The 55608-nt window shown below is 73.1% G+C and carries 55 protein-coding genes, 2 tRNA genes and 1 pseudogene (1 of these 58 only partly in view); 27 read left to right on the forward strand and 31 right to left on the reverse strand.

Annotated features, from left to right (window positions below):
* Nucleotides 1-159 precede the first annotated feature (159 nt).
* Together K7640_RS16845 and K7640_RS16850 are read right to left on the reverse strand one after the other, a co-directional pair.
* Nucleotides 160-1638, reverse strand: a complete 1479-nt coding sequence (locus tag K7640_RS16845; RefSeq protein WP_222955806.1) for a glutamate--cysteine ligase — start codon at nucleotides 1636-1638, stop codon at nucleotides 160-162.
* Nucleotides 1639-1938: 300 nt separating this feature from the next.
* Nucleotides 1939-2520 carry a YceI family protein gene (locus K7640_RS16850; protein WP_222955807.1) on the reverse strand — a complete coding sequence of 194 codons (582 nt, stop codon included), beginning with the start codon at nucleotides 2518-2520 and terminating at the stop codon, nucleotides 1939-1941.
* A 103-nt stretch (nucleotides 2521-2623) separates the two neighbouring features.
* Between K7640_RS16850 and K7640_RS16855 the strand changes: the two genes are divergently transcribed.
* Nucleotides 2624-3133, forward strand: a complete 510-nt coding sequence (locus K7640_RS16855; RefSeq protein ID WP_222955808.1) for a MarR family winged helix-turn-helix transcriptional regulator — start codon at nucleotides 2624-2626, stop codon at nucleotides 3131-3133.
* 256 nt (nucleotides 3134-3389) lie between these two features.
* Here K7640_RS16855 and K7640_RS16860 read toward each other — a convergent pair whose 3' ends face one another.
* The 3 genes from K7640_RS16860 to K7640_RS16870 form a co-directional block, all read right to left on the reverse strand.
* A complete protein-coding gene (locus K7640_RS16860; RefSeq protein ID WP_222955809.1) occupies nucleotides 3390-5936 on the reverse strand; it encodes a helix-turn-helix domain-containing protein in 2547 nt (848 codons plus the stop codon).
* A gap of 150 nt (nucleotides 5937-6086) precedes the next feature.
* The gene (locus K7640_RS16865; protein ID WP_222955810.1) at nucleotides 6087-7241 is read right to left on the reverse strand and encodes an acyl-CoA dehydrogenase family protein; all 1155 of its coding nucleotides are present in this window, start codon (nucleotides 7239-7241) and stop codon (nucleotides 6087-6089) included.
* Between the two features lie 68 nt (nucleotides 7242-7309).
* Nucleotides 7310-8842, reverse strand: a complete 1533-nt coding sequence (locus K7640_RS16870; RefSeq protein WP_222955811.1) for an acyl-CoA carboxylase subunit beta — start codon at nucleotides 8840-8842, stop codon at nucleotides 7310-7312.
* 808 nt (nucleotides 8843-9650) lie between these two features.
* Here K7640_RS16870 and K7640_RS16875 point away from each other — a divergent pair.
* A complete protein-coding gene (locus tag K7640_RS16875) occupies nucleotides 9651-10202 on the forward strand; it encodes a hypothetical protein (protein WP_222955812.1) in 552 nt (183 codons plus the stop codon).
* A 61-nt stretch (nucleotides 10203-10263) separates the two neighbouring features.
* On the opposite strand, the gene K7640_RS16880 is transcribed toward K7640_RS16875, so the two are convergent.
* The 3 genes from K7640_RS16880 to K7640_RS16890 all read right to left on the reverse strand — a co-directional run bounded on the left by K7640_RS16880 (nucleotide 10264) and on the right by K7640_RS16890 (nucleotide 13471).
* Nucleotides 10264-11184, reverse strand: a complete 921-nt coding sequence (locus K7640_RS16880) for a hydroxymethylglutaryl-CoA lyase (RefSeq protein ID WP_222955813.1) — start codon at nucleotides 11182-11184, stop codon at nucleotides 10264-10266.
* A gap of 168 nt (nucleotides 11185-11352) precedes the next feature.
* Nucleotides 11353-12720, reverse strand: a complete 1368-nt coding sequence (locus K7640_RS16885) for an acetyl/propionyl/methylcrotonyl-CoA carboxylase subunit alpha (protein ID WP_222955814.1) — start codon at nucleotides 12718-12720, stop codon at nucleotides 11353-11355.
* Nucleotides 12721-12856: 136 nt separating this feature from the next.
* On the reverse strand, nucleotides 12857-13471 hold the full coding sequence (locus K7640_RS16890; RefSeq protein ID WP_222955815.1) for a TetR/AcrR family transcriptional regulator: 615 nt from the start codon (nucleotides 13469-13471) through the stop codon (nucleotides 12857-12859).
* Between the two features lie 119 nt (nucleotides 13472-13590).
* Here K7640_RS16890 and K7640_RS16895 point away from each other — a divergent pair, with 119 nt between their 5' ends.
* Together K7640_RS16895 and K7640_RS16900 are read left to right on the forward strand one after the other, a co-directional pair.
* Complete coding sequence (locus tag K7640_RS16895; protein ID WP_222955816.1) at nucleotides 13591-14808, forward strand: MFS transporter; 1218 nt, start codon at nucleotides 13591-13593, stop codon at nucleotides 14806-14808.
* Nucleotides 14809-14830: 22 nt separating this feature from the next.
* On the forward strand, nucleotides 14831-15259 hold the full coding sequence (locus K7640_RS16900) for a hypothetical protein (RefSeq protein WP_222955817.1): 429 nt from the start codon (nucleotides 14831-14833) through the stop codon (nucleotides 15257-15259).
* Nucleotides 15260-15272: 13 nt separating this feature from the next.
* On the opposite strand, the gene K7640_RS16905 is transcribed toward K7640_RS16900, so the two are convergent.
* Nucleotides 15273-16448, reverse strand: a complete 1176-nt coding sequence (locus K7640_RS16905; protein ID WP_222955818.1) for an FAD-dependent oxidoreductase — start codon at nucleotides 16446-16448, stop codon at nucleotides 15273-15275.
* A gap of 185 nt (nucleotides 16449-16633) precedes the next feature.
* On the reverse strand, nucleotides 16634-17344 hold the full coding sequence (locus K7640_RS16910) for a TetR/AcrR family transcriptional regulator (protein ID WP_222955819.1): 711 nt from the start codon (nucleotides 17342-17344) through the stop codon (nucleotides 16634-16636).
* A 103-nt stretch (nucleotides 17345-17447) separates the two neighbouring features.
* On the opposite strand from K7640_RS16910, the gene K7640_RS16915 reads away from it, so the two are divergent.
* The 4 genes from K7640_RS16915 (at nucleotide 17448) to K7640_RS16930 (ending at nucleotide 20819) form a co-directional block, all read left to right on the forward strand.
* Nucleotides 17448-18431 carry an NAD(P)-dependent alcohol dehydrogenase gene (locus tag K7640_RS16915; protein WP_222955820.1) on the forward strand — a complete coding sequence of 328 codons (984 nt, stop codon included), beginning with the start codon at nucleotides 17448-17450 and terminating at the stop codon, nucleotides 18429-18431.
* Between the two features lie 27 nt (nucleotides 18432-18458).
* Nucleotides 18459-19028: a TetR/AcrR family transcriptional regulator gene (locus tag K7640_RS16920; protein WP_222955821.1), complete on the forward strand. Its 570-nt coding sequence runs from the start codon at nucleotides 18459-18461 to the stop codon at nucleotides 19026-19028.
* A 76-nt stretch (nucleotides 19029-19104) separates the two neighbouring features.
* Nucleotides 19105-19647 carry a SigE family RNA polymerase sigma factor gene (locus tag K7640_RS16925; protein ID WP_222955822.1) on the forward strand — a complete coding sequence of 181 codons (543 nt, stop codon included), beginning with the start codon at nucleotides 19105-19107 and terminating at the stop codon, nucleotides 19645-19647.
* Nucleotides 19644-20819 (forward strand): hypothetical protein, encoded by a 1176-nt coding sequence (locus tag K7640_RS16930; protein ID WP_222955823.1) that lies wholly within the window; start codon nucleotides 19644-19646, stop codon nucleotides 20817-20819. Before K7640_RS16925 ends, K7640_RS16930 begins: the two co-directional genes overlap by 4 nt.
* A 29-nt stretch (nucleotides 20820-20848) precedes the next feature.
* Here K7640_RS16930 and K7640_RS16935 read toward each other — a convergent pair whose 3' ends face one another.
* From K7640_RS16935 to K7640_RS16945, 3 genes are read right to left on the reverse strand one after another with little or no spacing between them, the layout of a single operon-like run.
* Complete coding sequence (locus K7640_RS16935) at nucleotides 20849-21751, reverse strand: sulfurtransferase (RefSeq protein ID WP_222955824.1); 903 nt, start codon at nucleotides 21749-21751, stop codon at nucleotides 20849-20851.
* 58 nt (nucleotides 21752-21809) lie between these two features.
* Complete coding sequence (locus K7640_RS16940) at nucleotides 21810-22256, reverse strand: hypothetical protein (protein WP_222955825.1); 447 nt, start codon at nucleotides 22254-22256, stop codon at nucleotides 21810-21812.
* A 2-nt stretch (nucleotides 22257-22258) separates the two neighbouring features.
* The gene (locus K7640_RS16945; protein ID WP_222955826.1) at nucleotides 22259-23026 is read right to left on the reverse strand and encodes an SGNH/GDSL hydrolase family protein; all 768 of its coding nucleotides are present in this window, start codon (nucleotides 23024-23026) and stop codon (nucleotides 22259-22261) included.
* Between the two features lie 234 nt (nucleotides 23027-23260).
* On the opposite strand from K7640_RS16945, the gene K7640_RS16950 reads away from it, so the two are divergent.
* Both K7640_RS16950 and K7640_RS16955 read left to right on the forward strand, forming a co-directional pair.
* The gene (locus tag K7640_RS16950) at nucleotides 23261-24853 is read left to right on the forward strand and encodes a hypothetical protein (protein ID WP_222955827.1); all 1593 of its coding nucleotides are present in this window, start codon (nucleotides 23261-23263) and stop codon (nucleotides 24851-24853) included.
* A gap of 20 nt (nucleotides 24854-24873) precedes the next feature.
* The gene (locus tag K7640_RS16955; RefSeq protein WP_222955828.1) at nucleotides 24874-25638 is read left to right on the forward strand and encodes a trans-aconitate 2-methyltransferase; all 765 of its coding nucleotides are present in this window, start codon (nucleotides 24874-24876) and stop codon (nucleotides 25636-25638) included.
* 34 nt (nucleotides 25639-25672) lie between these two features.
* Here the strand turns inward: K7640_RS16955 and K7640_RS16960 are convergent, their stop codons facing one another.
* The 4 genes and pseudogenes from K7640_RS16960 to K7640_RS30830 all read right to left on the reverse strand — a co-directional run.
* Complete coding sequence (locus K7640_RS16960) at nucleotides 25673-26845, reverse strand: hypothetical protein (protein ID WP_222955829.1); 1173 nt, start codon at nucleotides 26843-26845, stop codon at nucleotides 25673-25675.
* Between the two features lie 70 nt (nucleotides 26846-26915).
* Nucleotides 26916-28568 (reverse strand): glycoside hydrolase domain-containing protein, encoded by a 1653-nt coding sequence (locus K7640_RS16965; protein WP_222955830.1) that lies wholly within the window; start codon nucleotides 28566-28568, stop codon nucleotides 26916-26918.
* A 109-nt stretch (nucleotides 28569-28677) separates the two neighbouring features.
* Nucleotides 28678-28794 carry a hypothetical protein gene (locus K7640_RS30250; RefSeq protein WP_255609278.1) on the reverse strand — a complete coding sequence of 39 codons (117 nt, stop codon included), beginning with the start codon at nucleotides 28792-28794 and terminating at the stop codon, nucleotides 28678-28680.
* 100 nt (nucleotides 28795-28894) lie between these two features.
* Nucleotides 28895-28966: pseudogene (locus K7640_RS30830) on the reverse strand (hypothetical protein); the annotation flags it as partial.
* Nucleotides 28967-29059: 93 nt separating this feature from the next.
* On the opposite strand from K7640_RS30830, the gene K7640_RS16975 reads away from it, so the two are divergent.
* From K7640_RS16975 to K7640_RS17000, 6 genes are all read left to right on the forward strand, one after another.
* Nucleotides 29060-29911 (forward strand): LLM class flavin-dependent oxidoreductase, encoded by an 852-nt coding sequence (locus tag K7640_RS16975; RefSeq protein ID WP_222955832.1) that lies wholly within the window; start codon nucleotides 29060-29062, stop codon nucleotides 29909-29911.
* Nucleotides 29908-30333 (forward strand): nucleoside deaminase, encoded by a 426-nt coding sequence (locus tag K7640_RS16980; RefSeq protein WP_222955833.1) that lies wholly within the window; start codon nucleotides 29908-29910, stop codon nucleotides 30331-30333. Before K7640_RS16975 ends, K7640_RS16980 begins: the two co-directional genes overlap by 4 nt.
* 63 nt (nucleotides 30334-30396) lie before the next feature.
* Complete coding sequence (locus tag K7640_RS16985) at nucleotides 30397-32154, forward strand: proline--tRNA ligase (RefSeq protein WP_222955834.1); 1758 nt, start codon at nucleotides 30397-30399, stop codon at nucleotides 32152-32154.
* 59 nt (nucleotides 32155-32213) lie between these two features.
* Nucleotides 32214-32639: a CBS domain-containing protein gene (locus K7640_RS16990; RefSeq protein ID WP_222955835.1), complete on the forward strand. Its 426-nt coding sequence runs from the start codon at nucleotides 32214-32216 to the stop codon at nucleotides 32637-32639.
* Between the two features lie 143 nt (nucleotides 32640-32782).
* Nucleotides 32783-33208, forward strand: a complete 426-nt coding sequence (locus tag K7640_RS16995) for a SufE family protein (RefSeq protein WP_222955836.1) — start codon at nucleotides 32783-32785, stop codon at nucleotides 33206-33208.
* A 90-nt stretch (nucleotides 33209-33298) separates the two neighbouring features.
* The gene (locus K7640_RS17000) at nucleotides 33299-33934 is read left to right on the forward strand and encodes a DsbA family protein (protein WP_222955837.1); all 636 of its coding nucleotides are present in this window, start codon (nucleotides 33299-33301) and stop codon (nucleotides 33932-33934) included.
* A gap of 197 nt (nucleotides 33935-34131) precedes the next feature.
* Here K7640_RS17000 and K7640_RS17005 read toward each other — a convergent pair whose 3' ends face one another.
* The 5 genes from K7640_RS17005 to K7640_RS17025 form a co-directional block, all read right to left on the reverse strand.
* Entirely contained in the window at nucleotides 34132-34680 is a 549-nt protein-coding gene (locus K7640_RS17005) for a YbaK/EbsC family protein (RefSeq protein WP_222956031.1), read from the reverse strand.
* 151 nt (nucleotides 34681-34831) lie between these two features.
* Nucleotides 34832-35026, reverse strand: a complete 195-nt coding sequence (locus K7640_RS17010) for a hypothetical protein (RefSeq protein WP_222955838.1) — start codon at nucleotides 35024-35026, stop codon at nucleotides 34832-34834.
* Between the two features lie 36 nt (nucleotides 35027-35062).
* Entirely contained in the window at nucleotides 35063-35848 is a 786-nt protein-coding gene (locus K7640_RS17015) for an SDR family oxidoreductase (RefSeq protein ID WP_222955839.1), read from the reverse strand.
* Nucleotides 35849-36018: 170 nt separating this feature from the next.
* Entirely contained in the window at nucleotides 36019-37413 is a 1395-nt protein-coding gene (locus K7640_RS17020) for an MFS transporter (protein ID WP_308042575.1), read from the reverse strand.
* Between the two features lie 119 nt (nucleotides 37414-37532).
* Nucleotides 37533-37793, reverse strand: coding sequence for a hypothetical protein (locus K7640_RS17025; RefSeq protein ID WP_222955840.1), 261 nt, complete (start codon nucleotides 37791-37793; stop codon nucleotides 37533-37535).
* A 232-nt stretch (nucleotides 37794-38025) separates the two neighbouring features.
* Between K7640_RS17025 and K7640_RS17030 the strand changes: the two genes are divergently transcribed.
* Nucleotides 38026-42621, forward strand: a complete 4596-nt coding sequence (locus K7640_RS17030) for a cation-translocating P-type ATPase (protein ID WP_255609279.1) — start codon at nucleotides 38026-38028, stop codon at nucleotides 42619-42621.
* 76 nt (nucleotides 42622-42697) lie between these two features.
* Here the strand turns inward: K7640_RS17030 and K7640_RS17035 are convergent, their stop codons facing one another.
* A complete protein-coding gene (locus tag K7640_RS17035) occupies nucleotides 42698-43117 on the reverse strand; it encodes a CBS domain-containing protein (RefSeq protein ID WP_222955841.1) in 420 nt (139 codons plus the stop codon).
* 144 nt (nucleotides 43118-43261) lie between these two features.
* Here K7640_RS17035 and K7640_RS17040 point away from each other — a divergent pair, with 144 nt between their 5' ends.
* Nucleotides 43262-44836, forward strand: a complete 1575-nt coding sequence (locus K7640_RS17040; protein ID WP_222955842.1) for a protein kinase — start codon at nucleotides 43262-43264, stop codon at nucleotides 44834-44836.
* 231 nt (nucleotides 44837-45067) lie between these two features.
* Here K7640_RS17040 and K7640_RS17045 read toward each other — a convergent pair whose 3' ends face one another.
* Complete coding sequence (locus tag K7640_RS17045; protein WP_222955843.1) at nucleotides 45068-45883, reverse strand: hypothetical protein; 816 nt, start codon at nucleotides 45881-45883, stop codon at nucleotides 45068-45070.
* Nucleotides 45884-45981: 98 nt separating this feature from the next.
* On the opposite strand from K7640_RS17045, the gene K7640_RS17050 reads away from it, so the two are divergent.
* The 8 genes from K7640_RS17050 (at nucleotide 45982) to K7640_RS17085 (ending at nucleotide 50410) form a co-directional block, all read left to right on the forward strand.
* Nucleotides 45982-46629, forward strand: a complete 648-nt coding sequence (locus tag K7640_RS17050) for a class I SAM-dependent methyltransferase (RefSeq protein WP_222956033.1) — start codon at nucleotides 45982-45984, stop codon at nucleotides 46627-46629.
* 43 nt (nucleotides 46630-46672) lie between these two features.
* Nucleotides 46673-46879: a hypothetical protein gene (locus K7640_RS17055; RefSeq protein WP_222955844.1), complete on the forward strand. Its 207-nt coding sequence runs from the start codon at nucleotides 46673-46675 to the stop codon at nucleotides 46877-46879.
* Between the two features lie 20 nt (nucleotides 46880-46899).
* Nucleotides 46900-47505 carry a bifunctional 2-polyprenyl-6-hydroxyphenol methylase/3-demethylubiquinol 3-O-methyltransferase UbiG gene (locus tag K7640_RS17060; RefSeq protein WP_222955845.1) on the forward strand — a complete coding sequence of 202 codons (606 nt, stop codon included), beginning with the start codon at nucleotides 46900-46902 and terminating at the stop codon, nucleotides 47503-47505.
* Between the two features lie 86 nt (nucleotides 47506-47591).
* Complete coding sequence (locus K7640_RS17065; RefSeq protein ID WP_222955846.1) at nucleotides 47592-48137, forward strand: DinB family protein; 546 nt, start codon at nucleotides 47592-47594, stop codon at nucleotides 48135-48137.
* Between the two features lie 44 nt (nucleotides 48138-48181).
* Nucleotides 48182-48826, forward strand: coding sequence for an SMI1/KNR4 family protein (locus K7640_RS17070; RefSeq protein WP_222955847.1), 645 nt, complete (start codon nucleotides 48182-48184; stop codon nucleotides 48824-48826).
* Nucleotides 48827-48878: 52 nt separating this feature from the next.
* Complete coding sequence (locus tag K7640_RS17075) at nucleotides 48879-49286, forward strand: hypothetical protein (protein WP_222955848.1); 408 nt, start codon at nucleotides 48879-48881, stop codon at nucleotides 49284-49286.
* A gap of 97 nt (nucleotides 49287-49383) precedes the next feature.
* Nucleotides 49384-49785 (forward strand): DUF2550 family protein, encoded by a 402-nt coding sequence (locus tag K7640_RS31005; protein WP_222955849.1) that lies wholly within the window; start codon nucleotides 49384-49386, stop codon nucleotides 49783-49785.
* A 145-nt stretch (nucleotides 49786-49930) separates the two neighbouring features.
* Complete coding sequence (locus K7640_RS17085; protein WP_255609283.1) at nucleotides 49931-50410, forward strand: NUDIX domain-containing protein; 480 nt, start codon at nucleotides 49931-49933, stop codon at nucleotides 50408-50410.
* Nucleotides 50411-50518: 108 nt separating this feature from the next.
* Here K7640_RS17085 and K7640_RS17090 read toward each other — a convergent pair whose 3' ends face one another.
* A complete protein-coding gene (locus tag K7640_RS17090; protein WP_222955850.1) occupies nucleotides 50519-51292 on the reverse strand; it encodes a methyltransferase domain-containing protein in 774 nt (257 codons plus the stop codon).
* Nucleotides 51293-51622: 330 nt separating this feature from the next.
* On the opposite strand from K7640_RS17090, the gene K7640_RS17095 reads away from it, so the two are divergent.
* Entirely contained in the window at nucleotides 51623-51937 is a 315-nt protein-coding gene (locus K7640_RS17095) for a hypothetical protein (RefSeq protein WP_222955851.1), read from the forward strand.
* An 85-nt stretch (nucleotides 51938-52022) separates the two neighbouring features.
* On the opposite strand, the gene K7640_RS17100 is transcribed toward K7640_RS17095, so the two are convergent.
* The 6 genes from K7640_RS17100 to gyrA all read right to left on the reverse strand — a co-directional run.
* Nucleotides 52023-52475 carry a pyridoxamine 5'-phosphate oxidase family protein gene (locus K7640_RS17100; protein ID WP_222955852.1) on the reverse strand — a complete coding sequence of 151 codons (453 nt, stop codon included), beginning with the start codon at nucleotides 52473-52475 and terminating at the stop codon, nucleotides 52023-52025.
* 394 nt (nucleotides 52476-52869) lie between these two features.
* Nucleotides 52870-52945, reverse strand: a tRNA-Ala gene (locus K7640_RS17105).
* 42 nt (nucleotides 52946-52987) lie between these two features.
* Complete coding sequence (locus tag K7640_RS17110; protein WP_222955853.1) at nucleotides 52988-53116, reverse strand: DLW-39 family protein; 129 nt, start codon at nucleotides 53114-53116, stop codon at nucleotides 52988-52990.
* 44 nt (nucleotides 53117-53160) lie between these two features.
* Nucleotides 53161-53234: transfer RNA gene (locus K7640_RS17115), tRNA-Ile, on the reverse strand.
* Nucleotides 53235-53416: 182 nt separating this feature from the next.
* A complete protein-coding gene (locus K7640_RS17120) occupies nucleotides 53417-54355 on the reverse strand; it encodes a DUF3566 domain-containing protein (RefSeq protein ID WP_222955854.1) in 939 nt (312 codons plus the stop codon).
* A 3-nt stretch (nucleotides 54356-54358) separates the two neighbouring features.
* Nucleotides 54359-55608, reverse strand: partial view of an intein-containing DNA gyrase subunit A gene (gene gyrA, locus K7640_RS17125; protein WP_222955855.1) — the 3' portion only. It continues 2533 nt past the right edge of the window; the window shows 1250 of its 3783 coding nt (coding positions 2534-3783); its start codon lies off the right edge, out of view; it ends in the stop codon at nucleotides 54359-54361.

Raw genomic sequence — 55608 nt, forward strand, 5'->3', positions numbered from 1 at the left:
GCTGTCCTGTCGATCATGTCGGTGCGAGGCGCGGTCCAGGCGGCGGTCCGGCAAGGCGGCGGTTCGTCCGGATACCGGTGTTGTATCCGCACGAACCGACAACGCCGCCGGTCGCCGTCTGGACCCGCCGCAGCCCGGCAATGATCGGCAGGACAGGGCCTAGTCGACCGGCCAGGTGTGCACCGGTTCGTTGCCGCGCTGGAGCTCGGCGTAGCGCTGCGCCATGTGGTGCAGGGCGGCGTCCCGGTCCATCCCCCGGTGCCGCTCGGCCGCCCAGACCGTCTCGGTCTGCCACACCGCGCCGTTGCGGCCGGTACGGCAGCGCTGCTCGATGATGCCGAGCAGGCGGTCCCGTTCGGCCGGGCTGACGCCGAACCGGTCGAGCCCGGTCGCCGCCTTGGGCAGCAGCACGTCCAGCACCAGCTTGGTCACCGGCACCTCACCGAGCCGGGGCCAGTGCTGCACCGCGTCCAGCCCACGCCGGGCGGCGGCGTGGAAGTTCTCCTCGGCGGCGCTGAAGGTCAGCTGGCTCCAGATCGGCCGGTCGGCCTCGGCCAGCCCCCGGGCCAGCCCGAAGTAGAAGGCCGCGTTGGCCAGCATGTCGACCACGGTGGGCCCGGCCGGCAGGACCCGGTTCTCGACCCGCAGGTGCGGGCGGCCGTCCATGATGTCGTAGACGGGACGGTTCCAGCGGTAGACGGTCCCGTTGTGCAGCCGCAGCTCGGAGAGCTGCGGCACCCCGCCGGCGTGCAGCACCTCGACCGGGTCCTCGTCCTCGCAGATCGGCAGCAGGGGCGGGAAGTAACGGACGTTCTCCTCGAACAGGTCGAAGATCGAGGTGATCCACCGCTCGCCGAACCAGACCCGGGGGCGTACGCCCTGGGCCTTGAGCTCGTCCGGGCGGGTGTCGGTGGCCTGCTGGAACAGCGCGATCCGGGTCTCCGCCCAGAGCTGCCGGCCGTACAGGAAGGGGGAGTTGGCGCCGACGGCCACCTGGGCCCCGGCGATGGCCTGGGAGGCGTTCCAGTAGTCGGCGAAGCTGTCCGGCGACACCTGGAGGTGGAACTGGAGGCTGGTGCAGGCGGCCTCGGGGGCGATCGAGTCGGTGGCCGTCTGCAACCGCTCGACGCCCCGGATGTCCAGCTCGATGTCCTCACCCCGGGCACCGACGATCTGGTCGTTGAGCACCCGGTAGCGCTCGTTGGTGGAGAGGTTGTCCGCCACCAGGTGCCGCTCGGTGAGGGTGGGCAGGATGCCGACCAGGACGATTCGGGCATCGGACTTCGCCGCCCGCTCGTCCGCCCGGGTGAGGCTGCTGCGCAGGTCCTCTTCGTACTCGGCGAAGCCGGCGCCCTCGATCAGCCGGGGCAGCGCGTTCAGTTCGAGGTTGAACTGGCCCAGCTCGGTCTGGAACAGCGGGTCGGCGATGTCGGCGAGGATCTTGTCGTTGCGCATCGCCGGCTCGGCCCGCGGGTCCATCAGGTTGAGTTCGATCTCCAGGCCGGTCATCGGCCGGTCGGCGTCGAAGCCGAAGTCGTCCAGCATCAACGCGAAGACGTCCAGGCACCGCCGTACCTTCTGCCGGTAGCGGGCCCGGTCCTCGCCGGAGAAGGCACCCTGCGAGACGTCCCTGCCCATGTGTCCTCCTGGCGCCCCGGCGCTGCGGGGACGGTGCCGTCCCGCTGCGCATTGTGAACCATCAACGGTAAGAGCGCGAACGGCACCCGGGCCAGCGGCCGGTAGCCGGGTACCGGCCGTCCAGGCCGGCCGGTACGCGTTCCTGGCCTCGGTCTCTACCCAGCTCACCGGGTCGGCACAGCACACCACAGGTGACAATTCGCACACACCGGGTGGCTGCCGCCGTCGCTCCCGGCGGGTACGACGGCGGGCCCGCACCACCGTGGCGGTGCGGGCCCGAGGTTCGTCGGCGTCAGGGGCTCAGGCCTGGCGGACGGCCTCACCCTCGATCTCGATCTTGACCTTCTTGCCGACCAGGACGCCGCCGGTCTCCAGGGCGACGTTCCAGGTGAGGCCGAAGTCCTCACGGTCGATCTCGGTGCTGGCGGAGAAGCCGAAGATGTCCTGGCCGAACGGGCTGCGGCCGACACCCTCGAACTCGACCTCCAGGTCGACCGGGCGGGTGACGCCCTTGACGGTCAGCTCACCGGAGAGGACGAACTCGTTGCCGTCGTGGGACTTCACGCCGGTGCTGCGGAACTCCAGCGTCGGGAACTGCTCGACGTCCAGGAACTCCGGGCTGCGCAGGTGCGCGTCGCGGTCGGCCTGGGCGGTGTTGATGCTGGCGGCCTGGATGGTGGCCGTCACCGAGGACTGCAGCGGGTCTTCCGCGACGGTGATCGTGGCGGTCGCGTCGGCGAACTCACCCCGTACCTTGCTGACCATCATGTGTCGGGCGACGAACCCGACGCGCTTGTGCGCCGCGTCCAGCAGGTAGCTGCCGGCCGCCGGGATGGTGAGCCCGTCCCACTCGCGGGTAACCGCTTCGGTGCTGCTGGTCATGGTGCTGTCCTCCAGAAGGAAGTTTGTTTAGGTGCCCAACGACTGACTGAGCAACTATAGCCGCAACAATATTCCGTGTGTCAAGGACTGCTAGGATGGGGACGTGGACCAGAACGTGTTCGACGACCCCCGGATCACCGCCGTCGGCCTGCTCGTCGAGGCGCACGCCGGGCTGTCGGCCCGGTTCGCCGCCCAGTTCGACGAGCACGACCTCTCGCCGGTCGAGTTCGAGGTGCTCATGCGCCTCGCCCGCTCACCCGGCAACCAACTGCGGATGACCGACCTCGCCGCGCAGACCTCCCTCTCCACCAGTGGCGTGACCCGGGTGGTCGACCGGATGGAACGCGACGGGCTGCTCTGCCGCCGCGCCTGCCCGTCCGACCGGCGCAGCTCGTACGCCGTGGTCACCCGCACCGGGCTGGACCGCCTCGACGCCGTCCTCCCCGGCCACCTGCGCATCATCGAGGACTGGTTCACCGGCCAGCTCGACGCGGCGGCGCTGCGGGCGACGCTCGACGGCCTCCGCCGGGTGCGGGACGCGGTGCACCCGGGCGCGACCGCCGGCAGCACCGACCCGGCGCCCGCCGACGAGACGGCCGCCACCCGCGGCTGACCCGCCCTTCAGCCACGTCCGGCGGGCACCGGCAGAAAGACCGGCAGAACTTCACCGCCGCCGGACGTAACCGCACCAAACCGGATGATCACCCCAAGGGTGACGGCTAGGGTTCCCGAGCGGGGGACGCACCGGGGGGTGCATGGCGCGAGCGATGAGCGAGGGGCTACAGGGGGCTTGATCGCTCGCGCCACCTCCGCACCCGCACCGCATGTGCACCTTCACACCCGCACCGCTTGTGCCACCGTCCGCGCCCTCACCGCCCGCCGGAACCGGCCAGCAACGCCTCCTCCTGCGGCAACAGGCAGGTCCCACTCTCCCGGCACACCGCGTCCAGCCGCTTCCGCGCCTCCGGGTCCGCCGTGCTGACCGTCAACCCGACCAGCGCCTCCACCAGGTCCCGCCGGTCGTGCCCGCCACCCGCCGCGTCGGCCGCCGCGGCGAACCACTCCGCCGCCAGCTCCCGGTCCCCCCGGAAGAGCGCCAGGTGCCCCTCGACCAGCGCGCAGACCGCGTCTTCCGGCCGGGGCTCCGGACCCGCCACGGCCGTACGCAGCTCGGCGACGACGTCCGACGCCTCCGCCGGCCGGCCGGCCCGGACCAGCGCCAACCCGATCGTCCCCAGCACCCGGCGCCGATCGGCCGGGTCGCCCAGCCCGGCCAGCGCCGTGGCGGCCCACCGCCCCTGCTCCACCGCGTCCGCGTACCGGCCCTCGAGGCGGGCCACCTCGGCCAGGTCGGCCCGGGCCAGCGCCCGCAGCCGCCGGTCCGCCAGCTGCGCGGCCAACCGGTCCACCACGGCCAGCCGGCGCCGGGCTGCGGCCAGGTCACCCAGCCGTACGTCGTGCCCGGCGAGGTTGTGCTGCGCCACCGCCACGTCGCGGGTGCGGCCGTGCCGGGCGGCCAGTGCCAGCACCGCCTCCCCCTGCTCCCGCGCCTCGTCCGGCCGCCCGGTGGCCGGCAGCAGCACGCCGAGCACCGCCCGCGCCGCCAACTCGCCGGTGACATCGCCCGCCTCGCCGAACACCGCGAGCGCCTGGCGGGCAGCGGTCAACTCCTCCGCCGCCGCGCCGTGCGCGGTCGCCAACCGGGCCGCCTCGACCCGCGCCCCGGCCCGGAGCAGCGGGTCCGCGCCGGCGGTACGCGGGTCGGCCAGCAGCCGGCGCAGCCACTGCCGCCCGGAGACGTCCCGGCCGCGCAGCAGCCACCAGCGGGACAGGCCGGTGGCCAGCCGCAGCGCGGTGACCGGGTCGTCGACCGCGGCGTGCGCCAGCGCCGCTCCCAGGTCACTTGTCACCTCGTCCAGCCGGCGCACCGCGTCGGTCAGCTCCGGCCCGGCCAGCTCCGGCGCGGTGCGCGCCACCAGCCGGCTGAACACCTCCGCGTGCCGGCGGCGGACGGCGGTCGACTCGCCGGCCACGGCCACCTGCTCGGCGGCGAAGTCGCGGACCGCGTCCAGCAGCCGGAACCGGAACGGGCCGCTGCCCCGCACGCTGACCAGCCCCAGTTCGAGCAGGCGGTCCAGCAGCGGCACCGGATCCCGGTGCCGGCCACCGGCCGGTCCCGGATCGGCGAGGAGTTCCTCCGCCAGCTCCACCGACCAGCGGTTCCAGAACGCGGAAAGCCGCCGCAAGGCCGTTCGCTCCTCGCCGTCGAGCAGCCCGTAGCTCGCGGCGACCGCCTCGCGCAACGTCCCCACGCCGGTGACCCGGGCCGCCTCCGCCCGTCCCGGGTCCACCTCCCCCCAACCGGCCCCCACCCCGGCACCTGACGGCGCGGCCAGGTCCAGGACCCGGTCGCCGTACCGGTCGAGCAGCTCGGGAAGGTCGAGCGCCCGGCCCCGCGCGGCCATCAGTTCGATGGCCAGCGGGAGGCCGCCGAGCCGGCGGACCAGCGCGGCGAGCGCGGGCAGCTCGGCCACACCCGGCGGCTCCCGGCGTACCTGGGCGAGCCGGGCGGTGAACAGGGCGACCGCCGGGAACCGGGCGAGCGCCTCGGCGCCGGCGTCGTCGACCGCCGCCGGCGGCACCTCCAGCGGCGAGACCGGCCAGACCAGCTCGCCCGGCAGGCCGAGCGGGTGGCGCCCGGTCACCAGCACCCGCAGCGCCGGCGCGGCGGCGGCGAGCCGGTGCACCGCCTCGGCCACCGCCGCCGGCGACCGCTCGACCGCGTCCAGCAGCAGCAGCGCGGGACGGTCACCCACCCGGGCGGCCAGGTCCGACAGCCGCGCCGCGTCGAACACCGCCGCGGACACGGACAGCACGTCGCTCGCCTCCGAGCCCGCACTGACCAGCACCCCGGCCACCCCGCCCGGATGGTGACCGGCGACCGCGTGGGCCACCGCCAGGGCCAGCGCGGTCTTGCCGACGCCGGCCAGCCCCACCAGACTCACCACCGGCGCCGGTCGCCCGTCGGTCAGCAGGGCGCCGAGTTCGGCGATCTCCCGGTCCCGGCCGATCAGCTCGATCGGCGGGGGCAGGGCGGGCGCCGTACCCGGGTCGGCGGTCGGCGGAGGGGCCGGCGGGGACGGCGGCTCGGCGGGCGCCGGCCGGCGGGCGGCGGCGAGGAAGTCGGTCCGGGCCGCGCCGGCCAGGCCGAGCGCGTCGGCCAGCAGCTCGACCGTGGTCCGCTGCGGGCGGGCCGAGCGGCCTCGTTCGAGATCACGAACGGTCCGTACGCCCACCCGGGCGCGGGCTGCCAGCTCGGCCTGGGTGAGGCCGGCCGCGCGCCGGTGACCCCGCAACAACTCCGGCAACCGGGTCGCTCCGGCGGGGCTGCGCGAACGTTCATGATCCGCAGTCATGGGCCCGAAGAGTACGGATCGGGTCGGACGTTCGGCAGTGCAGCGTCGCCCAGTTGACGGTCCATTGCGGATACCCGACAGAAGTTCCGCCGGAACGGCTGTTAACAGGGGCCCCCGCCTATGCAAATAGCGTTAAGCGGGGGCCCCTCCTTACATGCCGAGGTCGCGGGCGATGATCATGCGCTGCACCTCGCTGGTGCCCTCGCCGATCTCCAGGATCTTGGAGTCCCGCCAGAACCGGGCCACCGGATATTCGTTCATGAAGCCGTACCCGCCGTGGATCTGGGTGGCCTCCCGGGCGTTGTCCACCGCGATGGTGCTGGCGTGCAGCTTGGCGATGGCGGCCTGCCGCTTGAACGGCTCACCGGCGAGCATCCGGGCGGCCGCGTCGTAGTACGCCAGCCGGGCGGTGTGCGCCTTCATCTCCATGTCGGCGATCTTGAACTGGATCGCCTGGTAGTTGCCGATCGGCTGCCCGAACGCCTGGCGCTCCTTCGCATACTTGACGGACTCGTCGACGCAGCCCTGGGCGAGGCCCACGGAGAGCGCGGCGATGGCGATCCGCCCCTCGTCGAGGATCCGCAGGAACTGGGCGAAGCCCCGCCCCCGCTCACCGAGCAGGTTCGCCGCCGGCACCCGACAGTCGTCGAAGGTCAGCTCGTGGGTGTCCGAGGCGGTCCAGCCGACCTTGGAGTAGCCGGGCGCGACCGTGAAGCCGGGCGTGCCGGACGGCACGATGATGGTGGACAGTTCCTTCGAGCCGTCCGGGTTGGTGCCGGTGACCGCGGTGACCGTGACCAGCGCGGTGATGTCGGTGCCCGAGTTGGTGATGAACGCCTTCGAGCCGTTGATCACCCACTCGTTCGTGGCCTCGTCCAGCACCGCCCGGGTCTGGGTGCCGGCGGCGTCCGAGCCGGTGCCCGGCTCGGTCAGCCCGAAGCCGGCCAACGCCTCGCCGCTGAGCAGCTTCGGCAGCCACTGCGCCTGCTGCGCGTCCGTGCCGAACCGGTAGATCGGCATCGCGCCGAGGGAGACCGCCGCCTCCAGGGTGATCGCCACGCTGGAGTCGACCCGGGCCAGCTCCTCCAGGGCGAGGCAGAGCGCGAAGTAGTCGCCGCCCATCCCGCCGTGCTCCTCCGCGAAGGGCAGGCCGAACAGGCCCATCTTGCCCATCTGCCGGATGATCTCGTACGGGAAGGTGTGCTTCTCGTAGTGCTCGCCGATGACGGGCGCGACCACCTCGCGGGCGAAGTCCCGCACGCTCTCCCGCAGCGCCTCTTGCTCCTCGGTGAGCCGGAAGTCCATCTGTTCCTCCTGTGTGGCTGGGCCGCCGGGCGCTCGTGACGCCGGGACGGGATCGTGCTGCGGGTTACTCAGACCGGGGTGACGCCGTGCCGGCGCTTCGAGAAGTGCCGCTCCTTGCCGCGCGCGGCGGCGAACCGGCGGACCAGTTCGGCGCGCAGCTCGTGCGGTTCGACGATCGCGTCCACCACCAGCTCGCTGGCGAGCCGGACGATGTCGATGTCGCGCTCGTACTCCTCGCGCTTCGCGGCGACGAACGCGGCCCGCTCGTCGGCGTCCTCGATGGCGGCGATCTTGTTGGCGTAGACCGCGTTGACCGCGGCCTCCGCGCCCATCACCGCGATCTTCGCGGTGGGCAGGGCGATCGTCGCGTCCGGCTCGAAACCGGGGCCGGCCATCGCATAGAGGCCCGCGCCGTACGCCTTGCGCACCACCACGCAGATCTTGGGTACGGTCGCCTCGGAGATCGCGGTGATCATCTTCGCCCCGTGCCGGATGATGCCCTGCTTCTCCACCGCGCTGCCGACCATGAAGCCGGGCACGTCGCTCAGGAACAGCAGCGGCACGTTGAACGCGTCGCAGAGCTGCACGAACCGGGTCGCCTTGTCGGCCGAGTCGACGAAGAGCACCCCGCCCTTGAACATCGAGTTGTTGCCGACCACGCCGACGACCTCGCCGTTGAGCCGGCCGAACCCGATGGTCAGCTCCTTGGCCCAGAGCGCCTGGATCTCGAAGAAGCTGCCGTCGTCGAGCAGGCCCTTGACGTACCGGCGCATGTCGAACGCCTGCCGCTCGCTGGCCGGGACCAGCGCGGCCAGGTCGGCCTTCTCGCTGGCCGCCACCGGCTCTGCGGCCGGCGGCTGCTGCTGCCAATTCGACGGCAGGTACGACAGGTAGGTCTTCACCACGTCGAGCGCGTCGGCCTCGGTCTTGCAGAGGAAGTGCCCGACGCCCGACTCGGCGCAGTGCACCTTCGCCCCGCCCATCGCCTCCAGGGTGGTCTTCTCGCCGGTGACCATCTCGACCATCCGGTCCGAGCCGAGGTACATGCTGGCGTTGCCGTCCACCATGGCCACCACGTCGCAGAACGCCGGAATGTACGCCCCACCGGCGGCGCTCGGCCCGAACAGGGCGCAGACCTGCGGGATCGAGCCGGAGGCGCGGACCTGGTTCCAGAAGATCTTGCCGGCGCCCCGCCGGCCGGGGAAGAGGTCGACCTGGTCGGTGATCCGCGCCCCGGCCGAGTCGACCAGGTAGACCATCGGCACGCCGGTGGCGTACGCCCGCTCGATGATCCGGATGATCTTCTCGACGGTACGCGCGCCCCAGCTGCCGGCCTTGACCGTGGAGTCGTTCGCCATCAGGCAGACCTGCCGGCCGTCGATGGTGGCGGTGCCGGTGACCACGCCGTCGGCGGGCAGCCCCTCGGCCATCGCGTTGGCGTAGAGGCCGTCCTCGACGAAGGAGCCCTCGTCGACCAGCAGCGCGACCCGCTCGCGGGCGAAGAGCTTGCCCTTGGCGGCGTTCGCCGCGTGGTACTTGTCCGCACCGCCGGCCTTGGCGCGCTTGCGCAGCTGCTCCAGTGCCTCACCGTCGAGCGTCACGCCGACTCCCTCGCCACCCTCTCGCCGGCCACGCCGCTGCACGGGGCCGACTCGCCTGAACGATCGTTAGGCTAGCGCATCCCCACCCCTCCCCGCATCCAGCACGCATGCAAGGAGGGGCCCCCTGTTAACGCATTCGGTAGAGGAGGGGCCCCTTATTAACACCTGGAAGCTCCGGCCGCCCCACCCTGTCTCACCACGGCCAGGCCGCACCCACCCCCACCCCCTCCCGCCTCCACCCGGTTGATCATGAAGTTTGGGGCTGCGTCAGAGATCAAATAGGGCGCAAACTTCATGATCAACAGGGTGGGGCGGGGTGCGTGGGCCAGGGGGGGTTGGCTGCCGCCGGGGTGATTCGTTTGTGAGGTCAAGTTGGTAGGTGAAGGAGAGGGCTGGGCGGGCTGCCGCCGGGTGACCCGGGTGGGCGGTGTCGGTGGCCTCCCCGGGGCGGGGCCGGGCGGTGGGGTCGGCTGGGTGGTTGCGTGCGGGGTGTCCGGTTTGGGGGTGTGACCGGGGGCATCCGGTCGGTGGAATGGCTGGCGGGCGGGGGTCGTTACACCATCCGGACGACCGCAGCAGGACCGCATCGCCTGGCCCGGCCGCCCCGGCCGTGTCGGGGCCCCGGGTCGGGGAATGATGGTGGGCCGGTGGTCGTTACACATGGTCCGGCACCGTGTAGAGGCCCCGTGCTTCCGCGAGCCGCCGGAACCCCCTAAGACTTTTGAGCGCCTGACGTGGTGCTTGCACCCGCGTGCGGTTGACCCCCTTTTCGACCGCCGGGTGCCGACCCCCGAATGGAGCTACCCCCATGAACACGATCATTCGTAAGAGCGTCCTGGGTGTTGCTGGTCTGGCTTTCGCCGGTGGTGTGTTCGCCGGCCCGATCGCCGCTCACGCCGACGAGGCGCATGCCGCCACGGCCGGTAAGCCGGTCGCGGTCAGTGTGCAGGGCGCCCAGTCGACCATCACCCTGAACGCCGAGCAGACCGGCAACGTCAAGGCGATCATCGCCGCGACGAAGAAGGCCGGCCTGCCCGAGCGGGCGGCGGTGATCTCGATCGCCACCAGCCTGCAGGAGTCGAAGCTGGAGAACCTCGGCCACCTCGGCGACAAGAATGACCACGACTCGCTGGGCCTGTTCCAGCAGCGCCCCTCCAGTGGTTGGGGTACGCCGGAGCAGATCACCGACCCCGAGTACTCCACCCTCGCGTTCCTCAAGGGCCTCAAGCAGGTCGACGGCTGGCAGGACATGCCCCTGACCAAGGCCGCCCAGACCGTCCAGGTCTCCGCCTACCCGGATGCGTACGCGCAGTGGGAGAAGCAGGCCACCGACCTCGTCGCCCAGCACTGGAACAGCTGACCCAAACCTGAAGGCCGGCACCCCGAATCCGGGGTGCCGGCCTTCGGCGTATCCGAACGGATCAGGTGGGTAGCGGCGTGAGGCGGGTACGGGGGCCGGCCCGCAGCACCCCCGACGGGAGCTTCTTGCCGACCAGTTCCTCGGCCAACTCGGCGGCCTCGATCAGCGCGTCCAGGTCGATGCCGGTGTCGATGCCCATGTCGTGCAGCATGTGCACCGCCTCCTCGGTGGCCAGGTTGCCGCTGGCCCCGGGGGCGTACGGGCAGCCGCCCAGGCCGCCGACGCTGGCGTCGAACTCGGTCACGCCCAGTTCCATCGCGGTGAGCATGTTCGCCAGCGCGGCACCCCGGGTGTTGTGGAAGTGCAGCAGCACCGGCACCTGGGCGTTGCGGTCCCGTACGGCGGTGAGCAGTTCGCGGACCCGCCGGGGCGTACCCATGCCGGTGGTGTCGCCGAACGCGACCCGGTCGGCGCCGTCGCGGACCACGCGGTCGACGATGGCCGCGACCCGCCCCGGGTCGACGTCGCCCTCGTAGGGGCAGCCGAAGCTGGTCGCCACGATCACCTCGGCCCGGGCGCCCGCGCCGTGCAGCAGGTCGATCAGCTCGGCGATGTCGTCGAGCGACTCGTCCGTCGACCGGTTGACGTTGCGCCGGTTGTGCGTGTCGCTGGCCGAGACGACCACCTCGATCTCGGTGAACCCGGCGGCCAGGGCCCGCTGCGCACCCCGGGTGTTCGGCACCAGCGCGGAGTAGCGCACCCCGTCGACCCGGGTCGCCCGCTGCCACACCTCGTCGGCGTCGGCCATCTGCGGGATCGCCTTCGGGTGGACGAAGGAGACGGCCTCGATCCGCTTGACGCCGGTCCGGGACAGCGCGTCGAGCAGCCGTACCTTGGCGTCGGTCGGGATGGGTTCCTCGTTCTGGAGCCCGTCGCGCGGCCCGACCTCCCGGATGCTCACCGAGTCCGGCAGTTCCGCCATAAGGGGTCACCTCACTGTGACGGTCGTACGTTGATGGGTCCTCCCAGCATCGCACCCCACGCCGCCGCCGAGGCTGATCAAGGGGTTTGCGTCACTGACAACTCGAATCCAGACGCAAACCCCTTGATCGACACGGAAGACCGGGGGGAGGGATAGGGGGCGCGGGGGTCAGCGCATTCGGGACACGATGCCGGTGTCGTAGTCGCCGGAGACGAACTCGGCGTTCTCCAGCAGCTCGGCGAAGAAGGGGAGGTTGACCTTCGGGCCGGCGATCTCGAAGCCGGCGACCGCGGCCCGGGCCCGCTCGATCGCCTCGGCCCGGTCCGCGCCGCTGACGACGAGCTTGGCCATCAGGCTGTCGTAGAACGGGGTGACCGTATTGCCGGCGACGTAGCCGGAGTCCACCCGCACGCCGTCGCCGGTCGGCTCGTTCCAGGTGGCGATCACGCCGGGGCCGGGCAGGAAGCGCTTCGGGTCCTCGGCGTTGATCCGCAGCTCGATGGCGTGCCCGCGCGGGGCGAGCGCGTCCGGGTCGAAGGTCGGCGCCAGGCCGGCGGCCACCCGCAACTGCTCCTCGACCAGGTCCACGCCGTATACCAGCTCGGTCACCGGGTGCTCGACCTGGAGCCGGGTGTTCATCTCCAGGAAGAAGAACTCTTCGGCGCCGGGGCCGTCGACCTGCGAGCCCCGCTGGCGCGGGACCAACAGGCACTCCACCGTGCCCGCGTTGCGGTAGCCGACCGCCTCGCCGGCGCGCACCGCCGCCGCCAGGAACCGGGACCGCAGCTCCGGCGAGACCGCCGGCGACGGGGACTCCTCGACCAGCTTCTGGTTGCGCCGCTGCACCGAGCACTCCCGCTCGCCGAGCGCGACCACCCGGCCGTCGGCGAGGCCGAGGATCTGCACCTCGACGTGGCGTACCCGGGGGAAGTAGCGCTCGATCAGCACGGACCCGTCGCCGAACATCCGGTCGGCGAACGCGCCGACCTTCTCGTACTGGGTGCGCAGCTCGGCCTCGTCGGCGGCCACCCCCATGCCCATGCCGCCGCCCCCGGCCGCGGCCTTGACCATCACCGGGTAGCCGATCTCCGCCGCCGCCGCGACGGCCGCGTCGACGCTGGCCGCCGGGTCGGTGGTGCCGGGCGCGACCGGCACGCCGGCCGCCGCCATCAGGTTCCGGGCATTGATCTTGTCGCCCATCGCGGCGATCGCGTCGGCGCCGGGCCCGACCCAGATCAGCCCGGCGGCCTCGACGGTACGGGCGAAGTCGGCGTTCTCCGACAGGAATCCGTAGCCGGGGTGGATCGCCTGGGCGCCGGTCTTCTGGGCGGCGGCCAGGATCGCCTCGACGTTCCGGTAGCTCTGCGCCGGGTTGGCCGGGCCGACACAGACCGCCTCGTCGGCCTCGGTCACGAACGGCAGGCCGGCGTCGGCCTCCGAGTGCACCGCGATCGCGCGGATCCCGAGCCGCCTGGCGGTACGGATGATCCGGCGGGCGATCTCGCCCCGGTTGGCGACCAGCAGCGACTCGATCATGTTTCCTCCCGGCGTCCAGGGGTGGGGACGGGTGTCAGGTAACCATGCCCGGCCGGTCCCGCACGAGTCGCCCCGGTGCTCTCCGGTCAGCCGTCGGCCAGCAGCGCGGCGTCAGCCGTCGGCCAGCAGCGCGGCGTCAGCCGTCGGCCAGCAGGGCGGCCAGGGTCGCCGAGCGCAGCAGCGCGGCCCGGCGCCGCCGGTCCACCTCCCCGCCGAGGAACGGCGTCGAGTTCATCAGGCCGAACGCGGCGTGGGCCAGCACCCGCGCCTCACCGGCGGGCATCGCCGGGTGCAGCGCGGTCAGCACGATCACCCACTCCTCGACGTAGAGCCGCTGCAACCGGCGGATCCGCCGGCGCGGCTCGTCCGGCAGCCGGTCCAGCTCGTGCAGGTGCAGCGCGATCACCGCGGGGTTGGCCAGCGCGAAGTCGACGTGGAAGTCGATGAGCGACTCCAGCGCGGCGCGCGGGTCGTCGGGGTGACCGGCGGCGCGCTCCTTGCCGCCGGCGAGCAGGCCCTCGCTGACCGGGACCAGCGCGGCGACGAGCATCGCCTCCTTGCCGGCGAAGTGGTGGTAGAGCGCCGGGCCGGTGACCCCGGCGGCCGCGCCGATGTCGTCCATCGACACGCCGTGGTAGCCGCGCGCGGCGAAGAGGCCGACCGCGATCTCCAGAATCTCGTCGCGCCTGGACCGGCGCCGACCCGCACCCGTCGCGCCGGTCGCACCCGGCGCCTGCTGTTCCACCGCCACCGGGCAAGCCTAGACCTCGGCCGGGGGCCGGGGCAGTCACGGTTACCCGTCGGTCGCAGTACGTGGACACCAACCGTCGCTTGACCCTCGACCCGGTTCACCGCCCAGGGTCGGCCGGCATGACCGCTTCCCTGCTCGGCCGGGACTACCGGCTGCTCTGGTGGGCCGCCGTCGCCTCCCGGTTCGGCGACGCCCTGCGTACGCCGGCCCTGGCGCTGCTGGCCGCCACGCTCACCCGCGATCCCCGGGCGATCGCCGTGGTGACCGTCGCCGGGCAACTCCCGCCGCTGCTGTTCGGCCTGCTCGGCGGGGCGTACGCCGACCGGTGGGACCGCCGCCGGACGATGGCGGCGGTCGACGCGGCGCGGGCCGCGGTGGTGGCCGCCCTGGCCGTGCTGGTGGCCGGCGGCCGGGCCGGCGTCGCCACGGTGGCGGCGGTCGCGGCCCTGCTGGCCACCCTCGGCGCCCTCTTCGACGCGGCCTCGTTCGCGGTGCTGCCGGCGCTGGTCCCGCCGGGCGCGCTGCCGGTAGCCAACGGCCGGCTCCAGGCCGGTACGGCGGTGGCGGGCGGCTTCCTCGGCGCCCCGCTGGCCGGGCTGCTCTTCGCCGTCTCGGCGGCCGTTCCGTTCGGCCTGAACGCGCTGACCTTCGTCCTCGCCGCCCTGCTCGTGCTGGCCATCGTCCCGGCGCCACCGGCGACCGGCCGGAGCCGGGAGCCGGTGTGGCGGTCGGCCTGGGCCGGGGTGCGGTGGCTGCGGCGGGACCGGGTGCTGTGGGCGCTGGCGCTGGTCACGGCCGGTTCGAACGTCGCCATCAGCGGGATCACCGCGGTGCTGGTGCTGTACGCGCTGGAGGTGCTGCGGGTGCCACCGGCGGCGTACGGGCTGTTCGCGGCGGGGGCGGTCGTCGGTGGGCTGCTCGGGGCGCTCGGGGCCGGGCGGCTGGCCGCGCGCTTCGGCACGCTCGGGGCGCTGCGCGGGGTGCTGCTGGGGCAGAGCGTGGCGCTGGCCGGGTTCGCGGCGGCCCGGCACCCGGTCGCCGGGGCCGTCGCGCTGGGCTGCTTCGCCGCCGGGGGCGCGGTCTGGAACAGCCTGTGGTCCGCGTACGGCCAGCGGCACGTGCCGGCCCGGCTGCTGGGGCGGGTCGGCGCGGCGCAGCGGGTGGTCGGCCTGGCCGCCGCGCCGGTCGGCGCGGCAGCGGCCGGGCTCGCCGCCGGGGCGTACGGTCTGGTGCCGGTCGGCTGGGCGGCTGCCTTCGTGTTTGCGCTGGTCAGCGCGGTTGGGTGGCGGGCGCTGCACGGTCAGGGTTCCGGGGACGGGTCGCCGCCGCGTCCCTAGGCTGGGGCGGGAGGAGGGTGCGGTGACGGGGTACGAGGGCGCCGAGCTCAGGAAGCGACGGCGGAGGCTGGCCGGGCTGCTGCTGGCCGGGGCCGGCCTGTTCGACGCGCTCGCCGCGGTGGGCGACGTGCACGGCGACCCGTACGTGGTGGTCACCCAGGAGGGGGTGTTCCACGTCGACGTCACCGGCTGGGTGTGGGCGCACCTGGTGGCCGCGGTGCTCATGCTGACCGCCGGGCTGCTGCTGTTCACCGGCTGGGCCTGGGCGATCCGGTTGGCGGCGGTGGTCGCCGTCGCCGACATCGCGGTGCACCTGATCGTGCTCCCGTACCAGCCGTTCTGGTCCCTGATGGTGGTCGGGCTGGCGGTGGGGGCGCTGCGGCTGCTCTGGCACTGCCGGTCCCGCGCCGCCCCGGACGAGGTCACCCCGGTCGGCAGGCCCGCGCCGTGACGGCGGGTCCGGATCAGCCCCGGTCGGCGGGCCCGGACCGGCCGCGGTGGTCGAGCCCGGACAGCCGCAGGGCCACCCGCCGCCGCACCGGCGGCAGCCCGACGACGGTGCGGAACAGCGCGTCGCGCAACGGCCGGGCGGCGGGCGGCACGGCGGCGAACCGGGTCAGCCGGTCGGCGAAGCCGGCCACCTCCTCGGCGAGCGGGCGCCGGGCGGCCGAGTAGTCGTCGAGCCGCGCCTGGGGACCGCCGGCCAGCACGTCGGCCAGGGTGTCGCCGAGCACCACCGCGTCGCAGATACCAAGGTTCATGCCCTGCCCGCCGGCCGGGCTGTGCACGTGGGCGGCGTCGCCGGCCAGCAGCACCGGACCGGACCGGTAGCGCTCGGCCACCCGGTGGTGGATCCGGAACCGGGAGGTCCAGCACACCTCGGTCACCCGCTCCGGCCGGCGGGCCGGGCCGCGTTCGTCGAGCAGCGCCTGGAACAGGGCGGCGTCCGGCGTTGGCGGGGCGTCGGCGACGGCGGCGACCAGGCGGACCAGCCCGTCCGGCAGCGGCGCCCAGACCAGCGGTCCCTGGCGGGCGAGGAAGAGGGACACCTCGTCGCGGGGCAGCGCGCTGCGCACCCGTACGTCGGCGAGGACGAAGGACTCGGACGGGCCGTCCGGGCCGGCGAAACCGATGCCGGCCAGCTCGCGGACCCGGCTGTGCATGCCGTCCGCGCCGACCACCCAGCCGGCCCGCACGGTCGAGCCGTCGGCGAAGCGCGCCACGGCGCCGGCCGCGTCGTGGTCGAGCCCGGTCATCTCGTACGGCCGCAGCACCCGGCCGCCGAGCGCGGCGAGCCGGTCGGCGAGCACCGCCTCGGTCCGGCTCTGGGACACCAGCAGCGCGAACGGGTACGCCGACGGCAGATCGCCGAACGGCACGGTGAGCAGCACCCGGTCCCGGTCGCGGACCCGGAACCGGAGCGAGCGGACGCCCTGGGCGGCGAGTGGCGCCGCCGCCCCGATCCGGTCCAGCACCTCCAGGGTGTGCGCGTGCACGACGGCGGCCCGGGAGGTGACCGGCGGCTCGGCCAGCCGGTCGACCACGGTCACCTCGACACCGCGGTCGGCCAGCGTCGCGGCCACCGCCAGGCCGGTCGGGCCGGCCCCCACCACCAGGACGTCGGTGCGCTCGGGCAGCATGGCCCACCTCCGTTGCCAACGCGTGTTTGCCAACAACTGTTGGCATAGCTGTCAGCGTAGCGCCCGGCGTCCCGCCCGGCGTCCGTCGAACGGTCAGGAGGCGGGGCGGCCGGGCAGCGCCACCGGGACGGCGGCCACCCGTCTCGTGCCGGTCCGCAGTCCCCCGGGCCGGACGGTGGGCGCGTTCAGCGGGCGGCGTCCGCGGACGTCCAGCCCTGCCGGTGCAGCCGTTCGATGCCGTCCAGCAGCAGGTCCAGCGCGAACTCGAACTCGAACTGGTCGTCGCAGCCCTGCCCCACGACCGACCCGTCGTCGTGGGCCGCCGCCGTGGCGATCTCGGCGAGGTGCGGGAACCGGGCGGCGACCTCCGGCGGCAGGGCGGCCGGCGGCTCGGGCTCGGTGGGGCCGGACCGGCCGGCCCGCCGGGCGGCGTCGAACAACTCCTGGCTGAAGCCCAGGACCCGGCTGCCCATCGCGTGCATCACGTGGTGGGCAAGGTCGGCGGAGAAGCCGCCGGCCCGGAGCGTCCCGACCACCCAGTCGAGGTAGCCGAGGAGGGCCGGCGTCGCCATGTTCCGCGACTCGATCGCCAGCGGCGCCCAGGGGTGGCGGCCCAGCATCCGCCGCGCCGAGAGGATGCGCCGGCGGAGCGCGGGCTTCCAGTCGGCGTCGGGCACCGGCGGGTCGATCTCCCCGACGACCACGTCGATCATGCCGTCGAGCAGCTCGTCCTTGTTGGCCACGTGCTTGTAGAGGGCCATCGGCACGACGCCCAGATCCTGGGCGAGGTTGCGCATGCTGAGGGACTCGATCCCGGCCTCGTCGGCGAGCGCGACGGCGGCCCGCAGGACCCGGTCCCGGCTCAGCGGCGTCCGGCGCAGCACCTGCTCAGGCATCCCGTCCTCGTCCCTCCGGCGGTGGTTGAACCATAACCGGCTTGACTGGTGTACGGCGTACACCTACCGTAGGTGTACGCCGTACACCTAAAGGGAGGGCACCATGAAGGCGATCGTTCAGGACCGATACGGACCACCGGAGACGCTCACCCTCGCCGAGGTCCCCGCGCCGGTGCCCGCCCCCGACGAGGTGCTCGTCCGGGTCGAGGCCGCCGCGCTCAACGCGTACGACTGGCATGCCATGCGCGGCGACCCGTGGCTGGCCCGGTTGGCGATGGGCCGGTCCCGGCCCCGGGCGCGCATCCGGGGCCGGGACTTCGCCGGCCGGGTCGAGGCGGTCGGCGCCGACGTCCGGCGGGTACGCCCCGGCGACCCGGTCTTCGGCGACCTCGGCGACGCCAACGGCGCGTTCGCCGAATACGTGTGCGTGCCCGAGACCTCGGTCGCGGCCACGCCGGCGAACCTCACGCCGCAGCAGGCGGCCGCCCTGCCGCTGGCCGGCACCACCGCGCTGATGGGGCTGCGCGACGTCGGGCGGGTCGAGCCCGGCCACCACGTCTTGGTCAACGGCGCCTCCGGCGGCGTCGGCACCCTGGCGGTGCAACTGGCCAAGGCGTTCGGCGCGACGGTCACCGGGGTGTGCAGCACCCGCAACGTCGAGCTGGTCCGCTCCCTCGGCGCCGACCACGTCGTCGACTACACCCGCGCCGACTTCACCGCCGGCCCGCGCCGCCACGACGTCGTGTTCGACCTGGTCGGCAACCGCTCCCTCACCGCCCTGCGGCAGGCGCTGACCCCGACCGGGACGCTGGTCCTCTCCGGCGGCGGCGTCTACCGGGGCGGCAGCCTCGTCGGGCCGGTCTGGCTGATCGCGCGCGGCCGGCTGCTGGCGCCCTTCGTCCGGCAGCGCGTCGTCACCCTCGCCACGACGCCGAGCCGGCAGCACCTCGACGCGCTCCGCGCCCACGCCGAGGCCGGCCGCCTCACCCCGGTCATCGACCGGACGTATCCGCTCCACGAGGTGCCCGACGCCCTCCGCTACCTGGAGGGCGAGCACGCGCGGGCGAAGGTCGTCATCACGGTCTGAGGTGGGCGCTGGCCTACAGTTCGGGTCATGACCGACCCGGCTCCCCGCGCCCGCCGCTCCGACGCCACCCGGGCGGCGATCCTGCGCGCCGCCCGCGAGCGGTTCGGCGCGGACGGCTACGACCGGGCCACCATCCGGGCCATCGCCGCCGACGCCCGGATCGACCCGTCCATGGTGATGCGCTACTACGGCAGCAAGGAGGCACTCTTCGCCGCCGCGGCCGAGGTCGACCTGCGCCTGCCCGACCTCACCGCGGTGCCGCCCGAGCAGGTCGGCGAGGCGCTGGTGCGGCACTTCCTGGACCGCTGGGAGGGCGACGAGCGGATGGCGGCGCTGCTGCGTACCGCCAGCACCAACCCGGGCGCCGCCGAGCGGATGCGGCAGATCTTCGCCGAGCAGCTCGGCGCCATGGTGGCCCGGCTGGCACCGGCCGAGGCACCCCGGCGGGCCGGCCTGGTGGCCAGCCAGATGCTCGGCCTGGCGCTGACCCGCTACGTGCTGCGCATCCCCCCGGTCGCCGACGCGGAGCCGGCGGAGCTGGTCGCCTGGATCGCGCCCACCATCCAGCGCTACCTGCACGGCACCCCACCCGGCTGACCGCCCAACCATTTCCACCCGCCCCGGCGTCCAAGGGGCGACGGGTGGCGCGACGAGCGGTGGGAGGGGGAACCGGATGGGCCCCGAAAGAACCGACGACGGGCGGGACGACTACGTCAGCTTCGTCGAGCGCCATCAGCACCGCCTGCTGCGAGCGGCGTACCTGATCTGCGGCAACCGGCACCAGGCCGAGGACCTGCTCCAGGACGCGCTGCTCAAGCTGGCGCTGCGCTGGCCCGCCGTGCGCCACGGCGACCCGGCCGCGTACGTGCGGGCCATCCTCTACCGGGACGCGGTCTCCTGGTGGCGGCGGCGCCGGCGGGAGTGGCTGAGCGCGTACCCACCGGAGCGCGAGACCGGCGACGGTGACGGCGCGTTGCGGCTCAGCGTGCGGGCCGCGCTCGACCGGTTGCCTCCCCGGCAGCGCGCGGTGGTCGTGCTGCGCTACTTCGAGGACCTGACCGAGGCGGCCACCGCCGAGGTGCTCGGCGTCACCGTCGGCACCGTGAAGAGCCAGTGCCACGACGCCCTGCGCCGGCTCCGGCAGGTCGCGCCCGACCTGGGCGTCGCCGCCGGACCGGACGACGGCCGCAGCGCCGGGATGGAGGTGGGACGGTGAAGGAGGAGGAGCTGCACCGGCTGCTGACCGTGGCGGCGGAGGACGTCCGGCCGTCCCGTCCGGCGTCGACCGGTTGGGAACGGGCCCGGCGGCACCGCAGCCGGCGCGCGGTGGCGGCCGTCGCGCTGGCCGTCGCCCTGCTCACCGGGGCCACCGCGCTGGCCCTGCGCCCGACCGGCCACGCCGCTCCACCGGCGGTGCCCGCGACGCCGAGCGCGACCGCCGCACCCGTGCAGCGCCCGCCCGCCGAGCCGGCCTACCGGGGTGGTCCGCTGTCCCGGCTCACCGACGCGCCCGCCGCACCGCTCTCCACCCGACCGGTACGCCGGGCGCTCGCCCTCTATCAGCCGGTCGACCGGGAGACCTGGACCGGCGGCGAGATCCGGGTGCTCGGCGACGACGGGCTGGTCCGGAGCCTCGACACGGTCACCCCGGCGGCCACCCGGGACCGGGGCGGCAACCAGGCGCCGGCGCTGAAGCCGGGCCAACTCTCGCCGGACGGGCGTACCGCGGTGTTCCCGCAGACCGACGAGGTGATCGTGGTCGACCTGACCACGGCACAGGTGCACCGCTTCCCGCTCGGCGGCTACCTGGAGCTGGCGGTCTGGGTGGGTGACCGGGTGCTGGTCGGCGGCGACGACCGGACGTACCTGCTCGACCCGGTGTCCGGGCGGGCCGACCCGGTCGCCGGCTCGATCTGGGAGACGGTCGCGCCGGACCCGGCCGGGAGCCGGCAGACGGTGGCGGAGCTCGGCGGCGTCCAGGACGGCCTGGTCCTGCGCGAGCGCTCGCTCCCGGACGGCACGGTCCGGCAGCAACGGAAGATCAGCAGTGCCGGGCTGAACGGGTCGTACCGGGTCGACGAGTTCTACGGCCGCGGCTGGCAGCGGGGGAACCGGATCGCCCAGGCCGGCTGGACCAGCACCGACGCGCGCAGCGGCGACGAGGGGGTGGCCGTGCTCGACGCCCGCACCGGCGCGGTGGTCCGGCTGCTCGACCTCGGCCGGGAGGGCGTGGTCAAGGCGTGCTGCGAGGTGCTCGGCTGGGACCCGGACGGCGCGGTGCTGCTGCGCCACGACGCCGGCGCGTTGGTGCGCTGGCAGCCGGAGACCGGCGAGTTCACCGGCGTGACCCGGAACGCGACAGGTCAGATGGCGCTCGCCGCCGGGTGACCACCCGGCGGCGAGCGGCGGGGCCCGGGTCAGCCGGCGAGGCCGCCCGGCTGGTCGCCCCGCACGACGGGAGCCCGGACCAGGTTGCCCCACTCGGTCCACGAGCCGTCGTAGTTGCGCACCTGCGGGTAACCCAGCAGGTGGTGCAGCACGAACCAGGTGTGGCTGGACCGCTCCCCGATCCGGCAGTACGCCACCACGTCGTCGGCCGGGCTCAGCCCGAGCTGGTCGGCGTAGATGGCGCGCAGCTCGTCGGCGGACCGGAAGGTGCCGTCGTCGTTCGCGGCGGACTTCCACGGCTTGTTCACCGCGCCCGGGATGTGCCCGCCGCGCAGCGCGCCCTCCTGCGGGTAGTCCGGCATGTGCAGCATCTCGCCGGTGTACTCGCCCGGCGAGCGGACGTCGACCAGCGGCCGGCCGGCGGCCACGTGCGCCATCACCTGCTCCCGGTACGCCCGGATCGGCGCGTCGTTGCGCTCCGGCACCGGATAGTCGGCGCGCGGCCGGGTGACCTTCTCCCGGGTCAGCTCCCGCCCCTCGGCGATCCACTTCTGCCGGCCGCCGTCGAGCAGCCGCACGTCCGGGTGGCCGAAGAGGGTGAAGACCCAGAGCGCGTACGCCGCCCACCAGTTGAAGTTGTCGCCGTAGAAGACCACCGTGTCGTCACGGCCGATGCCCTTCGCGGCGCACAGCTCGGCGAAGCTGCGCGCATCCAGGTAGTCGCGGGTCACCTGGTCGTTCAGCTCGGTGTGCCAGTCCACCTTTACCGCGCCCGGCAGGTGCCCGGTGTCGTAGAGCAGCACGTCCTCGTCGGATTCCACCACCACGAGGCCCTCGTCGCCGAGGTGCTCGGCGAGCCACTCGGTGGTGACCAGGCGCTGCGGGTCGGCGTACGACTGAAGTCGGGGGTTCGGATCGCTCGGCACAGGCATGAGCCCCAAGGTACGCCGGATCGTCCCGGCCCGGCCCGTGATCTCGCGCAGCGGGCGGTCAGGCGCGGCGGTGCACCAGCCGGCCGGCGACCACGGTGGCCAGGCAGGTGCCGTCGGCAGCGAAGACGGCCAGGTCGGCCCGCCCGCCGGCGACCAGCACCGGCGGGCCGGACCGGTCCGGCACGGCCAGGCCGTTGCGGGCGGCGGCGGCCCGCAGCGCCGGGTCGGTCAGGTGGGCGGCGGGCACCGCGCCGACGCCGGCCCGGAACAGGGCGTGCACCCGCTCGCGCGGGCTCGGCCCGGGCGGCAGCGGCCCGTCGTGCACCAGCGCCGGCCCGAGGATGCCGACCCACCGCCGCACCCGCACCCCCGGGTACGCGGCCAGCAGCTCGTCCAGCCCCGCCACCGCCTCGACCCGGTCGCCGTCGACCAGCACCGCGAGGCCGGGGCGGGGCGCGGAGTCCGGGGTCGGCCGCAGCGCCTCGGCCGCGTGCACGGTCCGCACGATCAGTCGCCGACCGGGCCGAGCACCGGTCGCTTGGCGCTGATGGTGTCCCCGGAGGAGCGCCCGGTCAGCCGCCGCTTGATCCACGGGGCCAGGTAGCGGCCGGCCCAGCGCAGGTCGGCGGCGCGGGCGGCCAGCCACGGCGTCGGCGCGGGGTGCGGCGGGACCAGCAGCCACTCCTCCTCGCAGCCCACCCCGAGCGCGGTGAGCACCTGCGCGGCGACCCGGCGGTGCCCGGCCGCCGACAGGTGCAGCCGATCGGTGCTCCACAGCATCGGGTTGAGGTAGGTGTCGTCGGCGTACAGGTCGACGAGGATCGCGCCGTGCCGCTCGGCGACCTCGCCGACGGCCCGGTTGAGCAGGGTCACCCGGGGGGCCACCAGGCGCTGCCCGGGCAGCCGGGCCATCACGTCGGCGAACCGGAAGAGCACCACGTCCGCGCCGCCCGCCCGCAGCCGGCCGACCACCGAGTCGAACCGGGGCACGAAGGTGCCCGGGTCGAAGCTCCGCCGCAGCACGTCGTTGCCGCCCGCCGCGAAGCTGATCAGGTCGGGCTTCATGGCCAGCGCCGCCGGCACCTGCTCGGCCACCACCGCGGGGAACAGCCGGCCCCGGATGGCCAGGTTCGCGTACCGGAAGTCCGGCCCGCTCTCGGCGGCGAGCCGGGTCGCCACCAGATCCGCCCAGCCCCGGTACGTGCCGTCCGGGTAGGCGTCGTCCATCCCCTCGGTGAAGCTGTCCCCCACCGCCACATAGCTGCGCCAGCGCACGCCTGCCTCCGTACCTCCGGATCCGATCCACGTCGATCGGTCAGTCTTCCACCGTCGGTCGCCGCGAGGGGTCCGGTCACCACGGTCGTGTGGCGACGCCCACGCCCCGGCCCGCCGGGTCGGGCGGTGCGGGGCAGTGCGCGGGGGTGCGGCCGGAAATAATGGCGCGCGAATCCGATCGGGGGCGGCCGCGGCCCGGACGCGCCCGTGCGACGGACCCGAGCGAGGACCGCCATGACCGAGGGAACCCCACCCGTTCCTTCCTTCCCCCAGCCCGCCGGACCCGGCCAGCCCGTGCCGGCACCCCCGGGCCCGCCGCCGGCCCCGGCATTCCCGCCGCCGACCGGCTACGGGCCGCCGCCGGCACCCGGCGGGCCGCCCGGGTACGCCCCGCCCGGGTACGGCCCGCCACAGTTCCCCCCGTACGGCGGGTATCCGCCCCCGGTCGGGCCGCCGCCGGTGCGGCGGCCCCGGCGCTGGCTGTGGATCACCCTCGGCGCGGTGGTACTGGTGCTGGCGCTCTGCGCCGGCTCGGCGGTGGCGCTGAAGTCCCAGCTCGACGCGGAGCACGCGGCGAGCGCCGCGGAGCTGGACGAGAAGTACAACCCGATCCGGGAGGAGGAGATCGAGGCGCTGCTCGACGCGCGCGGCAGGGCGCTGCGGGCCAAGGACCTGAAGGCGTTCCTGGCCCCGTTCGACCCGGCGAACAAGGCGCTTGTCGCCCAGCAGACCCGGCTCTTCCGCAACCTGCTGAAGGTGCCGCTGGCCGAGCAGCGGTTCGAACGGGTCACCCAGACCGACTTCAAGCGGGCCGGTGAGCGGGTCACCGTCGACGTGACCATCTCGTTCGTGCACCGGTTCGAGTTCGACCTCACCCCGGTCGAGGAGCTGTACCGCTGGACGCTGCTCCGCCCGGCCAAGGGCGTACCGGTCAAGGTCACCAAGGCCGGCGGGCTGCCCGTCGACCCGAAGCGCGACCGGCTCACCTACTATCCGGCGCCCTGGGACAAGTGGTCGGACCTGCACGTGGAGCGGACCCCGCACACCGTCATCCTGGTCGACGGCAGGCTGACCACCGAGGCGAAGCGGTACGCGCAGCTCGCCGAGCGGGCCGCCGTGGCGGACCTGGCCAGCTGGCGCTCCGGCGGGGTGGCCGGCAAGGTCCCGCAGGGTTTCGTCCTCTCCCTGGTGAAGGGCAAGAAGGAGCTGGGTTCGCTGTACCGGGTGACGAAGGAGTTGCCCGACGAGTCCGGGGTGTCGATCCCGGTGCCGCCGGCCGGCTGGATGGACACCCAGGGCGCGGGCGGCGGCCCCGACGTCGGCGCCAGCCGGGTGGTGATCGACGTGGCCGACAAGTACTTCTTCAGCAACGGCGCCGCGCTGCGGGCGAACATCTTCCGGCACGAGTTCGCCCACTCGATCGTGTTCAACCTGCGCCAGCACGACCCGAAGAAGTACGCCGCCGACGACCTGGAGAACTGGGTCGTCGAGGGCTTCGCGGAGTGGATGGGCGCCCAGCGGCAGTCCTGGACGAAGAGCGACCGCGCCCCCGAGTCGCGGCGGATCCTCCGCTCGCTCGGCTACGACCTGCCGATGCCGAGCAACTTCAGCTGGGACATGAGCGGTCGGGGCTCCTACCACTACTGGCTGGGCCACTCGGCGATGACCTACATCGCCGAGCGGTACGGCGAGCGCAAGGTCTTCGAGTTCGTCGCCACGCACTACCGGGGCCGGACGGTCCAGGCCACCACCAAGGAGGTGCTCGGGGTGTCGTACGCGACGTTCTGCGACCAGTGGGCGGCCTACGTGGTGGGGAGGATGCGCTGAACGATGACAGAATCCTCGGCATGCCCGATCGCGCGCTGAGCTTCGGATCCGTGGCGAAGGCGTACGAACGATTCCGGCCGGGCTATCCGGCCGAGCTGGTCGACCTCGTCGTGGCGTACGCGGGCCGGACGCCCCGGACGGCCCTGGAGATCGGCGCCGGGACGGGCAAGGCGACCCGCCTGTTCGCCCGGCGAGGGATCGCGGTCACCGCGACCGACCCGGACGAGGCGATGCTCGCCGAGCTGCGCGGGCAGGTGCCGGGCGTCCGGACCGTACGCGCCGCGTTCGAGGACCTGATCCCCGGCGAACGCTACGAGCTGGTGTACGCGGCGGCGGCGCTGCACTGGACGGATCCGGTGGACCGGTGGCCCCGGATAGCCGCGCTGCTGGCGCCGGGTGGCGTCTTCGCCTCCGTCGGCGGGCCGATCCGGTTGGCCGACCCGGCCGTCGTGCAGGCCGTCCGCGCGGCCCGGGAGCCGTTCCTGGCCAGCGACGAGCTCCCGTCGCCGGACGGCACGCCCGCGGAGCGGGCCATGCAGTGGCCCGGCACGGAACTCCAGCGATCCGAGTGGTTCACCGACGTCCGGCAGTCGGTGATCGCACGCCGGCTGACGGTGCCCGCCGCCGACTACCTCGGCTACCTCTCCACGGTCTCGGCCTACCTGGAGCTGCCGGCCGGGCAGCGGCGGCAGGTCTACGACCGGATCGGCCGGGTGCTGCCCGATCCGGTCGAGCTGGCCGCCGACCTCATCGTCCACCTCGCCCGGCGGCGCGCCGAGCCGTAACGGCCCCGGCGGGCGCCGCGTCGACTCGGCCGGTCTACTTCGCGACCGCCGGATGGTACGGCGCGAGGGCGTCGCGCACCTCGACGTACTCGCGCCAGTCGTCCTCGGTGTAGGGGATCAGGCCCGCGCCCGCCGCCCGGCCGTACAGGCCACCGGCCAGTGCGGCCGGGAACCTCTGCATGATGGTGGTGTTGATCCGCTCGTAGAAGGTCAGGCTGAGCCGGTCGGAGAGCGCGTCGATGTGCTCGGGGACGTCGGTGAGGAACTTGTCGCGCACGTCGGCGCCGGCGAACTTGCGGATGTAGAGGGAGAGGAAGTCCGCGGTGAAGTTCCGGCCGAAGGGCCGCCGGATGTTCGGCGCCGGCGGCTCCTTCAGGTCGATCATCGTGCCGGCGCGCTGCGCCGCGATGGTGGCGAGGACGTACTTCCGGTAGAGCTTCTCCTCGCCGGGCAACGCCAGCGAGGCGAGCGATTCGCTTATCGCTTCCGGCGAGTACGTGATGAGCAGCATGGCCGTGCCTACCTCGGTGATGCCCGCGACGTACGGCGCGTTGCGATAGCCGGCCCCCAGGAACGGCGGGAACGTCTGCCCCCGGCTGGTGACGGGCACCCGCCGCAGGTTGTCCACGCCGGCCTCCAGGATGCTGCCGAACGTCATGTACCGCGCCGAGTGCAACGGCGCGGTCAGGATCGCCCCGATGCCCATGAACGACCACGAGTTCCGCTGGAACTCCGTACCCACCAGGTTCGTCGAGATGATCGTCGGCCCGAACTTCTCGAAGAACGGCCGCTCCGTCGCGAAGCGTCCACCGAAGTCCATGGACACCAGGCTGGTCTCCTCGGGCATCAGGTGCAGTGCCGCCAGTGAGTCGAAGCCGCCGCTGAAGTTGAGGACGTTCCCCTCCCGCCGCCCCTCGCCGGCCGGCCGCTCGCGGGTCGGCGCGGCCACCTCCCCGCGTACGAACGACTCGACCACCTGTTTCGCCGCCGGGGAGATCCTGAGGTCGAGCCGGACCCGGTCGTAGGCGGGACCGCACATGGTGGACACCGCCAGTGCCACCGCGTCCGGCGCGAACGGGATCGGCCGGCTGGCCTCGAAGTAGATCTCACCCGCCGTCCGGTCGCCGCTGCGGTCGATCTCGTAGCGGAAGTCGAGCCGCTGCGAATCGGTCACCGTGAAGTCGCTGAAGACTGCCCCCGTGGTCATCCGGGCAGCTTACGAGCATGATCCAGAAATTTCGGCCGCTGGCCCCGGCGGGTCGGAAATGCGACAACGCCTAGAGCAGCGGCTGCATCCCGCTCCAGCCGGTGCCGAGCCGGACCCGGCTGAGGAAGCCGGTGCCCTTGCCCCGGTAGAGGTAGAGCGAGTTGGTCGACTTCTCGACGGCGATCAGGTCGGGGTAGCCGTCGTCGTTGAAGTCGCCGACGCCGACCAGGTCACGCAGCCCGTTCCAGCCCGAGCCGACCTGCACCCGCGGGCCGAACCGGGTGCCGCGCCCGGGATACAGATAGAGGTTGCCGTTGCTCTTCTGCCGGGCGATCAGGTCCGGGTAGCCGTCGCGGTTGAAGTCACCCACTCCGGCCAGCTCGTCCATGCCGTTCCAGCCGGACCCGACGACCGTCCGGGTGCCGAAGCCGGTGCCGCGCCCGGGATAGAGGTACAGGTTGCCGGTCGAGGTCTGCACGGCGAGCAGGTCGCGATTGCCGTCCCGGTTGAAGTCGCCGGCCGGGGTGATCTCGCGCAGGATGTTCCAGCCGGTGCCGATCCGGGTCCGGGCACCCCAGCCCGAGGCCGTCCGGGGATACAGCCACGCCTCGCCGGTCGACTTCACCCGGGCGATGACGTCCTCCCGGCCGTCCCCGGTGAAGTCGGTCCGGATGATCGCGTCCATGCCGTTCCAGCCGGTGCCGACGACGCTGCGACCGGTGAGGGAGGTGCCGTTGCCGGGATACCCGTACAGCGAGCCGTTGGAGGTCTGCCGGGCCACCAGGTCGGGCCAGCCGTCGCCGGTGAAGTCGCCGGGCACCGGCGCGGGCGGCTGCGGCAGGGCCACGTCCAGGTAGTTGCTGTCGATGTTGATGGTGACCCCGCCCCAGGTCTCGTTGTGGTCACCCCGGTACTGCTTCATCCGGCGCTTCGGCGCCCAGTACGTGCTGGGAATGGCCGGGTCGTCCACCGTGGCGACGCCGTCCCAGCGGGCGAAGTCCAGGAAGTCGGGGCGTACGTAGCCGGCCTGGTCGTAGGCCGCCACCTGGTCCGCGACCCCGGAGGCCATGCTGCTGTAGAAGCCGGAGAGGTAGCCGAGGTCGTGCAGCCGGACGGTCCACGCGCTCATGAACGACAGCACCGCGGTGCGGCAGCCGGCGTCGCCGGTCCGGTACGCCTCCATGTCGAAGATGAGCACGCTCTGCCGCGCCAGGCCGATCGCCTTCGCCTGCGCCACGGCGTCCTCGGCCTGCGCGCGCCCCTGCGCCGCCGCGTTCGCGGGATCGATGAGGTAGCGCTTGCTGGACAGCGAGCACGGGGCCTGCGACCCCAGGTAGATCGGCATCAGGTGCCAGCCCGCCGCCTGCTGCTCGGTGACCCAGGCGGCGGTCAGGTTGGGTTGCGCGCACGCCCGGTTGGCCCCACCGAAATAGATGCCGACCGCCCGGTACGGCGAGGCCAGCCAGGCCCGCATAGCCGCGGACGAGGGCGCCGTGCAGGCGTCGAACCCCGGTCCGGTGTACGTCCCGGGCTGCGGCCCGGCGGTGCCGACCGCCACGGCGGTGGCGGTCAGGCTGGCGTCGGTGCCCGGCCCGGCGGCGGCTGCGGTCGTGGCGGCCCCGGCGGGCGGCGTCATCCCGGCGACCGTCGCCAGGCCGACCACGCCGGCCAGCAGGACGGGGAGCAGGCGGCGACCGGTGCGGGCCCGGTGTCTGCGGTTCATGCGGTCTCGATTCTGGGCCCGATCGGGGCGAGCAGGAGAGGCCGGGCCACCATATCGGACCGTGGCCGGCCGGGGCGGACGCGACGCCGCGCGTCCGCCCACTCCCGGGTCACGAGTGGGGAGGTTGGCGGGGGCCGCGATAGGGCAGGGTGGCGCGGTAGACCACGTTGGTGGTGGTGCTGCCGAAGGCGGCGAGGTCGTTGACGACCTGTTCGAGGTGCGCCATCGACGTCGCGGCCACCTTCAGTACGTAACAGTCGTCTCCGGTGGTGCACCCGTTCGCTGGTGGCCGACGCGCTCAGCTGGACCCGGCGGCTGAGCTCGGTGATGGGCAGCCGGCCGTCGTCCTGCAACTCGGCCAGGATGGACCAATCGATGGCATCAAGATTCTCGGCCATCCGGCAAAACTATCGGCGGATTCACGGCGAAGACCAGCAAAGGCCGGGAAGATCGGGTTCCACCCCGGACGCGTCGTGGCTAGCGTTGGACCCGTGCGGATTGGTGTGAACGTACCGAACTTCGCCCCGGGCACCGACCCCGATGCGCTGCGACGGTGGGCGCAGACGGTCGAGGGCCTCGGCTTCGACCTGCTGATGGTCTCCGATCACCTCGCGGTGACCCCGGACGTGGCCGAGCAGTATCCGGCGCCGTTCTACGAGCCGTTCACCACGCTGTCCTGGCTGGCCGGGGTGACCGACCGGGTCCGACTGGGCACCACCGTGCTCATCGTCCCGTACCGGCACCCGCTGCTCACCGCCCGGATGGCGGCGAATCTGCACCGGCTCAGCGGCGGCCGGCTCGTCCTCGGCGTCGGCGTCGGCTGGGCCCGGCAGGAGTTCGAGGCGCTCGGGGTGCCGTTCCAGCGGCGCGGCGCGCTGACCGACGAATACCTGCGCGTCATGCACGACGCCTGGCGGAACACCGACGACTACGACACCGCGGCGATCCCGATCTGGGTCGGCGGCAACAGCGACGCCGGCATCCGTCGCGCGGTACGGTTCGGGGCCGCCTGGCACCCGTTGCGGGTCACCCCCGAATGGTTGACGAACGCCGCCGGGCGGCTGAAGGCCACCGCCGACGAGCTGGGCCGCCCGGTGCCCGCGTTGACGCCGCGCATCGCACTCCGGGAGACCCCGGAGGCGGTCACCACCCCGGACCGGCTCGCCGGTGTCGGCACCGTCGAGCAGATCATCGCCGACCTGGAGCGGATCCGGCTGCTCGGCGCGGACACGGTGGTGCTCGACCCGTTCAACGGCGACCTGACCGAGATCCGCCGGCCCGAACGCGCCTGGCGGACCCTTGCGGCCGTGGCCGCGTACCACCGATCCCAGGAGGACCGATGACCCCCGACGACGAGAAGTTTCTCCGCCGTGCCGTGGAGATCGCCAGCAACGCCGGGGCCGCCGGCGAACGGCCGTTCGGCTCGTTGCTGGTCGGCGCGGACGGCACCGTCCTGATCGAGGACCACAACACGGTGGTCTCCGACTCGGACATCACCGCCCACCCGGAGCTGAAGCTGGCCCGCTGGGCCGCCCGGGAGCTCGCCCCCGAGGTGGCTGCCGGCACCACCATGTTCACGAGTTGCCAGCCCTGCCCGATGTGCGCGACCGCGATCGACCGGTCCGGCCTCGGCCGGGTGGTGTACGCCCTGTCCGCCGAGCAGTTCGAGGAGGTCAAGCCGGCCACCCCGCCGCCGCCCCCGGTGCGGTACGAGGGACCGGCCCTGTTCGACGAGGCGCGGCGGCCGATCGACGACCACTACTAGGCGACGGTGGTCGCGGGCCGAATAGGATCGCCGGCTCACCTCCGCCGGTCGTAGGCTGCGGCAATGCTGCTGCGCATGTCGACCCTGCTGCTCCGCACCCTGCGCGAGGACCCGGCCGACGCGGAGGTGCCGAGCCACCGGCTCCTGCTCCGCGCCGGCTACGTCCGCCGCGCCGCACCGGGCGGCTACACCTGGCTGCCGCTGGGCAAGCTGGTGCTGGACCGGGTCGCCGAGATCGTCCGCGCCGAGATGGCCGCGATCGGCGACCAGGAGGTGCACTTCCCGGCGCTGTTGCCGGCGGAGCCGTACCGGACCAGCGGGCGGTGGACGGAGTACGGCGACGACATCTTCACCCTCGCCGACCGCAAGGGCGCCGAGCACCTGCTCGCCCCGACCCATGAGGAGCTGGCCGCGCTGCTGGTGAAGGACCTGTTCACCTCGTACCGGGATTTCCCGGTGACGCTGTTCCAGATCCAGACGAAGTTCCGGGACGAGGCCCGGCCGCGCGCCGGGCTGCTGCGTGGGCGCGAGTTCCTGATGAAGGACGCGTACTCGTTCGACCTGGACGAGGCGGGGCTCCAGGCCGCGTACGACCGGCACCGGGAGGCGTACCGGCGGATCTTCACCCGGCTCGGGTTGGACTTCACCGTGGTGCGGGCGATGTCCGGGGCGATGGGCGGCTCGGCGTCGGAGGAGTTCCTCGCCACCACGCCGGTCGGCGAGGACACCTACGTCGGTTGCACCGCCTGCGACTACGCGGCCAACACCGAGGCGGTGGTGACCGCGGCCCCGACCGCCGGCGACCCGGACGCGCACCCGGCCTCCGAGGCGCACGACACCCCGGAGACGCCCACCATCGCGTCCCTGGTGGAACTGGCGAACGCCCGCGCGCTCGCCGGCCGCACCGACTGGACCGCCGCGGACACCCTGAAGAACGTGGTGCTGACCGTCCGCCGGCCCGGCGCCGAGCGCGCGGAGCTGCTGGTGATCGGCCTGCCGGGCGACCGGGAGGTGGACCTGAAGCGGGTCGAGGCGGCGGTGCATCCGGCCACCGTCGCGGTCTTCGACGACTGGGCGGCGCACCCCGAGCTGGTGCGCGGCTACCTCGGGCCGCAGATTCTCGCCAAGCACGGCGTCCGTTACCTGGTCGACCCCCGGGTGGTCACCGGCACGTCCTGGCTGACCGGGGCGAACGAGCCGGGCCGGCACGCCACCGACGTGGTCTGCGGGCGCGACTTCACCCCCGACGGCACCATCGAGGCCGCCGAGGTACGGCCGGGGGACCGCTGCCCGGCCTGCGGGGACGGCGAGCTGACCATGCGGCGGGGCATCGAGATCGGGCACATCTTCCAGCTCGGCCGCCGGTTCACCGACGCGTTCGCCCTGGACGTGCTGGGTCCGCAGGGCAAGCCGGTCCGCCCCACCATGGGCTGCTACGGCATCGGCGTGTCCCGGGCGGTCGCCTCGATCGCCGAGCAGCACCACGACGACCGGGGCCTGGTCTGGCCGGCGGCGGTCGCGCCGTGCGACGTACACCTGGTGGCCGCCGGGAAGGGGCCGCAACTGGACGCGGCGCTGGACCTCGGCGGGCGGTTGGCCGCCGCCGGGCTGCGGGTGCTGATCGACGACCGGACGCACGTCTCCGCCGGGGTGAAGTTCACCGACGCGGAGCTGATCGGCATCCCGCGCGCCGTGGTGGTCGGCCGCCGGCTCGCCGACGGGTACGTCGAGCTGCGCGACCGGGCCGGCGGGGAGCGGACCGAGCTGCCCGTCGGCGAGCTGGTGGAAAGGCTGACGGCAGAGCGTGCAAAGCGGGTGTAACGGCCGGTCGGGTGGGTACCGGTCGAGAATCGACTTCGTTTCGTTCCGGAGGCTCTCAAATGGCGGATCTACGCGTCTGTGACGTGATGACGAGACAGGTGGTCTATCTCTCGGCCGAGACCATGCTCGACGAGGCGGCCCGGGTGATGCGGGACACCGACATCGGCGACGTCGTGGTCACCGACGGGGCCACGCTGGCGGGCATGCTGACCGACCGCGACATCGTGGTCCGGGCGGTGGCCGACCGGCTCGACCCGGCGGCGACGCCGATCGGCTCGGTGATCACCCGTGAGGTGGTGATGATCGAGCAGCATGCGACGGCAAACGAGGCGGCGTCGTTGATGCGCGAGCGCAATATCCGGCGGGTGCTGGTCTGCGACACCGATCGGAAGCTGGTCGGCATCGTCTCCCTCGGCGACCTGGCGATGCAGCTCGACCCCACCTCGGCGCTCAGCGACATCAGCGAAGCCGCCCCCAACATGTGAAAGGAGGGTGCCCTTGTTAACGCTTCCGGTAGAGCAGGGGCCCCTTCTTAACACTCCCCGACGCGCGGGAGCATCCCCGCGCGAGCACCCTCGACGGGCGGGAGCCACGACGGGCGGGCGACGGTCGGCGGTAGCCTCGACGGATGCCCGAGATGCCGACCAAGCTGGCGGAGATCGTCGACGAGTTCGCCGCCGCGCCCCGCGACGTGGTGCTGGAGATGCTGCTGGAGTACGCCGACGTCATCCCGCCGCTGCCCGAGGGGATCGACCGGGAGGGCATGGAGCAGGTCCCGGAGTGCCAGACGGCGTTCTTCCTGCGCGCCCAGGTGCAGCCGGACGGCACGGTGCTCACCTGGTTCGACTGTCCACCGGAGGCGCCGACCACCCGCGCCTTCGCCGGCATCCTCGCCGAGGGCCTGGCCGGGGCGAACGCCGAGCAGGTGCTGGCCGTGCCGGACGACCTCTACCAGCGGATGGGGCTGGCCCAGGCGATCAGCCCGCTGCGGGTACGCGGCGGCACGGCGATCCTGGCCCGACTCAAGCGCCAGGTCCGGGAACAGGTCGGTTGAAGCCCCAGCGCCAGGTCCGGGAACAGGTCGACTGAGGTCCGAGCGCCAGGTCCGGGAACAGATCGGCTGAGCTGCGGGTTGTCCCGGTTCATGGAGATCGAGATCTACGCCGACGTGGTCTGCCCCTGGTGCTGGATCGGCAAGCGCCGGCTGGAACAGGCGCTGGAGTCGTACGACGGCGAGGTGACCGTCCGGTACCGGCCGTTCCAGCTCGACCCGACGCCGGTCACCGAGCCGAAGCCGCTGATCGAGGCGCTGGGCGCGAAGTTCGGCGGCCGGGACCAGGCGGAGGGGATGGCAGCCCACGTCACCCAGGTCGCCGCGGGCGCTGGGATCGAGATGCACTTCGACCGGGCGGTGGCCGCCAACACCTTCGAGGCGCACCGCCTCGTCCGCTTCGCCGCCGAGCGGGGCCGGTCCGCCGAGCTGGTGGAGCGGCTCTACCGGGCGCACTTCCAGGACGGGATCGACGTCGGGTCGACGGATGCGCTGGTCAAGCTGGCGGCCGAGGTGGGCCTGGACGAGTCCGACGCGCGCGGGTACCTGGAGTCGAACCTGGGCCGACGCGAGGTGGCCGCCGACCTGTCGGCCGCCCGCGAGCTGGGGGTGACCAGCGTGCCGACGTTCGTGCTGGCCGGCAAGTACGCGGTCACCGGCGCCCAGGAGCCGGAGACCCTGCGCGCCGCCCTGGACGAGGTGCGCCGCCGGGAGACCGGCCCGGCCTGAGCCGTCGGAGACACGGCCTGAACCGGCGGGCGGCCGGCGCGGCCTGAGCGGCGGGCGCCCGGCCTGGCCTGAGCGGCGGGCGCCCGGCCTGGCCTGAGCCGCCGGGAGACCGGCGCGGCCCACGCCCTCGACAGGCCGGCGAGCTCATGCATCGACGATCTTGATGTTTCACGTGGAACAAGATCGACGGGTGTGGGTCACGCCGGCCGGGCGAGCTCCTCCACCACCTGCGCGCCGGGCAGCACCCCGAGCGCCGGGCCGGGCAGGGCAATCTTGCTGTGCCGTACGCCCGAGCCGATGATCACGTGCGGAGTGGCGACCACCCGCGAGTCCACCAGGATCGACCAGGACTCGGGCAGCCCGATCGGGGTGATGCCGCCGTATTCCATGCCGGTCAGCTCGACCGCCTCGGCCATCGGCGCGAAGCTGGCCTTGCGGACGTCCAGCATCCGGCGGATCACCCCGTTGACGTCGGCCCGGGTGGTGGCGAGCACCAGGCAGGCCGCGTACCGGACCTCACCGCCGCGCTTGCCGGCCACCACCACGCAGTTGGCCGACTCCGCCATCTCCACCTCGTACGCGGCGCAGAAGGCGGCGGTGTCGGCGAGTTCGGCATCGATCGGCGCGACCAGCACCTCGTCGACGTCCACCGGCGCCTCGGCGGGCCACTGCTCGATCGCGGCGGCGACCGGCGGCGCGAGCAGGTCCAGCCGGGTGCGGGCGGGCTCGGTCTTCAACGTCCCCATCACGGAACCGATCCTCGCACCCCCGCCACCCCAACCCCCACCCCCGAGCACCGTTGATCATGAAGTTTGCGTCGCAGAAAACTCGATTCCCGACGCAAACTTCATGATCAACGGGGCCAGGCGGGCCGGGGCAGGCGGGGGCGGGGAGGGGTCAGCTGCCGGTGAGGAAGGCGTTGTCGCCCATGAAGGCACGGTCTCCGGTGACGGCGCGCTGCTCGGCGTGCAGCAGTTGGGGACGGCGGCTCTCCAGGTCCTCCATGCCGTGGCGGACCGCCAGCCGGATCACGCCGTAGAGGAAGACGAACCCGAAGACGTACAGGAGCACGGTGACGACGACGACCAGCATGGCCTCAGGTTAGGTCGGTCAGGACCAGCAGATTTCTCATCTTTTCCCGGTTCCCCCGTACGTGTCGGCGAGGTGGTCGGCCCAGGTCCGGGTGCCCGTCGGGGTGGCCCGGGTGGTCAGCCCGCCGGCGCGCAGCGACCGGCCCAGCCGGCCCGGCAGCCGCACCGGCAGGAACGGTCGGCGGGAGCCCTTGGCGGCCTGCCAGGCGCGGGCCGCCTCGTCGAAGCGGAGCACCTGCGGTCCGGCGTACTCCTCGACGTCGTCGAGCGGGCCGGCGGCGAGCCGGGCGACGAGCCGGTCGGCCACCTCGGCCGGGTCGACCGGCTGGGCCAGCACCGCCCGGTCCCCGATCACCGGCCCCAACCGGCTGGACCGGGTGAGCAGCTCCGCCAGGAACTGGGGGAACTGGGTCGCCCGCAGGATCGTCCACGGCACCGGACCGGAGCGGACCACCTCCTCGGCGGCGAGCTTGTGCCGGTAGTAGCCGAACGGCACCCGGTCCACGCCGACGATCGACACGTACACCAGGTGTCGTACGCCGGCCTGACCGGCCGCGACGACCAGCCGGCGGGTGCCGAGGACGTCGACCTGGTGGGTGCGGGAACCCTGGTTCGGCGCGGACGCCAGGTGCAGCACCGCCTCCGTGCCGGCCACCGCCGCCGGCAGCCCCTCCCCGGTGGCGAGATCGGCGGGCACCCACTCGACCGCCGGGTCAACACGCCGGTGCCGGCTCGTCGCCCGCACCGTGACGCCGTCGGCGAGCAGCCGTGGCACGACCGCCTGGCCGAGTCGCCCGCTCGCGCCGGTCACCAACACCCGCATGGTCCCTCCCGATGATCCCGCCCGTCCCACCCTCCGACGGTGCCACCGACCCGGACGTGACGGCGGGCGCCGCACCGGTCCACGGTGGCACCACCGAAGGACGGGCCACCCGCGCCGGGACCCCGGGCCGCACCGAGATCAGGACGCCCGCGCAGGCCCACCGCGCAGGCTCAGGCCGCCGCCGAGGTGCGGGCCGCCGCGCGGTCCGGCACCACCCGCCCGGCGACCAGCGCGCCGACCAGCGCGCAGCCGGCCGCCACCGCCAGGGTGCCGGCATACCCGGCCGGCCCCGGCGCACTCCCCATGCCCAGCAGGGCGCCGATCAGGGCCAGCACGGTGGCGGAGGCCAGCGAGTCGCCCAGTTGCAGCGACGAGCTGTTCCGGCCCTCCTCGCCGGGGGCGGACAGGCTCAGGGTCAGCACCGACAGCGACGGGAAGAGCAGTCCCATGCCCAGCCCGGCCACCGCCCAGGCCAGCATCCCGAGCGGCACCGGCACCGGCGGGAGCAGGACGGCGGCCGTGCCCGCGGTGCCGACCGCGATGCAGGCCAGCCCGGCCCGGGGCAGGGTGGCGGTCGACGCCGGGGCGGGCAGCCGCCCCTGCAACCAGGAGCCCAGCGACCAGGAGACCGCCCCGATGGTGAGCGCCAGGCCGGCACCGGTCGGGCTCAGCCCGCGTTCCCGGGACAGCATCAGCGGGATCACCACCTCCGCCCCGGCGAACGCGGCCGCCGCCAGCGCCCGCAGGCCGATCACGGTGGGCAGCCCCCGCGCGGCGCGCAGGAACCCGGCCGGCAGCAGGTGCGGGACGCTGGCCAGCAGGCCGGCCAGCGCCACCGCCACCACCAGCACGGCGGTGGCGCCGCGCTGCTGCCCCCCGTGATGCAGCAGTGCGGCGCTCACCCCCGCCCCGCACGCCCAGCCGATCCGGCCCGCCGAGCCGGCGGGCGGCCGGCGCCGCCCGGCCGTCCCCAGTGCCCGCAGGCCGGGCTGGATCAGCAGGACCGCCGGCACCGCGACCACCGGCACCGCGAGGAAGACCCACCGCCAGCCGAGGTGCTCCACGATCAGGCCGGCCACCACCGGCCCGACCAGCGAGGGTACGACCCACGCGGCGGCGAAGGCGGCGAAGATCCGGCGGCGCAGCCGCTCCGGGTAGGCCAGCCCGACGATCACGTAGAGCGCCACCGACAGCAGGCCGGTGCCGAAGCCCTGCACCATCCGCCCGGCGACCAGCACCTCCATCCGCGCGGCGATGCCGGCGAGCAGCAGCCCGGCCACGAAGAGGCCCAGCCCGGCCCACATCGCGGGGCGGGGCCCCCGGGCGTCGCACCAGACGCCGGAGGCGACCATGCCCAGCACGCCCAGGGCGAGCGGGCCGCCGAAGGCCAGCGCGTACCAGCCCAACCCGTCCAGGCTGCGGGCGACGGTGGGCATCGCGGTGCCCACGGCGAGCGCCTCGAAGGCCAGCAGCGACACCAGCGCCACGCTGCCCACCGTCATCGCCCGCAGCCGCGGGGTGTAGAGGCCCTCGGCCGGGACGGCCGGCGACGCGGTCGCGGTCACCGCCGGCCCGCCGGGCAGCGAAAGACCATCGGGTACGCCGGGTGCGGCGCGGGGACAGACATGCCCCTACCCTGCGACCTCAACCCGGATTGAGGTCAACGCCGGGTGACCCGGCCCACTCACGCGGTCTCCAGCGCCTCGCCCATCCCCTTGGCCAGGCCGGACAGGTGCTGGTCGGCCAGCAGGTGACCGGCGGTGATCACCAGCGCCATCGGCCACTGGATCACCTGGAAGGCGGCCAGCACCCCGATGCCCGCGTAGTAGGCCAACTTGTCCGGTGGCGGCACCGCCACCTCGCCCAGCACCGGGACCTCCACCCGCCGCCGGTCGTAGGAGTGGAGCTTGTCCATGTCGTGCAGGTTGCGCGTCAGCGCGCTCATCCCGGCCTCCCCAGGCCCTCGGCGTTCCTCACGGTTCTGCCACCCCGGATTCCACCGCCCACCCCGTCCATGCCCGCCGAGCTGCGGAAATTTCTCCCGCCACCAGGGCATAAGGGACGGCACGTCGGGAAGCCAGGGCGCCGGAACGACGACCGGGAGGCGACATGGCGTACGCCGGGGGACGCGACGACGGCGGTGGGAAGCGGGGCCGGCGGCCCGGCCGTACCGCTCGATGACGCCGCTGGGCCGCGTGGCCGGCCGCCTGCTGCCCCCGCTCCCGGTGCCGGGGCTGGTCGGTGACGCCACCCGCGCGGTCGACGCCGCGGCCCGGAAGCTGGCCCGGACCGCCGGCCTGAGCAGCCGCCGGGTCTGGTCCGGCAACGGGCGGCACCACATCGAGGTGCACGGCGTCTGCCAGGACGGCGGCGACAAGCTGGCCCGGCAGGTGGAGGCGGCCCTGGAGCGGCTGCCCGGGGTGGCCTGGGCCCGGGTGAACGCCCCCTCCGGCCGGGTGGTGGTGGCCGTCGAGCAACCCGAACCGAAGCTGCGCGACCTGATCGCCACCGTCGCCCGCACCGAGCACACCTGCGACCACGAGCCCGACCCGGACGTCCCGCCGCCGCACCCGCCCGAGGAGGGTCCGCGTACCCCCCGCACGCTCGGCGGCCTGGTCTCCGACGCGCTCGGCCTGACCATCTCCGCGGCCACCCGCATCCTGCCGTTCACCCCGGTGCCGGGCGAGGTGGCCGGGCTGCTCCGCGCCGTCGACCTGCACCCGAAGCTGCACGCCCTGGCCAACCGGGGGCTGCGCGCCGACCCCCGGGCCGAGGTGCTCTTCCCGCTCGCCGAGGCGGTGGCGCAGGGCCTCTCCGGCGGCTGGACCGGCATCGTGCTCGACGGCGCGCAGCGACTCGTGCAGTGGGGCGAGGCCCGGGCGCAGCTGGTCACCTGGGAACGGGCCGAGCCCCGGTTGACCGGGGACCCCGACCGGGCGGTGGCCCGCGCCCCGCGTGCCGAACGGCCCATCCCCAAGCCGGACGGCCCGGCCGAGCGGTACGTCAACCGGATGCTGGCGGCCGGCCTCGCCGCGGGGGCCGCCGCCGTGCCGGTGGTGGGCGGCAAGCGGGCCATCTCGGTGGGGCTCTCCGCGCTGCCCAAGGCGCCCGGCAGCGGCCGGGAGGGGTACGCCGCCCAGCTCGGCCGGATCCTCGCCCGGCGCGGCGTCATCGCCATGGACCGCAGCGTGCTGCGCGAACTGGACCGGATCGACACCGTGGTGCTCGACGCGGCCGTACTCGGCTCCGGCCGGGGCGTGCTGGCCGACCTGGCCCCGCTGGCCGGTGCGGACACCGGCGAGGTGGCGGGCCGGGCGTTCGAGCTGTTCGACCCGGACGCGCCGGACCGGCTCCAGCGCGCGGACGGTTGGCGGCTCGGCCCGCTGGACCGGCTCGACGCCGTCGACCCCGGCGACACCCCGGACACCCGGCGGCTGCGGGCGGCCGGCGGCCGGCTGCTCGGGCTGGCCCGGGACGACCGGCTGGTCGCCGTGCTGCGGGTGGACGAGGAGCCGGCGCCCGGCGTGCAGACCCTGCCGACCGCCGCCCGGCAGGCGGGGCTGCGGCTGGTGGTGGCCGCCGACGACCCCGAGCGGTACGCCTTCGCCGATGCCGTCCTGCCCAACGGCTCCCGGCTCACCGAGTCGGTACGCGCCCTGCAACACGACGGTGCCGTCGTCATGCTGATCTCCGGCGACCGGTCCGCGCTGGGTGCCGCGGACTGCGGGGTGGGCCTCTCCGACCCGCGGGACACCCCGCCCTGGGGGGCGCACCTGCTGGTCGGGGACGACCTGCGGATCCCCGCGCTGCTGATCGAGGCCGTCGGGACGGCCCGCGAGATGACCCGGCAGAGCATCCGGCTCGGCCTGGCCGGCACCGGCCTCGGCGCGCTCGGCGCGTTCACCACCGACACCGCGCTGCTGCCCGGCCGGACGCTCGCCGCGGTGAACGGCGCCGCCGGGTTGGCCTTCGCCAACGGGGTGTGGCGGGCGCACCGGCTGCCCGACCCGGCCCGGACGCCGGTGCCGGTCACCACCGCCTGGCACCTGATGCCGGTGGACACCGTGCTGCGCCAGCTCGACACCGGCCCGGACGGGCTCGCCGCCGCGGAGGCGCACCGGCGGCACGGCGCCGTCGGGACCGACGCGCCCGGTCAGGCCAGCCTGTTCCGGGCCTTCGTCGAGGAACTGGCCAACCCGCTCACCCCGGTGCTCGTCGCGGGCGCGGTGCTCTCCGCCTCGTTCGGCTCGCTTGTCGACGCCGCCCTGGTCGGTGGCGTGGTCGGCGGGTCGGCGCTGGTCGGCGCCGTGCACCAGCGCAACACCGAACGTTCCCTGGCCGAGCTGCTCTCCCGGTCGGCGGTGACCGCCCGGGTCCGCCGGGACGGCGTGGAGGAGGTGGTGTCGGCGGACGACCTGGTCGCCGGGGACGTGGTGCTGGTCGGGCCGGGGGACGCGGTGCCCGCCGACTGCCGGGTGCTGGAGGCGGTCGGCCTGGAGGCCGACGAGTCGTCGCTGACCGGGGAGTCGCTGCCGGTGGGCAAGACCGCCGAGCCGGTGGTGGCGGCGAACATCGCCGACCGCCGGTCCATGCTCTACGAGGGCACCACGATCGCCACCGGCCGCGCGGTCGCCGTGGTGGTGGCCACCGGCTCGGACACCGAGGCCGGGCGCAGCCTCGCGCTGGCCCGGCAGACCCCGCCGGCGAGCGGGGTGGAGGCCCGGCTCGGCCGGTTGACCAGCTCGGCGGTGCCGCTGGCGGTCAGCTCCGCGGTGGCCGTGGCCGGGGCGGGACTGCTGCGCGGCGTACCCCTGGCGGAGACGGCCGCGACCGCCGCGAACCTGGCCGTGGCGTCGGTGCCGGAGGGGCTGCCGTTCCTGGTCAGCGCCGCGCAACTGGCGGCGGCCCGGCGGCTGGCCGAGCACGGTGCCCTGGTCCGCAACCCGCGCACCATCGAGGCGCTGGGCCGGGTGGACGTGCTCTGCTTCGACAAGACCGGCACCCTCACCGAGGGGCAGTTGATGCTGGCCGGGGTCGGCGACGACGGCCGGTACGCCCCGCTCGACCGGCTCGACGACGGCCTGCGCCGGACGCTGGCCGCCGCGCTGCGGGCCACCCCGACGGCGGACGACCCGGACGAGCTGCCCCAGCACACCGACCGGGCGGTGCTGCGCGGTGCCCGGGGTGCCGGGATCTCCGCCGACACCGGCGCCGCCGGTTGGGCCCCGGCCGGCGGGCTGCCGTTCGAACCCTCGCGCGGCTACCACGCCACGGTCGGCCGCACCGGTGACCACCTGCTGCTCAGCGTGAAGGGGGCACCGGAGACGGTGCTGCCCCGGTGCACCTCCTGGCGCACCCCGGGCGGCCGGGACGAGCCGCTGGACGCCGAGGGCCGGCAGCGGATCGAGGCCACGCTTGCCGACACCGCCGGCGCCGGGCACCGGGTGCTGGCCGTCGGCGAGTGCCGGGCCGCGACCGCGACGATCACCGACGCGGACGTACGTGACCTGGTGTTCGTCGGCTTCCTGGCGCTCGCCGACGTGGTACGCGAGAGTGCCGCCCCCGCCGTGCGCCGGATCCGCGCGGCGGGCGTGCACACCATCATGATCACCGGGGACCACCCGGTCACCGCCGAGGCGATCGCCTCGACCATCAGCCCCGACCACGGCACGCAACGGGTGGCCACCGGCACCGAACTCGACCAGCTCGACGACGAAGCCCTCGGCGAGCGGCTGACCCGCACCGACGTGGTGGCCCGCTGCACCCCGGCCCACAAGGTACGCATCATCCAGGCCCTGCAGAAGGCCGGGCGTACGGTGGCGATGACCGGCGACGGGGCCAACGACGCGCCGGCGATCCGGCTGGCCGACGTGGGCATCGCCCTCGGCCAGCGGGGCACCCCCGCGGCCCGCGCCGCGGCCGACCTGGTGGTCACCGACGACCGGCTGGAGACCATCATCGCCACCCTGGTCGAGGGGCGGGCCATGTGGTCGTCGGTACGCCACGCGCTGAGCATCCTGGTCGGCGGCAACCTCGGCGAGATCGCCTTCAGTGTGCTCAGCGCCGCGGCGACCGGGCGGTCCGCCCTCACCGGCCGGCAGTTGCTCCTGGTCAACCTACTCACCGACCTGGCCCCGGCGCTGGCCATCGCGGTCCGGCCGCCCGGCGGCGACCACGCCGACGGTCTGCTGCGGGAGGGGCCGGACCGGTCCCTCGGGGCCACCATGACCCGGGAGATCGGCCTGCGCGCGGCGGCGACCACGCTGGGCGCGACCGCCGGCTGGACGATGGCCCGGTGGACCGGCAGCGAACGGCGGGCCGGCACCGTCGCGCTCGCCTCGCTGATCGGCACCCAGCTCGGTCAGACCGTGCTGGCCGGCGGGACCAGCCCGACCGTGCTCGCCTCCACCGCCGCGTCGGTGGGCGTGCTGGTCGGCGTGGTGCAGACGCCCGGCGTCAGCCAGTTCTTCGGCTGTACGCCGCTGGGCCCGGTCGGGTGGGGCATCGCCGCCGGCTCGGCGCTCGGCGCGACGTTCGCCAACGGGGCGCTGACCCGGCTGGTGGAACGTTTCCCACCAATGTCCACCGACGGCCGGGCCCGCCCGCAGCCGGCCCCGCACGACGCCGCGCCGTCAGCCCCGGACGACGCCGCGCCGCCAGCTCCGGACGACGCCGCGCCGCCGGCCGGCACCCGGCAGGACGAGCCGGTGGACCTGGCCGCGGCGGAGAGCCCCGACGGGTGGGGCCGACCGGACGGACCGCCGGTGAGCTGACCCGCGATCGGCCCCGTACGGCGATCGCCGCCGTCCCCGGCGCGGAGCCGGCGGCGGCGGCGATCAACCGCAGTGGTCAGGGACGCTCGGAGATGGCCTCGATCAGGTCGCCCACCGGGCGGTCCGGCAGCGACCGGGCCACGTCGGCCACCGCCACGATGCCGACGAGCTCGTGCCCGTCGATCACCGGCAGCCGGCGTACCTGGTGCTTGCCCATGGTCCGCAGGATCTCGGCGGCGTCGTCGTCGGCGCCCACCGTCACCGCCTCGCCCTGGGCCAGCTCGCCGGCGGTCACGTTGCCCGGGTCCCGGCCCTCGGCCAGCACCTTCACCACGATGTCGCGGTCGGTCAGCATGCCCCTGAGCCGGTTGTCGTCGCCGCAGATCGGCAGCGAACCGACGCCCAGCTCCGCCATCCGGCGGGCGGCCACCCTCAGGTCGTCCTGCTCACGAACGCAGGACACGTCGTTGGTCATGATCTCGCGTGCGGTCGGCATCGGCATCACACCTCACTTCCGGGGGGTTGTGAGGTTCTGCTACCCCGGGCGGGCCGGTCCATTCGCGGGACGTCCGCGTCGGCTGGTCTCCGGCTACCCGCCGCCGGCAGTGTGACGACGGCCGGTAATGGAAATATGGGGGCGGTGTCGAGACTGCTGGATGGGCGTTACCAGGCCGAGGAGCTGCTGGGCAGTGGTGGCATGGCCGCCGTGTGGCGCGGGCGGGACCTGCGGCTGGACCGCCCGGTCGCGGTGAAGGTGCTCACCGGGGCCGGGCTCGACGAGCCGATGGCGCTGGAACGGTTCGACCGGGAGGCCCGGGCCGTGGCCCGGCTGGCCCACCCCAACATCGTCGCCGTGTACGACTTCGGCACCGACGACGGCGACCCGTACCTGGTCATGGAGCTGGTCGAGGGGCAGACCGTGTCGGCGCTGGTCATGGCCGCCCCGCTGCCGATCGGGCGGGCCCTGGCCATCGCCGAGCAGACCTGCGACGGTCTGGCCGCCGCGCACGCCGCCGGGGTGGTGCACCGCGACATCAAGCCCGGCAACCTGATCGTCACCCCCGCCGGCATCGTCAAGATCTGCGACTTCGGCATCGCCCGGCTCTCCCGGGACGGGGAGAACACCCTCACCAACGCGGCCACCCGGCTCGGCACCAGCTCGTACATGTCCCCCGAGCAGGCGACCGGCGGCCCGGTCGACCCGCGCACCGACCTGTACGGCCTCGGCTGCACCCTCTACACCATGCTCGCCGGCACCCCACCGTTCGCCGGTGATCCGCTGCACGTGCTGCACCAGCACCTGCACGACCCGCCCACCCCGGTCCGCAGCCGGCGGCCCGAGGTGCCGCCGGCACTCGACGCCCTGCTCGCCGACCTGCTCGCGAAGGACCCGGCGGCCCGCCCGACGGACGCGGCCGAGGTCCGGGACCGGCTCGCCGCGATCCGGGCGGACCTGCCCGGCGACGAAGCGACGGACGGCCTGCCCGTGGCTGCGGACGGCCCGCCGCTGGCGGCGCTGGCCGGAGCGGTCGCCGCTGGCCCCGCCCGCCCGGATGGCGCGGGATCGGCGCCGGTGGCCGGTGCCGCACCCTGGCCCACCGACGGATCGAGGCCGAGCCTCGACCGGCCGACGGACGAGCCGCGCCGCCGCAGCCGCCGCCCGGCCGTGTTGCTGGCCGTGCTCGCCGGTGCGGTGGTGCTCGCGGTGGCCGGCGCGGCCCTGCTGCCCGACGACGAGCCCACCAGCCCGCCACCCGTCACGGCGGCGACCACGCCCGCCACCCGCCCCGCGCCGGTTCCCTCCAGCGCGGCGGCCAGCACGCCGCCCGCCCCCAGCCCGACCAGCGCCGCGCCCGCGCCGGCACCCCGGGCCAGCACCTCCACCCGGCCCGTCACCCGGAGCACCGCGCCGACCAGCGCCCCGGCGCGGACGACCAGCCCGCCGCCGCCCGCCGACCCGATCGTGGCGATCCGGCTGTCCATCCAGGAACAGGTGAACACCGGGCAGCTCAACCCGGACGCCGCGAAGGACCTGCACGCCAAGGTCGACGCCGTCGCCAAGAACCTCGCGGCGGACGACCAGCGGCGGGCGAGGGACGAGATCAAGAAGCTCCGCGAGAAGCTGACCGGCCTGCGCAAGGACGGCCGGCTCAGCGAGGCCGGCTACCTCCGGCTGTCGAAGGACGTGGACCGGCTCGCCGCCCAGGTCGGCTGACGGCCGGCTCCGCGCCGGCCGTCCCGGTCAGCGGCGATCGGGCCGGTCGGCGGCGATCGGGCCGGTCAACGGCGGTCAGGCCGGTCAGCGGCGGTCGCGGGAGCGGCGGCGGGACGCCCACACCCCGGCCCCCACCGCCAGCAGGGGCAGCAGCAGGCAGAGCAGGACGGACAGGTGCCACGGCTTGATCGCTCCCATGCCCGGCAGCCTAGAGACGCCCGTCAACACCGGTCAGCCGCGATCCGGATCGGCAAGGAAACCGGCCAGCCGATCCCGTCGCCGCCGCGCGAACCGGGCGGCCAGACGTGGCCCGAAGACCCAGCACAGCGCCGCCAGCAGGCAGCCCATCGTCACACCGCCGGCAAAGTACCCATCGGGGATCCGCTGCCCCCGCCAGCTCGGGTAGGTGGCCACCCACAGCACGATGGCGGGCAGGCTGATCAGCACCACCAGGCCCGGCACCAGCATCCACGGTGCCGTCACCAGGATCAGCCAGCGGAGGATCTTGCGACGGAACGGCTGGCGGTGCCGCCACCGCCGCTTCAGCCCGACCGGGTGATACGGGAAGAAGACTCCGAGCCAGGCGGAAACGCCCAGCGCCCCCAGGGGCACCACCGTGATCCACAGCGCGGTGAGGATCGCGGCCTGCGGACGCCTGTCGTGGGATCCCACCACGATCGCGATCACCGCCGCGAGCGGTGAGACCAGCAGCCACAGCACCAAATTCTTGGCCTGCTGCGAGTGGCGCAGCGCCCGCCGGTCGCCCAGCAGGCCGATGCTGCGTCGAGCGTCCGAGCCGAGAAGATTGGTCGCCGGCACGTCCGAGTACATCCACAACGAGAGGATCATCGGGTACGCCAGCGGCCCATGAAAGCTGAACAACAGGTTGGTCAGGCTCGGGGGCAGCAGGAACCAGGCGAGCGTCATCATGGTGCCGTTGGTCGCGACCACGATCGGGGTCTCGAACGGCCGGCGGAAGGCCCGGCGCAGTTCGGCGCGGAGCGCCTCGGACAGCCGCCCGGGACGGTCGGCCGCGTTCGCGGTCACCGGCCGCCCACCCGTCTCACCCTCGCCACCACGGCCACGCATACCCGCTCGACGGCCTACCGCACCTGAAACCCACGGGGCCGGCTGCGCGGCATAGCCTGGACGTCGTGAGCGACTGGCTGACGGACACCCGCACCTCGTACGACACGGTCGCGGTCAGCTACGCCGAGCTGGTGCGCGACCTGTTGGCCGAATCGCCGTACGAGCGGGCGGCGTTGGCCCTGTTCGCCGACTTCGTACACGCCGCCGGCGGCGGACCCGTCGCGGACGTCGGCTGCGGATCGGGGCGCGTCACCGCCCACCTGCACGGGCTCGGCGTGAACGCCTTCGGCATCGATCTCTCACCCCGGATGATCGAGGTGGCCCGGCGCGACCACCCCGGCCTGCGGTTCCAGGTGGGCTCCATGACCGACCTCGCGCTGGCGGCGGGCTCGGTCGCCGGCCTGGTCGCCTGGTACTCGCTGATCCACGTCCCCGACGATCAGGTGGGCGCGGTCCTCGCGCAGTTCCGGCGGGTGACCCGGCCCGGTGGCCCGCTGCTGCTCGGCTTCCACGTCGGCGACGAGTCACGGCTCAAGACGGAGGGCTACGGCGGCCACCCGATGAAGGTATACGTCCACCGGCGCCAACCCGCCCGGGTGGCGGCCTGGCTGCGCGACGCCGGCTTCACGGTCGAGGCCCAGTTGACGGTCACCTCGGCCGAGAGCTCGCTCGGCGGGATCATCTTCGCGCGCCGCGGCGCATGACCGGGACGGCCGGCGCTGGCGGGCATGCCGTAGCGTCGATGACATGACGACGGCAGTGGTTTCTCTCGTGGCGTTCGTGCTGATCCTGGTCGCGGTTGTCGTCGTCGTTGCCCGGCGGGACCGCAACCGGCTCTCCTCGGCCGAGGATCCGACCGCGATCCGGCAGGCCGGCGCCGACCAGCACCGGCACGAGGCGGAGCGGCACTTCGCGTCGGGCCTGGCCGAGCGCCAGCACACGCCCAACCCGTGAGCGGGCCGCACCGTCGCACGATGCACCTGGAGCAGGTCCGGCAGGCGTACGCCGCCGTCGCGGATCTCTACATCGAGTTGTTCGGCACGAGTCAGCAGTCCCACGTCGACGACCTCGCCTTCATCGGGCGTCACCTGTCGGGCCGGCCCGGCACGGTGCTCGATGTGGGCTGCGGGCCCGGCCACCTCACCGCACACCTCCGCTCGCTCGGCGCCGACGCGGTGGGAATCGATCTCGTACCCGAGTTCATCGCCCACGCCGTGGCCAGCCACCCGACCGGCATCTACCGGCTCGGGTCGATGGACACCCTCGACGTCGCGGACCACTCGGTCGCCGGCATCCTGGCCTGGTACTCGTTGATCCACCGGCCACCGCACGAGCTCGACGGCATCCTGGCCGAGTTTCGGCGGACGATGAGCCCGGCCGGGACCCTGGTGATCGGGTTCTTCGACGGTGACGAGATCGACGCCTTCGACCACAAGGTCGTGACGGCCTACCGCTGGCCGGCTGACGTGCTCTCGAACCGGCTGGCCCGAGCGGGCTTCACCGAGGTCGAGCGCCTCCAGCGGCCCGGTGACGACACTCAGCGGGCGCAGGCCGCGATCGCGGCACGCCTGTCGATCTGAGCCGGCTGCCCCGATGCGCACGGCAGATCGACCCTGTCGCCGATTATCCAATCGACCCGGGTTCGGATCCGCGACACAATCCCCCGATGTCCGAACCTCCGCTCGGCCTCCTGCGCTGGCAGTTCGACCTGACGTGGTCGCTGTTCGAATACCATCTCGAACGACTCGAACCCGCGGACTTCCTCTGGGAGCCGGCCACCCACTGTTGGTCGGTACGGCGCGGCGCTGACGGCAGTTGGACCCCGGACTGGGCCGACACCGAACCCGACCCGGTCCCGGTGCCGACGATCGGCTGGTTGACCTGGCACATCGGCTGGTGGTGGACCGTGACGACGGATCATCTACGGAAGCAACCAGCACCGCAGCGCACGGACGTTCGATGGCCGGGCGCCGGTGAACCGGCGGTCGCCTGGCTGCGTCATCTGCGCACCGAGTGGCGGGGACTCCTCGACAGCCTCACCGACGCCGACCTCGGCGGCACCGCACCGTTCCCGTGGCAGGGCGAGACCGGATACACAGTCACGCACACGATCGGCTGGGTCAACGCCGAGCTGATGAAGAACGCAGCGGAGATCGGTCAGCTCCGGCTGCTGCGTGCGTCGCGGACCGGGCCTGGTCGCCAGACGCTCTGACGGCGGCCACCGGAAGCAGAACACCTACGCTAGGTTGATGAGCCATGCCAGGCTCGATCAGTCACCTGTGGACGCAGATCGTCCACTGGTTGCGGGAGAACGCGCCGCGCACCGTGGAAAGACTCAACCCTCCCGCGGACGAACGGGCGCTGGCCGGACTCGCCTCGGAGTGGGGCATCGAACTGCCACCTGACCTGGTGGAACTCCTCCGGCACTGCAACGGTTCCGACCCCGCACAGGGCGTCACCGGCATAATCCTGCTCCCACCGGGCTACCACCTGATGGACAGCTCGTGGATCGGTCGTGACACCCGGCAGAGAGCCGCGATCTGGGGCGATGACTGGCACCCGACCTGGCTCGCGATCGGAAGCGATCTGTGCGGTGGCTGCCTCGTCCTCGATACCCAGCCGCAGCCGCCGTACGGTCGGGTATTCGAGTTCGACAAGGTCGAAGGGCCCTTCGGCTCGGCGTGGGACAGCCTGGCCGACCTGCTCAGCGAGATGCTGGCTTTACTGGAAGGACAAAACCTCCGCCTGGCCCACCGAATACCCCACGACTATCCCCGCCCGCCGGATCCGTTGCGGCCCATTGTCCGCGACGGAGAATTGGAGTGGGAGCGCGGCAGAGGCGACTGGACAGCGGGGTCACACCCGCGCGCCCGACCACCTGCCGGAAGCTGTGCCGGATGACTGACTCCGGCTCGCTGCCGGCGCCGCCGCGCACGGCTGGCACGATTGACGCATGGACGGAGCGGACCCGCAACCAGGTCAGCCAGCCGCAGCCCCCAGCGACCTGGTCACGGTCGACCTCACCGAAGCGGAACGCCACCTACTCGCCCGAGGGCTCGCCGAGTGGGGCGGGCCGGCTCACTGCACGGAAGCGTTGGCGGTCGCCATGGGCTTCGCGGGAGTTGCGGATCTGCATGCCCAGGCCGGCCGGCTGGCCGCGTCGATTCGCGCCGAAGCTCCGCTCAGCCGTCATGACTGGCGACGGGTCCTGATTGCCACCGAGGTGGTCTTCGCCAGCGACATTTTCGGATCCGGTCATGACTGGGAGACGACGACCGGCCTGACGGACGAAGAGACGATTCGTCTCCTTCGGGCCGTTCAGCGGGAACTGGCACGCTCGGCGAACGTGCACAACCTGTGAGGTTCCACCGTCGTCGCCTGTGACTCCTGCCCGTCGGCCGGCATGGCGCTACGGATGGCTGTACGGCCACCGCCTGACCAGTCCCTAGAGTGGCCGCATGTGGAGTCCGCTCGACCTCGTCGCCGACACCATCGGCGACGCGCTCGGCACCTGGCTGGGCCGACTGTTCAGGGCAAGTGACGGCGAACGGTATGTGGCCGCAGCGTACCGGGACCGCTCCAGGCGAGGCCTCGGTGGGCGGTGGCGGCATGGTCACCTCCGCAGGACAGCAACTGGCCTCGAATGGGTTCCTGATCGTTTGCGTTCGATACGACGAACGCCCGTAGCTCTGACGGACATCCGAATCGTGGGTGAGCGAGACTTGACGCTGTGGGAGCATCTGCCCCTCAGCCCAGATTTGAAAGTCCTCCGCTGCCAGACGAGGAACGGCCCGGTCGAGTTGGCGGCGGGCACAGCTGACGTGCAGTTCGTCCGTGCCATCCCCAATCAACGGCGCTGATAAGAAGACCGTCGCCGTCACCGATCCCCCCGACGTCCCGTGAAACGGGCGGCGGCCACCCGCCACCGCCGGTGCCGGGCCGCCACGCCCGTAGCGATCGGATCGCGGCAGAGACGTCTGCGCGTCCCCTGTGGTTGGAGTCGGCTTGTCCTATCCCTGTGCTCTTATCCCGGCATGCACGAGGGTCGTCACAGGCGCACTCGTTGAGGACGGCGCGGTCCTGCTGGTGCACCGCAGCCCGACCCGCCTGGCATACCCAGATCTCTGGGATCTGCCCGGCGGGCATGTCGAAGCGGACGAGTCGGAACTACAAGCCCTCGCACGTGAGATGCACGAGGAGCTCGGCGTTCAGATTGTGGCGGAGTCCTCTGCACGGTTGGGCGACTTGCATGCCGGCAGTGGTGAGGACGCCGTTCACATAGGCGTATGGCGAATCGGAGACTGGGTTGGCTCGCCGACCAACCGTGCACCTGACGAGCATGACGACATCGCATGGGTCGGGATCATCGAGCTGGGCGGCCTTCCCCTCGTGCACGGCGACCTGGCGGCACTGGTTCGCTCGCTACCTGAGCCGGAGCGCGCCCGCAGGGACTCGGATGTCACCCACCGCGACCAGGACGACTGAGGAGCCAGGTTCGGCAGGTATCGCGCTCGCCACTGGTGTTCGCCAGCCGGCTTGTCGGTACGGATGGCTGTACAGCCGAGCCGGCGACTCAGCACCCGAGCGCCAGAGTCAGGCTTCGGCGATCACGAGGTAGAACGTGAAGCCCGCGACGACAGGCCCACTCGCCAGACGGTCTACCCACGCCTCTGCTTTCGTCTCAGCCAGCTGACCCGCCTGCACGGCACGAGCGGCGTTTCGACGGAATCCGAGCATCTGGTCTGCTGTGTCGAAGTCCCGAAACATCACGGCGATGGGATCGACCGATCGCACCCGCAGGCCCGCCTGACCGCACAGGCGCACCAGCTCGCGACCGATCGTCGCGTTGCGAACCCGGCCTGCCACGAAGTCCGCGAATCGCCGGCTGGTCTCGAGGTCTTCGTCTGCGACAGCAAGCGTGTCCCAATCCGGCTCCGCCATGCCAAACAGCCCGCCTGGTCGTAGTACTCGACGAACCTCAGCTATCGCCTTCGCCGGGTCAAGGACGTGCTGCAGCATCCTGTCCGCCCTCGCCCGGTCCACGCTCCCGTCAGCCACAGGAAGCTCATGGATGTCGCCCGCGCGGAGCTCGACATTCGGCCGATCGGCATAACGGCGACGAGCCTCGTCCAACATCCGAGGGTCGTAGTCGACACCGATCACCCTGCCACCGGCACCAACTGCGTCAGCCACACGCCCAAGGTCCGTCCCCGGGCCACAGCCGATATCGACTACCTCCTGATTGGCCCCGACATCGAGAGCGGCGAGAAAGCGCTGCTTGTAGTCCATTCCCACCGCCGTGCCGGCTGCCTTGTCCATGTACTCAATCTGATCCGGTGCGGCCGTTGCCGCCGCGAGCTGAGTCATCGATCAACCTAAGCACAACAGTCTCCGTAGTAGGTGACCGCCTTCTGCTCGGGCACTCGACGATTCGGATGACGGCCGACACCTACGGGCACGTCCTGCCGGCGCGGTCTCGTCAGGCTGCCTCGGCCATAGATCGCGCGACCTGTCGGCGGGTGTCGATGACGGTCGTTGACCTGCACCGCGAATCGGCCGGTGCCGCCCTCTCCCGGCGCCGTCGACCACCTTGGCTGTACTGCTGGCTGTACGGCCATAAGCCTCTGAGGCCTGGTTGGCTGTGTGCCAGTGGCCGTTCCGAACCGCGCACCGCCCGAGGTAGGGCACGATGTCCCGGTGGGTGAGAACAACGAGCTCGGCACCTGCGACCTCTGCGGCCGACCGCTTGACGCCGAAGGCGAGAACGCCTGGCTGGCCTTGGAGGTCTTCCGGCCCGAGAGCGACTACCTCAATGTGTCCTTCTGTCGACAGCAGCACGCAGCCGAGTGGCTGAGAGCGCCGTTGCCAGAGGTGCAGCCATTTGTTCCGACACCGCGAACGAGGAAAGACCGGCTCCTCGGCTGGGCTGTCGCTGCGCTGTTCCTTTGGGCTGGGATTCTCGGGCTGTTGGGTGCCTACGCACTCGTCCGCCTGCTCGGTGGTTGGGACTGAGGTAGAGCTCTGCCAGGTGATGCGCGACGGATAGGGTCCGGTCATGCCGTGCTCGGATATTCGCGAGCGATCGGCAAGCTAGGCGTCAGACCAGCCAGTGACCATCACGCATCAGGTCACGGCCGGCGATCTCGTTCGCCTCCCGCCACGCTTGTATGCGGCGGGGTGTCACTCGAAAGAATGCGTAGCGGGTCGTGCCGACCCGCGCATCCCAGAATCTCGCGGCGAAGGCGTCGGCCAGGTCGTTTGGCACGTTCTCGCGCGAGAACGTCTCGACGGTGCCCTCGATGAGTACCACGTCGCGGGTTAGGCCGACCGACATCCGCACGCGTCCAGAGGATCGCAGATTGCGCCCGGTCGGGCTGGACTCGCTTGTTGCCAAGGTGAACGCCGCACCATCCCAGAGGAAGGACAGCGGCACCAGGTAGGCGTTGCCGTCCCGGTCTGCTGAGGCGACCCATGCGTCGAGGTCGTGGTTGAGGCGCGCCAGCGTGTCCTGCTTACGTTGCTGCAGCGTGCGCGGCGGTTCGGGTTCCACGTCGGGGTTCTCCTTCTACATTCGCGGGGGCGCTCACGGTCGAAGCCCCAAGCAACGATGGATGTTGAAGGGCGCTTTAACGCAAGCGGTAGCGCGTGAGCGTCCGAGACTCGTCGCCGGCCGCGTTCACGGCGACGCTCTCAGCGACGAGACAACCGCTCAGGACCATCAGCGAGTCGCGGTGTCGCAAATCAGTTGGCGGAGGCGTGTCGCACATCAGCCGACGGCAACCAACGGCTACCGGTTCTCGGCTGACCGCTTCCGGGTGAGGGTGACCCCGGCGAGCACCAGCGCGCTGCCGGCCGCGATCGCGGCGGTGCCAAGAGGAGACGGCGTGACCGCTTTGGCTGTACGAATGGCTGCACTCGGACCCGAGATCAACCAAGGGAAGTGCTGGTGGAGCCCAGGGGACTCGAACCCCTAACCCCTGCCTTGCAAAGGCAGTGCTCTGCCAGTTGAGCTAGGGCCCCGTGCCGGGCGGAGCCGCCCGGTGCTGGCAGCCGGTCGGCCGGTCAGCGCAGGTCGGGCGCCGTGGTCGCCTCGTGCCACAGGGCACGCTCGTCGTTCGACGCCTTGACCTTCTTGGCCACCACTGCCACCACGCCGACGACACCGACCAGGAACAGAAGCTTCTTGACCATGGGGCGACCCCTCGCGCTCGACTGCCGTCGGGAAGGACGTGCGGTGGGGCTAGCTGGAATCGAACCAGCGACCTCAGAGTTATCAGCTCTGCGCTCTAACCGACTGAGCTATAGCCCCGCGTGGCGACGGCCAAGGTTAACCTATCGCCTCGTCCGGCCCCAAATCGGGGTCGATCGTGACGCCCGCGCCGCCAACCCGACCGTACCCGGCGGCCCGGGGGCCGGGCGATCGGTTTCCGGCCGGCCGGAAACGGAGACGCCGGGGCCACCTCACGGCGGGCCCCGGCATCACTCGTCGGATCAGTCGCGCTCGGCGAGCGTCAGCTCGATCCCGCCGACCAGGTCGGCGCAGACGTTGTAGACGAACGCCCCGAGGGTGGCCAGCGCGGTGAACAGCACCACGTTGACCAGCCCGACCAGCGCGGAGGTGAGGATGACGCCCTTGGCGGTCACCCGGAAGCCGCTGGTGCCCTGGCCGCCGCCGGCATTGACCAGGTCGGTCAGGCTGCTGTTGACGCTCTCGAACACGCCCATCGCGTCCAGGGCCAGATAGAGCACCGAGGTGGCGACGACCACCACGATGAACAGCACCACCGAGACGGCGAAGGCGAACTTCATCACGGACCACGGGTCGATCCGCTTGAGGTTGAGCCGGGCCCGGCGCGGCCCGCGGGAGGCCGCGGAACTCACCGAGGTACGCGCGGCGCGTACCGCGTCACCGACCCGTGCGGCCCCGACGGCCGCGGCGCCGACGCCCGGGGGGAGACCGCCACCGCTGGCCGGACGGCCGGCGGGACGAGCGCCGCCCTCCGGCTGCGACTTGGCCGCGCCGGCCCGGGCCTGGGTGCCGGTGGCCCCAGCGCCCTTCGCCGGGGCTGCCTGCCCCGCGCCGACCTTGATCGGCTGCGTGGTGGACGACGAGCGCGCGGCCGCCGCCCCCGGGCCGGCCGGCGCCGGCTTCGGAGCGGCGGGGGTCGGCTTCGAGGCGACCGTGGCCGGTTCCGCGGCGGCGGCCGTGGCCTCGGTGTTCTCCGTCGCCCCCGAATCCTCCGCGGGCTTGTCCGGCGGTGGCGACATGCCGGGAGCCCGGGTGAACTTCGGGGCAGGCGCCTCGCCGGGGACGGTGGCCCGGCCGACGGCCGCCCGCCCGGCAGACTGGGTGCCCCCGTCCGCGGACTCCTCGTCGACGGCGCTGGCCGAGGTCCCCGAGTTCCCCGACTTCGCCTGTGTCTCCGTCATCAACTAGTCCTGTTCCTCAGGCTCGTCGGCATTGCGAGCAATCGCCACGATAGTCACGCCGTCCGGGAGGTCCATCAGCTTTACCCCCATTGTGTTCCGGTCACGCGTACGGCGTACAGGCTTCACCGGAGTCCGGATGACACCGCCGTTGCTGGTGATGGCGAACAGCTCGTCGTCCGGATCGATCACCACCGCACCGACCAGACCACCCCGGCGCTCGGTGATCTTCGCAGTCAGCACGCCCTTACCTCCCCGGCCCTGCACCGGGTATTCCTCGATCGGCGTACGTTTCGCGTATCCGCCGTTCGTCGCGACCAGCACGTCCAGACCCTCGCGCACGACCTCCACCGCGAGCAACTCGTCGTACTCGCTGAACCGCATGCCGATCACCCCGGAGGTGGCCCGGCCCATCGGGCGCAGCGCCTCGTCCGTGGCGTTGAACCGGATCGCCTGCGCGTTCTTGGACACCAGCAGCAGGTCGTTCTCCGGGGCCACGAGGACAGCGCCGACCAGCTCGTCCTCATCGCGCAGGTTGATCGCGATGATGCCGCCGGAACGGTTGGAGTCGAACTCCTCGAGCCGCGTCTTCTTCACCAGACCGTTCTTCGTGGCGAGGACCAGGTAGGGCGCCACCTGGTAGTTCGGAATCTCGATGATCTGCGCGATCTGCTCATCCGGTTGGAACGCGAGCAGGTTGGCCACGTGCTGACCCTTGGCCACCCTACTGGCTTCCGGAAGCTCGTACGCCTTGGCCCGGTACACCCGCCCCTTGTTCGTGAAGAACAGGATCCAGTCGTGGGTGGAGCAGACGAAGAAGTGGCTGACGATGTCGTCCTGCCGCAGCGTCGCGCCGCTGACGCCCTTGCCGCCCCGCCGCTGCGACCGGTAGAGGTCGACCTTGGTGCGCTTCGCGTACCCGGTGCGGGTGATGGTGACGACCACGTCCTCGCGGGCGATCAGGTCCTCCATCGAGACCTCGCCCTCGAAGGGCACGATCTTCGTCCGCCGTTCGTCGCCCCACTTGGCGACGATCTCACCCAGCTCCTCAGAGACGATCTTCCGCTGCCGCTCCGGCTTGGCCAGGATGTCCTTCAGGTCGGCGATCTCCAGCTCCAGCTTGGCCAGCTCGTCGAGCAGCTTCTGCCGCTCCAGCGCCGCCAGCCGGCGCAGCTGCATGTCCAGGATCGCCGTCGCCTGGATCTCGTCGATCTCCAGCAGCTGGATCAGGCCCTGCCGGGCGTCCTCGACGGTGG

Origin of the sequence: Micromonospora sp. PLK6-60, assembly GCF_019890675.1 — a bacterium.
Lineage (GTDB): Bacteria > Actinomycetota > Actinomycetes > Mycobacteriales > Micromonosporaceae > Micromonospora.

Excerpts from the sequence above, each read along its gene's own strand:
- K7640_RS16845 (WP_222955806.1), bottom strand. The coding sequence starts at position 1,638 with ATGGGCAGGGACGTCTCGCAGGGTGCCTTCTCCGGCGAGGACCGGGCC.
- K7640_RS16850 (WP_222955807.1), bottom strand. The coding sequence starts at position 2,520 with ATGACCAGCAGCACCGAAGCGGTTACCCGCGAGTGGGACGGGCTCACC.
- K7640_RS16860 (WP_222955809.1), bottom strand. The coding sequence starts at position 5,936 with ATGACTGCGGATCATGAACGTTCGCGCAGCCCCGCCGGAGCGACCCGG.
- K7640_RS16865 (WP_222955810.1), bottom strand. The coding sequence starts at position 7,241 with ATGGACTTCCGGCTCACCGAGGAGCAAGAGGCGCTGCGGGAGAGCGTG.
- K7640_RS16875 (WP_222955812.1), top strand. The coding sequence starts at position 9,651 with ATGAACACGATCATTCGTAAGAGCGTCCTGGGTGTTGCTGGTCTGGCT.
- K7640_RS16880 (WP_222955813.1), bottom strand. The coding sequence starts at position 11,184 with ATGGCGGAACTGCCGGACTCGGTGAGCATCCGGGAGGTCGGGCCGCGC.
- K7640_RS16885 (WP_222955814.1), bottom strand. The coding sequence starts at position 12,720 with ATGATCGAGTCGCTGCTGGTCGCCAACCGGGGCGAGATCGCCCGCCGG.
- K7640_RS16895 (WP_222955816.1), top strand. The coding sequence starts at position 13,591 with ATGACCGCTTCCCTGCTCGGCCGGGACTACCGGCTGCTCTGGTGGGCC.
- K7640_RS16905 (WP_222955818.1), bottom strand. The coding sequence starts at position 16,448 with ATGCTGCCCGAGCGCACCGACGTCCTGGTGGTGGGGGCCGGCCCGACC.
- K7640_RS16910 (WP_222955819.1), bottom strand. The coding sequence starts at position 17,344 with ATGCCTGAGCAGGTGCTGCGCCGGACGCCGCTGAGCCGGGACCGGGTC.
- K7640_RS16915 (WP_222955820.1), top strand. The coding sequence starts at position 17,448 with ATGAAGGCGATCGTTCAGGACCGATACGGACCACCGGAGACGCTCACC.
- K7640_RS16920 (WP_222955821.1), top strand. The coding sequence starts at position 18,459 with ATGACCGACCCGGCTCCCCGCGCCCGCCGCTCCGACGCCACCCGGGCG.
- K7640_RS16925 (WP_222955822.1), top strand. The coding sequence starts at position 19,105 with ATGGGCCCCGAAAGAACCGACGACGGGCGGGACGACTACGTCAGCTTC.
- K7640_RS16935 (WP_222955824.1), bottom strand. The coding sequence starts at position 21,751 with ATGCCTGTGCCGAGCGATCCGAACCCCCGACTTCAGTCGTACGCCGAC.
- K7640_RS16950 (WP_222955827.1), top strand. The coding sequence starts at position 23,261 with ATGACCGAGGGAACCCCACCCGTTCCTTCCTTCCCCCAGCCCGCCGGA.
- K7640_RS16955 (WP_222955828.1), top strand. The coding sequence starts at position 24,874 with ATGCCCGATCGCGCGCTGAGCTTCGGATCCGTGGCGAAGGCGTACGAA.
- K7640_RS16960 (WP_222955829.1), bottom strand. The coding sequence starts at position 26,845 with ATGACCACGGGGGCAGTCTTCAGCGACTTCACGGTGACCGATTCGCAG.
- K7640_RS16965 (WP_222955830.1), bottom strand. The coding sequence starts at position 28,568 with ATGAACCGCAGACACCGGGCCCGCACCGGTCGCCGCCTGCTCCCCGTC.
- K7640_RS30250 (WP_255609278.1), bottom strand. The coding sequence starts at position 28,794 with ATGGCGCACCTCGAACAGGTCGTCAACGACCTCGCCGCCTTCGGCAGC.
- K7640_RS16980 (WP_222955833.1), top strand. The coding sequence starts at position 29,908 with ATGACCCCCGACGACGAGAAGTTTCTCCGCCGTGCCGTGGAGATCGCC.
- K7640_RS16985 (WP_222955834.1), top strand. The coding sequence starts at position 30,397 with ATGCTGCTGCGCATGTCGACCCTGCTGCTCCGCACCCTGCGCGAGGAC.
- K7640_RS16990 (WP_222955835.1), top strand. The coding sequence starts at position 32,214 with ATGGCGGATCTACGCGTCTGTGACGTGATGACGAGACAGGTGGTCTAT.
- K7640_RS16995 (WP_222955836.1), top strand. The coding sequence starts at position 32,783 with ATGCCCGAGATGCCGACCAAGCTGGCGGAGATCGTCGACGAGTTCGCC.
- K7640_RS17000 (WP_222955837.1), top strand. The coding sequence starts at position 33,299 with ATGGAGATCGAGATCTACGCCGACGTGGTCTGCCCCTGGTGCTGGATC.
- K7640_RS17005 (WP_222956031.1), bottom strand. The coding sequence starts at position 34,680 with ATGGGGACGTTGAAGACCGAGCCCGCCCGCACCCGGCTGGACCTGCTC.
- K7640_RS17010 (WP_222955838.1), bottom strand. The coding sequence starts at position 35,026 with ATGCTGGTCGTCGTCGTCACCGTGCTCCTGTACGTCTTCGGGTTCGTC.
- K7640_RS17015 (WP_222955839.1), bottom strand. The coding sequence starts at position 35,848 with ATGCGGGTGTTGGTGACCGGCGCGAGCGGGCGACTCGGCCAGGCGGTC.
- K7640_RS17025 (WP_222955840.1), bottom strand. The coding sequence starts at position 37,793 with ATGAGCGCGCTGACGCGCAACCTGCACGACATGGACAAGCTCCACTCC.
- K7640_RS17030 (WP_255609279.1), top strand. The coding sequence starts at position 38,026 with ATGACGCCGCTGGGCCGCGTGGCCGGCCGCCTGCTGCCCCCGCTCCCG.
- K7640_RS17035 (WP_222955841.1), bottom strand. The coding sequence starts at position 43,117 with ATGCCGACCGCACGCGAGATCATGACCAACGACGTGTCCTGCGTTCGT.
- K7640_RS17055 (WP_222955844.1), top strand. The coding sequence starts at position 46,673 with ATGACGACGGCAGTGGTTTCTCTCGTGGCGTTCGTGCTGATCCTGGTC.
- K7640_RS17060 (WP_222955845.1), top strand. The coding sequence starts at position 46,900 with ATGCACCTGGAGCAGGTCCGGCAGGCGTACGCCGCCGTCGCGGATCTC.
- K7640_RS17065 (WP_222955846.1), top strand. The coding sequence starts at position 47,592 with ATGTCCGAACCTCCGCTCGGCCTCCTGCGCTGGCAGTTCGACCTGACG.
- K7640_RS17070 (WP_222955847.1), top strand. The coding sequence starts at position 48,182 with ATGCCAGGCTCGATCAGTCACCTGTGGACGCAGATCGTCCACTGGTTG.
- K7640_RS17075 (WP_222955848.1), top strand. The coding sequence starts at position 48,879 with ATGGACGGAGCGGACCCGCAACCAGGTCAGCCAGCCGCAGCCCCCAGC.
- K7640_RS31005 (WP_222955849.1), top strand. The coding sequence starts at position 49,384 with ATGTGGAGTCCGCTCGACCTCGTCGCCGACACCATCGGCGACGCGCTC.
- K7640_RS17090 (WP_222955850.1), bottom strand. The coding sequence starts at position 51,292 with ATGACTCAGCTCGCGGCGGCAACGGCCGCACCGGATCAGATTGAGTAC.
- K7640_RS17110 (WP_222955853.1), bottom strand. The coding sequence starts at position 53,116 with ATGGTCAAGAAGCTTCTGTTCCTGGTCGGTGTCGTCGGCGTGGTGGCA.
- K7640_RS17120 (WP_222955854.1), bottom strand. The coding sequence starts at position 54,355 with ATGACGGAGACACAGGCGAAGTCGGGGAACTCGGGGACCTCGGCCAGC.